The following is a 57,671-nucleotide window of genomic DNA, read 5'->3' on the forward strand; positions in this document are numbered from 1 at the left end:
TGCTGCAATACGTAAAAGACACCCAGCGCACCGCATTGCCCCATATCAATGCCATCAGTCTGGAGCAAGACAGTCAAGCCGTGGTGCTCGACAGCGCCACCCGAAAAAACCTCGAGCTCACCCAAAACCTTGGCGGTGGCATTGAAAACACCCTGGCGGCCGTTTTGGATAAAACCGCCACGCCCATGGGCTCGCGCCTGCTTAAGCGCCGTATTCATAACCCGATACGCTGCCGCGACGAGTTGAGCCAACGCCTTGATGCCATCGAAACCCTGATCGACCAGGGCTGGCACCTTGAGCTGCATCCCTTGCTGCGCAATGTCGGCGATATCGAGCGTATCGTAGCTCGCTTAGCATTGGGCAACGCCAGACCCAGAGATCTGTCCCGTTTACGCTCGGCGCTGCAACAATTGCCGGAATTAAAGGGTCTGCTCGGCACCGCCTCGCAACGACGTCTGGCACAAATCGCCAACGCCTGTGAGCCCAACGATGAACTTTTGCACTTGCTTGAGCGCGCCATTATCGATAACCCGCCGGTGCTTATTCGCGACGGCGGCGTGATTGCCGAAGGCTATAACCAAGAGCTCGACCATTGGCGCAACCTCTCCCAAGGTGCCACCGATGTACTCGAAGCCATGGAAGAGCGTGAGCGCGAAGTCACTGGGATCAGCACCTTAAAAATCGGCTACAACAAGGTGCATGGCTTTTATATCGATATTAGCCGCGCCAACTCGCACCTGGTGCCGGCGCATTATATTCGCCGTCAAACCCTGAAAAACAACGAGCGCTATATTATTCCCGAGCTTAAAGAGCATGAGGACAAGGTGTTAGGCAGTCAGTCTCAGGCCCTGGCGCTGGAAAAGCAGCTTTATGAAGAGTTATTCACACTAATCGCCCCACACTTGGAGCGCTTACAGCGTTTAGCGGCATCCCTAAGTGAGCTCGATGTACTCAATAACTTTGCCGAGCGGGCGCTGACCCTGAACTATTGCAAGCCGGCGCTTGATGAAGGCGATGCCATCAGCATTAGCGAAGGTCGCCACCCTGTGGTCGAGCAGGTGATGCGCGACCCCTTTATCGCCAACCCCATAGAACTTAATAATCAGCGTCGCATGTTGATGATAACTGGCCCAAACATGGGTGGTAAATCAACCTATATGCGCCAAACTGCTTTGATCGTGCTGATGGCTCATATCGGCTGTTATGTGCCAGCGGCGAGCGCTAATATAGGCACAGTAGACCGTATATTTACCCGTATCGGCGCCAGTGATGATCTGGCCTCCGGACGCTCAACCTTTATGGTGGAGATGACGGAAACCGCCACCATTTTAAATAATGCCAGTCAGCATTCTCTGGTATTAATGGATGAAATTGGCCGCGGTACCAGCACCTATGACGGACTCTCCCTGGCCTATGCCACGGCGGATTACCTGGCGCATAAGATCAATGCCAAAACCTTGTTCGCAACCCATTATTTTGAGCTCACCGAACTGGCGGAGCAGGAGTCGGGACTGGTCAATGTGCACCTAGATGCCATTGAGCACAACGACACCATAGCCTTTATGCACAAGGTATTGGAAGGGCCGGCCAGTAAGAGCTTCGGCCTGCAGGTGGCGGCTTTAGCCGGTGTGCCTAAGGCGGTGATCACCAACGCCAAACGCAAGCTTAAACAGCTGGAGCAGCAGCCGGCCTTAAACGCTAATGGCAATGGCCAAGCAAACGGCAATGGTGCAAATCAACTTGAGCTCTTACCCTCTGAGCCCGAGCCCAGCGCCCTCGAAGTGGCGCTTGGTGAGATCAATCCCGATGAGCTTACTCCTCGTCAGGCGTTAGATGCCCTGTATCATTTAAAGTCGCTGTAAAGTGACCATCTAAAAACACAAAAACGCCGCTAATTTAGCGGCGTTTTTTCTTATCTTAATAACTTAGGGAAGTTATATCTGTTCGAACAAGCTTTCGGTATTCAGCCCTTCATGTTGCAGCATGTCTTTAAGACGGCGCAGCGCTTCTACCTGAATTTGCCGTACCCGCTCACGGGTTAGGCCAATTTCACGGCCTACATCTTCTAATGTAGAAGGCTCATAGCCCAGTAAACCGAAGCGACGTGCTAACACTTCCCTTTGCTTCGGGTTTAGCTCATCGAGCCAGTGCACAATATGGCTGTTAATGTCGTTATTCTGTACTTCCCCTTCTGGGCCGCGACCCTTTTCATCGGCAATAATATCGAGCAATGCCTTGTCATTATCGCCCCCGATCGGGGTGTCGACGGAAGAAATTTTTTCATTCAAACGCAACATCTTAGTTACGTCTTCCACCGGTTTATCCAAACGCTCGGCTATTTCTTCGGCGGTCGGCTCGTGGTCCAATTGCTGCGTTAACTCGCGTGCGGTGCGTAAGTAGACGTTAAGTTCTTTAACTACGTGAATAGGTAGGCGTATGGTGCGGGTTTGGTTCATGATCGCCCGCTCTATGGTTTGGCGTATCCACCAGGTGGCATAGGTTGAAAAGCGAAAACCCCGTTCTGGGTCAAACTTTTCCACCGCTCGGATCAGACCTAAATTCCCCTCTTCAATCAGATCCAGTAATGCCAGGCCGCGATTGTTGTAACGGCGGGCGATTTTTACTACCAGCCTCAAGTTACTTTCGATCATGCGTTTGCGTGATGCTTCACAACCGCGCAGCGCCTTGCGGGCAAAATAGACTTCTTCTTCGGCGCTTAGCAGCGGCGAGAAACCAATTTCACCTAAATATAATTGCGTGGCGTCGAGGTTTTTGACATTGTCGTCTTTGGCAAACAATTCATCGTCACTATCGTCCTCAACCTCCTCAAGAAGCTCCTCTTTTGGCTCATCAAGAACGTCCGAATCATTGCTATTGTCATGCGTACTTTCTAGTTTTACAGTTTGACCCATCAGAATACCCTCCCGTGTAATTCAGATATATCCTTACACTAAATTACTCTTATTGCCCGTCGCGCTAGGGTAAAAAATTTGCCGGATTGACCGCCTTACCTCTATACCGTATTTCAAACCTAAGTGCAGTGATAGAAGATTCAGTACTGCCCATTTCCGCTATTTTTTGCCCAGCTTTGACATCCTGTTTTTCTTTTACTAGTAAACGCGAGTTGTGCGCATAGGCGCTAAGATAATCATCATTATGTTTCACTATGATTAAATTACCGTATCCCCTGAGCGCGTCCCCAGCGTAAACAACCACACCGTCTGCCGCTGCCGAGATAGCCGTTCCTGTTTTGTTCGCTATTTGCAATCCCTTGAAGCCATTCTCACGGTTGGAGAAACCTTGCGTTACTTTCCCCTGGGTGGGCCATTTCCACTTTAGTTTGTTAGCAACTCCTGATGATTTGCTAACATTTTTTTTACTAGTTGCATTTTGAACATACTCCCGTTGCACTGGCTTAGAAACCTCTTTCTTGAAATTTCCGCCTGTTTTTTGTCTTGTTTCTCTAGGCTTTTTACTCGAATTAAGGTATCTTTCCCGCTTTTTCTTTTTTAGCCACTGTGATTCTAGGTAAATGAGTTGATTGGGATAAATGGTATAGGGAGGTTTAATGCCGTTTATTTGCGCGACTTCGCGAACGTCCTTTTTTGCACTAAACGCAATAGAGTAGAGGGTATCGCCTTTTTGCACCCGGTAATGCTCACCGGTTATATGAATTTTACGTGTCACTTTGGCCTGACCAGTTTCCAGGGAGGAAACTGGTGCCGGCCCAGTACGGGAGGTGCAGGCGCTGATAACAAAAGAAACCAGCAGTAATAAACTGGTGTTTTTGAAACTCATGCAGCGCCCTTCCATTAGCTAGCGGAGCACTAAATATAAAACGATTGCCAGGCCCACGACAAGCCAGCCTAGAACTTCCACATACTGGCGCAACTTTTCTTCCATGCGTGCGCCGCCCCATTTCATCAGCGCTGCCACCAGGAAGAAACGCGCTCCACGACCTATGGCCGAGGCCAGTAAAAAAGGCAAAAATGCCATCTGCAACAGGCCTGCGCCTATGGTAAAGACCTTATAGGGAATGGGCGAGAAACCGGCGATAAACACCACCCAGATGCCGTATTCCTTAAACCAGGCCAGGGCATGATCAAACTTATCCTGCCAACCCATGGAAGCAATCAAGGGCTCAACCACAGGCTCAAAAAGCCAATATCCCAGGGCATACCCTAGGATGCCACCGATCACTGACGCCAAGGTAGTCAACAGGGCAAATCGCCAGGCCGTTGTCGGCTTGGCTAAACACATGGGGGCCAGCATAACATCCGGGGGCACGGGAAAGAATACCGATTCGGCAAAACTCATTCCAGCAAGATAACGCTCAGCATGGCGATGTCTTGCCCAACGCAGCGCGGCGTCGTACAAAGCAGTAAAGAGGCGCAAAGAATATCCTTAAATTATATCGCCAGGCACCAAGGGTACGAAACGTACATGGGCTATGACTTGTTGTTTAAACTCATTTTCGCAGCGAGTATACAGCATCAATTTTTGCTCTGCATCGCCAATGGGAATTATCATGACCCCGCCTTCATCGAGCTGCTCCAGCAACTGCTGCGGCACGCTTTTCGCCGCGGCGGTGACGATAATACCCTGAAACGGCGCTTGCGAGGCCCAGCCTTTCCAGCCATCGCCATGTTTCATGGTCACATTATACAAGTCGAGCTGATGTAAGCGTCGTTTCGCCTGCCATTGCAGGGCCTTGATGCGCTCCACCGAGTACACCTTATCGAACAACTGCGCCAATATGGCACTTTGATAGCCCGAGCCGGTGCCAATTTCCAGTACCTTATCGCGCACCCCGTGCTGGCGTAATACCTGAGTCATCAGCGCCACAATATAAGGCTGAGAAATGGTTTGCCCCTGGCCGATAGGTAGGGCGGTATTTTGATAGGCCTTATGTTGCAATACATCATCGATAAACAAATGGCGCGGCGTTTTTGCCATCGCCTCTAACACTTGCTCATCGCTAATGCCTTCCTGAGCCAGCAGCTTGACCAAAGAGCCGGCGCTACGCTGATAATTAGTGATCATTTTCCAGCTCCGCTAACCAATGCTGTAAAGGGGCAATGCTTTCTTTAGCTGTCATGTCTACGCTCAAGGGCGTAACCGAGGCATAGCCTTGGCGAATGGCCGCAAAATCAGTGCCCTCACCGGCGTCAAGCTCAGGCCCAAGAGAACCATACCAATACACTACACGACCCCAAGGGTCACGCTGTACTGTCATGGTTTCGGCCTTATGTCTGGCACCCAAGCGGGTGACCTTAACGCCCTTGAGTTCGTCGTAAGGGACATCGGGAACATTGATGTTGATGATTTGATCATTGGGTAAGGGGTGACTTCTCAACTTGGTGATTATATCCACCGTCACCTTGGCGGCAGTTTCAAAGTGTTTGCAATCATGGCCGACCAGGGACACGGCGATGGCGGGCAGACCCATATGGCGCCCTTCGGTAGCGGCGGCTACCGTGCCCGAATACAGGGTGTCATCCCCTAAATTGGCACCATGATTAATGCCGGCCACCACTAGATCCGGCTGCTCAGGCAAGAGCGCATTGAGGGCCACATGAACGCAATCAGTGGGGGTACCATTGACACTGATAAAGCCATTCTCTAATTTTTGCGCCCGCAATGGATTCATTAATGTGAGCGAGTTACTGGCGCCGCTGCAATTGCGATCCGGGGCGACCACATCGACGCTGGCAATCTCCTTTAAGGCCCGATGCAGGGCCGCTATGCCCTTGGCATGTACGCCATCATCATTGCTCAGCAATATCTTCATCATGACTCCTTGCAATACTGTTTTCGCACTGGCGGTAATCCACCAATTCTCGTAACAACGCAGTGGCAAAACACCCTTTTTTCAGTGAAAAGCTCAATTCAATCGAATCGCTCGTGGGCATTTTTACCTGTAAGTTTTCCGGATATAAGCGCAACATGCGGCGCTCGGTTTTTAAACCTATCTCCGCCAAACCCTGACACCAGTCATGATAAGGCTGCAACCAATGTTGCTCTTCTTCAACCAAGCCCTTATCGCCCTTACCCACCAGGGGCGCCGACAACTCGATGTCACCTTCCACCAATCGGGTAATGTTATCCGGGGTGATGGCATCGGTAAAAAATGCGTTGCTGCCACTGAGCATAAAGACTTCATGTTGCAGGGTTTTGGCAAGACCATGCTCAGCCACACGCAGGCTGACTATCTGGTTAAAAATATAAGAGCGGGCGGCAGAGATCACCATAGACCTTAGTTTACGATCGCGGATTTGCTCGCCGGCAAACATACGCTCGGCCATCACCAGGTTATGGCCATCGTGACCAAAGCGTTGCTCGCCAAAGTAATTAGGCACTCCTTGGCGCACCGCATTGATACGACTGAGCACAGCCAGTGGCTCGCTCACCTCACGCAGCACTATGGTAAAACGGTTGCCCTTATGGCATCCGGTACGCAGCTTGCGACCATGGCGCACTTGCTTGGCAACAAAAATTTGCTCGTCGTTGAGGGCGCTAAAGTCGAGCTCCTGTTTAATGGGCACGGGCACGCTAAACCATTGTGAACACACACCTTGGCGGTCTTTTTGTCCGGCGTAGCTGACCTCACGCGGCGCTACCTTGGCAAATTTCGCGATTTTCTTGGCTACATTGACGGTATTGATACCGCGCTTGATCACATGCAAACACACGTGCTCGCCACTGCCATCAAGCTCAAAGCCCAGCTCTTCATCAACCATAAAGTCTTCCGGCAGGCGCTTAAATACCGCCTTGGCGGTAGGCTTGCCGTATAAATACTGCAGCGAGGCTAATGGCTCTTTTTGCCTAGGTGCTGAAGGCTCTTGCTTCATGGTTGCTGCACCAAAAGCGCTACCGCGTGGGCGGCAATACCCTCTTTGCGTCCGGTAAACCCGAGCTTTTCAGTGGTGGTGGCTTTGACATTTACCTGATCTAAACTGACCGCCAGATCCGCCGCCAGGCAAGCGCGCATGGCATCAATATGCGGGCGCATTTTTGGCGCTTGCGCCACTATGGTAAGGTCGACATTCGCCACTACAAAGGCGCGATCATGCACCTCGGCCATGACTCGGCGCAGCAGAATACGGCTGTCGATGCCGGCAAATTCTTCGCTCGTATCGGGAAAATGCTTGCCTATATCGCCCATTGCCATGGCGCCAAGCAAGGCATCACACAAGGCATGAATAGCCACATCACCATCTGAGTGGGCGATAAAGCCTTGTTCATAATCGACCTTTACGCCGCCGATAGTAAGCGGCCCATGACCGCCAAAACTATGTACGTCAAAACCATGGCCTATTCGAATCATAAAATCTCCGTCATTTGTTGCCCTAACAGGAAGTCGGCAAGTTGCAGATCTTCTGGGGTGGTCAACTTAAAATTGTCGCTGCGACCGGCGATCAAACGCACCGGGTGCCCAGCCCATTCCATCGCCGATGCTTCATCGGTAATGGTAGCGCCACAGGCTAAGGCATCACGTAATGCCTGGCGTAATTGGGCATAAGGGAAAAACTGAGGGGTCAGCGCCTGATAAAGATGCTCGCGCTCTATGGTTTGCTGCACATGACTGTCACCGCGCTTTATGGTGTCGCGCACCTTGGCGGCCAGTATGCCGCCCTCGCCATGCTGCTGGCACTCATTTATTAAACGTTCGATATCGGCGGGGCTCACCAAGGGCCTAGCGGCGTCATGCACTAGCACCCACTGGGGTGGATTTGCTTCAAGGGCATCAAGGGCGGCAAGCACGGAATCGGCGCGCTCTTTGCCACCAATTACGGTATGCACAAATTGGAAGTCTATAGGCAGCTCGGCGAAATACTCGTCATTGCCGCCTATGGCCACGGTAATACTCTTTACCGCCGCCACCTGGGCGAGCTTATTCAGGCTGTGCTCCAGCACGGTTTTGCCCTGTAATTGCAAGTACTGCTTAGGGCGTTGAGATTGCATCCGCGCGCCAACTCCGGCGGCGGGCACTATGGCAATAATGCCGTGATTTTCACTCATATAACTACTTTGCGTTATTATTTTGACTCAGATTGTTTACTCGGTAACACCCGATAAAACACTTCTCCGGGCTTGATCATACCCAGCTCATGACGGGCACGCTCTTCCACCCCTTCCAAGTCCAGTTTTAAATCTTGTATATCGGCTTCGAGTAACTTGTTACGCTTATTTAATTGCTGATTCGTTTGCTCATGATTGGCCACCGCCTTGGTTAAACGGCTATAGTCTTCGATGCCGTTGTGACCAAACCACAACAAGTATTGCAGATACAGCAACAATGCCAACAAACCTAATTGGAATAATCGCATTAGCTTTCCTTCATCGGCAGTGGTTGCTTAAAGTTTTTCCAGTTAATTCGTGTTGTTAATAGCATTTCTCTTAGACTCAAAGTCCGTGGTGAGGTCACCTTAAATTGTTGCCAACGATGACCACAACAAGCCGGGGTAAAATGTTTTTTACTGGGTACCAGTAACTGCACGTCCTGGGCCGAGCTTAATCGCGTGTCGCGATATTGGCCGTCGAGATCAAACCAGCCCGCCTGATTACAATGCAAGCGGTTGCTGCTAACTTGATCTAGGGTGTCGAGCATCACAAATTGCAATCGCCCCTGCGTAACCAGTAATGGTACTAAAATACCGACTTCGGCATAAGCGCTAAAGAAGGCTAAATTAGCCGATTTATCGCTTTGTGGCGGTTTACTCGCCTGTTTGGCTATCCAACTGCCATTTTGCCCATCCAAGGTTAACGGGCAATGACCATGAACTATATGAAAGGCGGCGCGTTCCACGTAATAAGGCAGGCTGTCGAGCAAACGGGCCAAGCGTGTGCCATCGCCTTGATGCGATAATTGCTGACTTATGCGGTGCAACTCGCGAGCGTAGAAGGCATTGCACAATTCGGCATACAGCACTCGCTGTTGATCGAGTGCAAATAAATCTGCTTGCTGCGATGGTTGTTGCCGCACATTGCCTCCCACTGGTTGTGCTTAAGTTTATACCATAGTTGCGCAAAATTTGAGAAGCGCAATGGGGAGGCTCTATAAATTACCCTGGCTGTTGGCCCAGGCGGGCAAAACCCGACTCTAAAAACTGCACCACCTGCGGGCGTTTTTTACCAATTAAGAAGCTGCCATCGGCTAAGAACATAAAGTTCTGCCAGTGTTGCTTAAACACATCGAAACGAGTTTCGATGACCTCGTCACGACTAATACAGAAATACACGGTAGTGTTATCCTGCCAGTCCAGGTGAGCCAGGATCCCCTCGGGAATAGCGTCACCGGCTTCAAACGCCCGTTCCCAAAACACGTCTTCATGGGGCCAGTGCTGCGCCTGTTTGACCCAATCGGCGTCGGTGAAAAAGTCCGGGTGATCTTTGTCTCGGCTGATAAAAGTGGTCCACAACACCGCCGCACGGGTGGCGGTCATGGGTTTGATCTGCGCCAATAGTGGCGCCGGAATTAAAAGTTCTTGGTGTCGAAACACCCACGCCTTGGCGTAGTCATCCAAAGGAAGATAGTTCATTCGTGCTTATGCCTGCTGCACTCGTTTAATGGGAGCATTATACGCATCTGTGGCGGCGCTGTCACAAGCCGACTTGGTAGTAAATGCCAACTATGGCAGACTAGGCTAATTCGATGTCTGACCAGTGTTAGGAATTTCCACGTGCATTTTGATTCAACCGACCATTATATTGCCAGTAGCGCCCTGAAACAGGCGGTCAATGCCGCCATCGCCTTAGAAAAACCGCTTTTGATAAAAGGTGAGCCGGGCACGGGGAAAACCCTGTTGGCCGAAGAGCTGGCGAAAAGTATCGGCAGCGAACTGATCCAATGGCATATTAAGTCCACCACCAAAGCCCAGCAAGGTCTGTATGAGTACGATGCGGTGTCGCGCCTGCGCGACTCACAACTGGGCGACGAGCGCGTGCATGATATCGGCAATTACATAGTTAAAGGCAAGCTGTGGCAGGCCTTTGGCGCCAAGGAGAATGAGCCGCGTCCGGTGCTGCTGATAGACGAAATAGACAAGGCCGATATCGAATTCCCCAATGACCTCTTGTTAGAGCTCGATAAAATGGAGTTCTTCGTTTATGAAACAGGTGAGCGCGTCCGTGCCGAGCAACGCCCCATAGTGATCATCACCTCAAACAACGAAAAAGAACTGCCGGACGCCTTTTTACGCCGCTGTTTCTTCCATTACATCGATTTTCCCAGCGCCGAGGAAATGCACAAAATCGTCGCCGTACACTACCCGGATATCAAACAAAAGCTCTTGCGTGAAGCCCTAGAGGTCTTCTTTGGTTTGCGTCAGGTCGACGGACTGAAGAAAAAGCCCTCCACCAGCGAGCTGTTGGACTGGCTTAAGCTCTTGATGGCCGAAGACATAGCGCCCGAGGTTTTACATGGCAGCGCCACTAAAGGCGGACTTATGCCGCTCTTTGGTGCTCTATTGAAAAACGAGCAAGACGTTTCCTTGATTGAAAAACTGGCCTTTATGAGTCGCCGCTAATGCTCATCGAGTTTTTCTTCACCTTAAGAAAATACCGCCTGCCGGTAAGCCTGCGAGAGTTGCTCGACCTCATTGGTGCATTACAGGCCGGGGTGGTGTTTGCCGACAGCGAAGCCTTTTATCATCTCGCCCGTACCATAATGGTGAAGGATGAAACTCATTTTGACCGCTTCGACAAGGCCTTCGCCGATTACTTTTGTGGCATTGAGGATATCGACCTGCTTGACGCTTTGAAGGCACAATACCAGATCCCCGAGGACTGGATGCGCAAGGAGTTTGAAAAACAGCTGAGCGCCGAAGAGAAACGCCAACTCGAGGCCATGGGCGGCCTCGAAAAGCTGATGGAAGAACTTAGAAAGCGCTTCGAAGAGCAACAAAAACGCCATGCCGGCGGCAATAAATGGATAGGCACAGGCGGCACCTCGCCCTTTGGCGCCTATGGCTTTAACCCGGAGGGAGTGCGCATCGGTCAACCCGGCTCGCGCCAGCGCCGCGCCGTTAAGGTGTGGGATAAGCGCCAGTACCGTAACCTCGACAGCGAGGCCGATATCAGCTCGCGGACCATGAAACTGGCACTGAAAAAACTGCGCCGCTTTGCCCGCACCGGAGCCAGCGATACCCTGGACTTAGGCGCCACCATTGCCGCCACCGCCAAACAAGGCGGTATGCTGGATGTGAAAATGGCACCGGAGCGCCATAATGCCGTCAATGTGATCATGTTGTTCGATATCGGTGGCTCCATGGACGACCATATTCAACTGTGCGAGCAGTTATTTAGCGCCGCCCATGGCGAGTTTAAACACCTGGAGTTTTTCTATTTCCATAACTGTGTTTACGAGCAGGTGTGGCAGGACAATGCCCGACGTTATGACCAGAAGATTGACACCCACAGCCTGATGCAGCGTTTTGGCCGCGATTACAAGGTTATTTTTGTCGGCGATGCCACCATGGGGCCTTACGAAATCGCCTACCCCGGTGGCAGTGTGGAGCATTGGAATGAGGAGCCCGGCGCCGCCTGGCTGCAGCGCATCACCCAGCATTTCGATAAGGTGGTGTGGCTGAATCCACAGCCGCAAACCCATTGGCGCTACTATCATTCCATCGAGATGATCGACCAGTTAATGGCCAAGGGCGAACAAAGCCGTATGTTTCCCCTGACCCTGGATGGCATCAGCGCAGCAATAAAAATGCTGACCTAGATTTATCCCCAGCGCTGCCAAATCTGCAGGCCGATAAACCCAAGGCTAAAGCCGACTAGGTATATCAATCCCAACCAGGTTAACAGCCGCAACCACAGCGGCTGTTTAATCTTGGTTTGGTGCACCAGGCGCATATTCAACCAGGCAAATACCGGCGTGGTTAAAAACGCCAGGGTCATGGCAAAGGTCAGCATCTCCTTTAAATTGCTTTTGAAAAACAGGATCACCGCCATCCCCGCCACCGCCTGCATGATCAGCCAGGTATTTAAATGCTTTGGCAACGACCAGTTTGGCATCAGCTTGGTGCCGGTATACAAGGTCCGCGCATAGCCATCGAGTACCGTTAACGAAGTCCCCAGCATACATAAAAAGGCCACGGTCGCGATAAGCCAACGCGACCACTCGCCCATGGTATTGGTGTACATATCGATCAGCTGCTGGGCAAAGGCTACCCCGGCCAGGGCTATTTGCGTATTGCCGCCATACTGGATGAGCACTCCTAGGGAGCAAAACACCAGTGCCAGTAATGCGGTGACGATAAAGCCAAAGTTAAAATCAAACAGCCCCGCCTTGAGTGGCACCTCGGTTTGTTGTCGTTTTGCCTGTAACCACAAAGAGCTGGCCACGGAAATTTCAATCGGTGCCGGCATCCAGCCCATCAAGACCACAATAAAACTTAAGGCCGTCAGCGACAGCAGGTCGGGCGGGGTGAAATCAGCGGCCGCATTCATGGGCACACCACCGCTTTTCAGCAAGGCTATCACCAGTGCGGCTATGGTACTGATGGCGAGCACCGCCATAATCCACTTAGCAGCACTGTCGAGGGCCTGATAATGCCCAAGCACCAAGAGGGTCAGGCAAAACAGCAGAATAATGATGCACAGCACCGTCATGCTAAGGGCACCACCGACCACATAATGTAACAGCGCCGCCGTCAGCAGCAGCACCCCGGCGGTATTAACTATGGCGGCGATAATATTGAGGGCAAAAAAGCAGTAAAAATACCAGGGACCCTGGCTTTTATAGCCGGACACCAGGTTATTGCCTGTGACTAATGTGTATTCAACACCGAAACGGAAAAACGGATACTTCAACAGGTTTACGGCCAGGATAAGCCCTATCATTTGCCAGCCGAATAAGGCTCCGGCCTGAGTTGAAGCCACCAGATGCGAACCGCCGATTGCTGCGGTCGCCATTAAAATGCCTGGCCCTAAGGCCTTGAGATACTGCCAATACTGCACTGGAACACTCTTTATAATTGTTATATTGAGTCCCAGACTAGGGGAGATGGCGGGTGTTTTCAACCGCCTTATTGCGCGCCTTAGGCAAGGCGCCCGTCTGTACAGGCGCACTCTACCCTTACATGTGGATTACAGCTGTTTAAGGTACTCGCTCTGATAACGGCTGGCGTCGGCTTCGACATTGTAACGCTCGGCCAGGGTATCGAGCTGAGCCTGGGAGATGGCCAATTCATCCATGGTGATGGTGTTATCATCAAGCTGCCATAACTGCCTTGAACCGGCGTAATTAAATTGCAGCGCATGCATGGCCTGCACATCGCCCTGCTCCGCCGCCGCCTTAATCTTGCGCAGCTTGCGAGTATCTGATTAAGCGCCTGCTTCAAGCGCCATACATACACCACCTCGGTCATAAAGGGATGATGCTCGACACGTTTAAGAGCAAAACCTATGGCGATACAGCTGACCACAACACCCAGCAGGTTCCAATGGAAATGGCTGCCGCTGTCGCTTGGCAGGGCAAGGATCAACAACCGGGCGATACCCAAACTCCCCACTACTAAGGCTGCGATACAGGCGACTATCACTATATTAAGATGTTTGCGGTAGCGGGTTTTATCTATCTGTTCCAAGGTCATGCTGGGCACCCTAATGAAAATAAAAAACGGGGGCATTATACCCCCGCCTGTTGGCAATAAATAGCGCTATGTCAACGCCGACTTAGCCTGTCTCTTAAAGTATTGCCAGGCTCACCAGGAAGTAGGCAACCAGGGTTAAAGCACCGCCCACCAGGGCATAAGGCATCTGGGTTTTAACATGGGTAAGCAAGTCACAGCCGGAGGCAATGGCCGACACAGCACTGGTATCTGAGATTGGCGAGCAGTGATCACCGAATACACCGCCACCCAAAATAGCACCGAGCACCAGCGCAGGAGGTAACCCCAGGGCCTGAATTAAGGGCACACCAATGGGGATCAAAATAGCAAAGGTGCCCCAGGAGGTACCCGTGGTAAAGGAGATCACCGCACCGGTTAAAAACAGCATGGGCACCACCAAGGTGATAGGTAAGTAATCACCCACCAGGGAGGCCACAAAAACGCCGGTTCCCAGCTCTTTCAGGCTGGCGCCCAAGGTCATGGATAACAAGACTATGGCCACCAGAGGCAATAACTCCCCCATGCCCTTAAAGCCCATTTCAACCAATTTATGGTGGCTGAAAAGCTTGCTGGCACTCAGCAGGAAATAGGCCACAACACAGGATAAGATGGTGGCGTAAAGTACCGACTTAGAGCCACTGCCGGAGGCGATATCACCATTGCCGGTCCAGAACATAAAGCCGACCATGGACACCACCAGGGTCAATAAAGGCACCAACATAAAGCGGGCCTTGGTGCCCTTGTCGGCCTCGGTGGGCACATTCACTTCCAAACGTTCCAGCTTTTGCTCCGCTTCCTTCATAGGACCATGCACCTTATCAAAGGCGATGGTGTAGGCGACGATCAGCAAGGCGATAATCGCATAAAAGTTATAGGCAACACTGCCCCATAAAATACTGACCGCCGATTGCTCCAATTCATAGTTGCTCAACAGCCCGAGCACATAGGCGCCCCAACCATTAAGCAGAATCAGGATACATACGGGGGCACTGGTACTGTCGATAATATAGGCCAAACGGGCACGGCTCATTTTAAACTTATCGAAAAGACCGCGCGAAAGAATACCCGCGGTCAACACACTTAGGTTGGACTCGATAAACACGGCTATGCCGGAAAACATGGTTAAAAAACCCACCTGGCGCTTTGACTTGGCCACGCCCTTGCCGATTAACATGTTCACGGTTGCGGCCACGCCGCCGGACTCGCGAATATAGGCGAGCAGCGCACCAATAAGCACGCTAAAGAGAATGACGCGGCTGTTACCCGGCGAAGATGCAGTCGCGACCACACGCTCTATGGTATTGATAAAGGTATAGAATAAGGTATTACCCTCGCCACTTATCGCCAGTAAGAACTCGGATGTTGCCACGGCCAACAACAGAGCCATGATCACTTCTTTACGCCAAAAGACGATTGCAATTGCTACCAGCGGCGGCAAAATGGAATACCAAGACATGGTGTTATCCTTGTTATTATAAAGCTTGAATAGTCTTGCAAATGAGCATAGATTATTCAATTAGTTTTCATTCAACTGTAATTTTTTAGTTATGCAGCCACTTCCCTACTTTCCTTATGTGGATCAGCACATGCAGGTTGAAGATGTTACCATCGGCGAGCTTGCCAAACACATCCCCACCCCATTTTACTGTTACTCGGCTGCGGCTATTGCCAGTAATTATCAGCGCTACAGCGATGCGTTTGCAGGACTGGATAGCTTAATTTGTTATGCCGTAAAAGCCAACTCCAATCAGGCAATTTTAGCCACCTTGGCGCAATTGGGTGCCGGTGCCGATACTGTTTCCGAAGGTGAGATCCGCCGCGCGCTGGCCGCCGGCATTAAGGCGGAGAAAATCGTCTTCGCCGGTGTGGGTAAAAGCGAGCAGGAAATCCGCTATGCCCTAGCCCAGGGCATTTTGCAGTTTAATGTTGAGTCCGAGCCGGAATTAGAGCGCATCAGTGCTCTGGCGGTGGAAATGAATACCACAGCACGCATCTCCATTCGCGTGAATCCGGACGTTGAGGCCAAAACCCATGCCAAGATCACCACGGGTCTGGCGGAGAATAAGTTCGGCATTAATATCGATTTGGCGCCCGAGCTTTACCTTAAAGCGGCGTCTTTACCGGGTATAGAAGTGACAGGTGTGGATGTGCATATTGGTTCCCAGCTGATTAACCTGGAGCCCTTTGCCGCCGCCTTTGCCAAGGTTGCGGAGCTAGTAAGCGCCCTAAAAGCACAAGGTATCATCATTAAAATCATAGATATAGGTGGTGGTTTAGGCATTAATTATGGCGAGCACAGCGATGAGCCGGATATCCGCACCTATGCCGAGCATGCCAAACAACACTTGGGCCACCTTGGTTGCAAAATCATAGTCGAGCCTGGGCGTTCCATGGTCGGCAATGCCGGCGTCCTGGTCTCTCGGGTGGAATACGTGAAAACCGGACAAGAGCGCACCTTCTTGATCCTCGATGCGGCCATGAATGACTTGATCCGCCCGAGCATGTACGACGCCTACCACCATATTGCTACCGTAGAGCAAAAGCCCAGCCAAGCGGTTTATGACATAGTCGGCCCGGTATGCGAAACCGGCGACACCTTCGCCAAAAACCGCTCCCTCGGCGAATGTGAACAAGGCGATCTGGTCGCCATTATGGGCGCCGGAGCCTACGGCGCCGTGATGGCGTCACATTACAACTCTCGCCTTAATGCCCCCGAGGTACTGGTGAAAGGCAGCCAATACAGTATTATTCGCGAGCGCATCGACTTTGATGCCCTGCTTGCCATGGACACCCTGCCAGCCTGGCTTTGATAGGTTGGCCAAGTCCTCTTGGCCAACCTTTACTATTCCTTTCATATAGATACTTAGCCTTACCCCATACCTGCAAGCAAGAATTCGCCCGCTGTATGGTGCTCATTTCGCGTCGTTATATTCATATTTTATTTTCAATAGTAAGAATAACATGAAAAAAATATTCTTGATTAATCCTGGTAACACTTGTTTAATATATATGCAACAAAAGGATGGTTAGCACTAATAAAACAGGGGAAATCACAGGGTTAAGGTCCAACCGATAAATAAATTATTATAAGGATGGGGATATAATGAAACCAACTCACTTCAACCTCAGCGCATTGGCGCAGGCTAGCTGCCGCGCGATGCGGGCACCTAAAACAGCGATCACTTCCACCCTGATTGCCGCGGCCTTTATCAGTGCTCCGGCACTGGCGGCCTTGACCGGCGGCATTAAGGGCACGGTTATCGCCGAGCAAACCGAACAGTCCATGGCCGGGGTAACGGTCACCGCACGCTCCAGCGTTATGCCTAAGGCCCGTACCGTGGTCACCGGAGCCGATGGGAGCTTCGATCTGCCACAGTTAAAGCCTGGTACCTACGAGCTCACCTTCACCAATAAAGACGGCGCCAGTCAAACTCTGACGGTGCAGGTATTGTTAGAACAGACCTCTAAGGTTGATGTGGAACTGAGCCTGACCGGCAACAAGACCGAGGTGATCACTATTACCGGCAGTCGCTTATATCGCCAGGGTAATTCCTCACTCACCAACTCCTTAGGAGAAAAAGCCATCGAAGGGGTACCCATAGGCCAAGACTATCGCGACCTACTTAAACTGGTGCCCGGCGTCGAGCTGTCTGAAAACTCAGTCCTCGGCCCGTCGGCCGGTGGCTCTGGGGTGGATAACTCCTATGGCTTTGATGGTGTTAATGTTTCCTTGCCCATGTTTGGTAACCTGGCATCCGAGCCTTCCACCCACGATGTTGCCTATGTCACCATGGACAGAGGCGGTGCTAAAGCCGTTGACTTTAACCGCTCCGGCGGCTTTGCCATCAACACAGTATCCAAGTCTGGCACAGACGAGTTTACCGGCTCGGTGGAATACAAGGTTCAGCCCAAAAGCCTGGTTGCCTCTCCCGTTGGTCAGGAAAGTTATGAAACGGATAAGAGTTGGATAACAGCTAACCTGGGCGGCCCGCTGATTGAGGATACCCTGTATTTCTACACCTCCTATTACCGTCCCGAGGAAAAACGCAGCAACAAGGATACGGCCTACGGCGATGTGAAAAACTATAAGAGCGAGCGCGATGAGTTCTTCGGCAAGCTCACCTGGGCGCCCCGTGACGACCTGTTATTCAATATTTCTCAGCGTATTTCCGATAAAACCGAGGAAGGTGCCTCCATTGGTGAATACGAAACCGACAGTGTGTCCGTTGGCGGCGAGACGGATCAGGATATTTTCACCCTGGACGGCTCCTGGCTGATAGATTCCAACACCACCTTATCGTTTCAGTACAGCACCTTTGATCTACAAAGCAGCTCGCGCCCGGATACAGAGCTTAATTTCCAGCCGTCGCTGAGCGGCACCCTGGATGTCGATAACCTAGATCAAATGGGTTACTTTAATGTGCCCGAACTACGCGGCCCAAGTGACAACTATACCCCAGAGCAAATCGCCGCCTACAATGCCGGTGCGGCGGCGCTGATCGAGCAGTTCGGTTACACGGAAAATGGCATGAAAATGGGCGGTGGTGGCGTTGGCGCTTACTTGCAGTACGACGACCAGGATTTTTACCGCGATTCATTTGAGCTCGAACTCGATCATGAATTTAGCTGGGGCGATACTTATCACACCTTGCACTTTGGCGGGCAATGGTCAGAGGGTAAGGAGGTACTTACACGCTTTTCCAATGGCTGGGGACGGATTAACTATGTCGGCGGCTTGGATCTGAGCCAGCAAGCAGGCAATGACACCCCGGTTATTTATCGCGCCCTAGTGCAACAAATGAGCCTAGTAGGCAGCGGCGATTTGGCACCGGCCATCACCTCCGAAACCAAGACTCTGAACTTCGAGATTAACGACACCATAGAATATGGCGATTGGACTTACAATATAGGTGTGTTAGTCAGTCGCGATACCTATTATGGTCAGGGCCTGCGCCCTAAATCCGGCACCATCTCCGGCTATGAATTGGCCCCGGGACATAAGTACAAGATGTATGAAACCGACTGGAGCGATATGATACAGCCGCGCCTGGGCGTGAAATGGAATTATGCCGACGAAGATGACGTCTTTGCCAACTTCGCCATCTACAACCCGGAAACCAGCTCCCTGGCTCGTGCCGCCTCCTGGGACAGGAACAACCGCAGTGCCATTGACGTCGAATTCGATGCCGACGGTAATGTTATCTATGCCGAGCCTCGTGCCTCCTCTTCAGGTAAGCTGTTTCAGGAAGGCATGAAGCCGCGTCGCATTAATGAAATCACCCTGGGAACCACCAAATACGTGGGTGAAGATCTGGTGCTGCGGGCGCATGTACGTCACCGCAAGGGCCTGCACTTTTGGGAAGATATGCCCAATAACGCCCGCCTCACCAACTATGATGGCATCGATGCCCCGGGTGTACCGGCAGACATTGCCGCCCAAGGCTTATACATAGAGAACCTGCAGGATATTCGTAATGAAATCGGCGGCTCATCCTATGTCATAGCCGAGGTGGATGGTGGCGAGACCAAGTATTGGGAAGCCAGCCTTGAGGCCGAGTACATGGGCGATAACACCTATGTCAATGCCTCCTATGTATGGAGCCACTACTATGGCAACTTCGACCAGGACAACACCACGGCCGATAACGATGCCAACACCTTTGTTGGCTCCTCTTGGTATGGTGACGGCATAGGCCGCTATCCTTGGGATTACCGCTATGGCACCCTCTCTGGCGATAAGCCACATAAGCTCAAGGTATACGGCTACTACACCACTCCCTGGGAAGCCAATATCGGCGCCTATTTTGTATTCCAGTCTGGTCGCCCTTGGGAGAAATGGGATGGTAATCTCTATGGCAGCAGCTCCAGCCACACCAGCCGCTATGCGGAGCCGGCGGGTAGCCGCCGCAGCGCAAGCCACTGGCAATTGGATCTAAACTATACCCAGGACTTCACCGTCTATGGCGATTATGCGCTGCAATTCCGCGCCGATATCTTTAACCTGTTCGACCGTCAAACCGGTTATAACAACGACCCTTATTTTGTTAACAGTACCTTTGGCGAGCCCCGTGACTATTACAGTCCGCGCCGAGTGCAACTGTCATTGAAATTTGCGTTCTAAGCTAAGATAACAACCTAAGATAGACCAGCGCCCTTCGGGGCGCTTTTTATTTTCTGCGCACTTCCTAACCCTGTAACAAACATCAAAACCATGTCCCCGGCACCCTTTGCCTACGCACTTCTGTTAGCCATAAAAAAACGGCATCAAAAGATGCCGTTTTGGGCGATACCCGGGCAGGGGTATCCTGTGTTAGTCGTTACTTGCCATGAGCCAAAATGGCTTCATAGACACGGGTGATCACCGAACCGTATTTCCCCGTTTCAAATTCTTTGCCTTTAAATCTATAGTCGCTTTGCGAGCCGGTCACTTCGCTATGGCGGGCATTGGTAAACAGCACTATGGCCAGATCATATTCCGGGTCTATTACAGTTACCGTGCCGGTCCAGCCCGTGTGTCCGTATGCCCTTGGGCTGGCGTAGGGACCAAAATGCCATATGCGCGCGCCATTGCCGGCGCGACGCCAGCCCAGGCCATAGCTTTCATCCGTTGCCGTGGGCTTAATAAACTGATCGACCACCTCGGGCCTGATTAACTGCACTTCACCATAACTACCCCGGTTTAGCAACAATTGTGTGAGTTTTGCCACACTTTGCACATCGGCAAACAGGCCCGCATGTCCGGCCACCCCGGCCAGGGAGTAAAACGCCTTTTCATCATGCACCTCGCCTTGGAGCACATAATCCCGCACGCCCTCGAAATTCACCCGGCCACCTCGGGTATTGCCTTCAATCTCGGTAGCCGCTATCTGCGAAGGCATAAAGCCCTTTTGCAGCGGATTAAATACCAGGGTATTGAGCCCCAAGGGGGCAAACAAGCGGCTTTCCACATAGGCATCAAGGGGCATGTTGGTAATACGTTCAATCAAAACACCGAGCAGCATATAGTCAACATCACTGTAGAGGTGACGCTGAGCCCGCATCATCTCAAAGGGCACGCCACGGATTAACAGCTGTTTGGTGCGCTCGCTATTAAGGGAATAAAATGGCTTGCCTAGGTGATTATCGACGCGATGAAAGTCCACCACCGCCGGGTAACCTGCGCTGTGAGTAAGCAGGTCTTTTACCAGCCGTACCTCGCGTCCCTGCCCGGTATATTCCGCCAGGTAATGGCTAATGGGCTTATTAACATCCAGGCGTCCCTGCGACACCAAATGCATCAATGCCAGATTGGTGGCAAACATCTTGGTATTAGAGGCAAGATCAAACAGGGTATCGACAGCCATGGGCTGTGCGGCTACAGATTCTTTGCCGTGGTGCGCACGGGCATAACCATAGGCGCTGAGCTTAACCAGCTCGCCCTTGTGTACCACGCCAAGCACGGCGCCGGGAAAGCCCTGCTCCACTTCTTGTTCAATTAAGGTATCCACAGCGGCAAAGTTGAGCGCCCCCGGGTTGGGTTTTAGCTCGGGTGCGGGAATACGGATGCGCAGCTCGGCATCCTCGGGAAAGACCGACTTTATATGCAATGTATTTATCCCATCGCGGGTGCGCCTTGCCAGCGAATAGCGGTAGCTGTGCCCGGCCTTTAAGGGCCGAGCGATATTAATGGTTTCGCCATTAATAATGATTTCGGCGCGTTCGGCGCTGATGTTGTCTATGATGATCTCACCACGGCGGCGATAGGACTTAAACTGGTATTTGTTGTTTACATCGACCCGCGAGCTGACATCCGGCTGTGGGTACTGGATATAAAGCTGCTCATGACCCAAGGCGGCAAACTCCTGTGGTTGCTCGACCAACTCCTGGTAAAGTGCAAAGTTTTTATCCGCCTTTTTCGACTTATAACGTTTGAGCAGAGCGAACAATACCGCCGCCGTTTTCGCATCCGCCTGGGCATTTACCTGCCAGGGCAAAAAGTGTGTTTGAAATGCCTTAAGTACATCCAGTGTTTGCTGATCGAGCCGGGCGGTCACCGCAATCCCATAGCCATAATCCGCCAGCGCTTGCTGTATCACGGCCACAGAAGGCGGCGCGGCGCTAAAATGGCGCCAGTAATATTCCACATCCTGCTGTTGATACCAGGCACCTATGCCCGCCTTATAAAGCTGATACCAAGGGAAACGTGGACCCGGGTCGAGTTTGCGTCCCGGTGCTATGTCCGCATGCCCGACAACCTGGGTCGGGCCAATATCCGGATTACGAGCGAGAATATCCTGACTAAGGGCGATTAATAATTCGATTTGTTTGGGATCATAATCGGGGAACACACAAAACGGCTCAGCACCATATTCAATGGTGGAAATCTCCGGCTCCATACTCGGCGCCCTGTCGCTGCAACTGGGAACATTCACCACCTCAATGCCGATGGAGTGGTCATTAAGATCGGTGCGCCCCTGCCAATAACTATTCCCCGCATGCCAGGCTCTGTCCTGCTCTTTCACCAGCTGCAGAACTTGCAGATCGCGCTCACCATAGCTGGGATCCTGACTTTCGGGCACCAGGTAATGGGCGCTTAAACCGCCTTTTTCCACCAACACGCGCTCAGACTTTTCATAATCAATCGCTGTGTAGTGCATCACCAAAAATTTAATGCGCTTGGAATAATTATGTGACTGCTTGAAATCGTAGCCTGAACTGCAACTGCTCAGTAAAAATAACAAGGGCAACGACAGCAGACTCTTACAGCGCATCTGCAAAGATTCTTTATCCATACCAACCTATAGCGAAAAAACTATGCTTAAGCACAGTGTCTTGAACTTATAAACGCAACAACAACCCTCTAACCGTATAATAATATTTTATTTCTTTCAATTTAAAATGAATGGAATATATATTCTTAAACTTAACTTCCCCTGTGCTTAAAAGGTAATAAAAATAGCCTAGAAAATATGAACCAAGGCTTAGAACAAGGCTTTTTTACTCGACCTCGTTGGGCCTTCTTATAAAAATTTTTTATTCCTTTCATTTGGAATATTGAGTTACACTTTGCCATTACGTCGTTGTTAACATGTGTACCAAGCGTTCAAAGGTATCCATAAGACAGAGAAACCTGACAATACTAAGTAACTTCTTATGTCGACATTTGTAAAAATTAAAGCACTGCGTAAGTCTTTTTCCAGTAGCGAAGCCAAACTGGCCGATTTTACGCTGAACAGTGCGAATGCTATTCGTGACCTCTCCTCCATTGAGTTGGCCAAGGTGGTGGGCGTAAGCCAATCGAGCGTGGTTAAGTTTGCCCAAAAGCTCGGGTATAAGGGCTTCCCCGCCTTTAAGCTGGCGGTTATTGACGCCCTCAACTCAGAGTCTCCTGCCCCTAAGCTGCACGGTAAGATCACCCTTAATGATAGCCTAGAGCAGATTGCCGAAAAGCTGTTAAGCAGCAAGATGGCGGTATTAACCGAAACCAAGAACCTCAATGAAGCCCAGTCCGTAGAGCTGGCGGTGGTCTTACTTAAAAATGCCCGTCGCGTCGCCATTTGCGGTCTCGGTGGTTCGGCTTTGGTGGCCAAAGACTTTGCCTATAAGCTGCAAAAGTTAGGCATAGCCGCCATCGCCGAAGCGGACGGTCACGCCCAGTTGGCCTATGTGTCGACCCTGGGCAAGGACGACCTGGTTATCGCCATCAGTGAGTCGGGTAAAACCCGGGAAGTGGCAGAAGCTGCGCATCAGGCTCAACAGAATAATTGCCCCGTGATTGCGGTGACCAAGTTTGGCTCCAGCCCGGTGGCAGATTGCGCTTCGGTGAACCTCTATTCTGTGGCCGAGGAAGAGTCGATTCGTCTGAGTTCCATTCTGGCGCGCACGGCGCAGGACTTTGTGATCGATATTCTCTTTATCGCCCTTACTCAGGCGACGCGTCCGGGGCGTAAGTTGTTGGAGCATTCCAACGATGTGGTAAAAGCATTCCGTGAAGGTTAAAACACAGAAACAAAAAAGGCCCAACAGGGCCTTTTTTGTTATCTCCAACTACTCACTCCGGATACAGCAGGTATTTTTTCCGCGCCGCTTTAAAGGCATCCAGGCCTGCTTGCCAGCTCCTTCTTATCTCGGCCTCGCTTTGACCAGACTCAATTGCTAAGCGCAGGGCATCCGTACCGGCAAGCTTATCCATAAACCCGGCACTACTAAAGAACACCTCGCCCTGCTCCGCAAAACCCTTATGGGCGGCAATCAGCCAACCCAAATCCAGGCCCCTGACCTGGCTTTGGCGTAGATCTAAGCCCTTGGCCTCCAGACCCTCCAGTTTAGGGGAGCTGGCAGCACCAACAATGGAACGTGGGGAAAAAGTAAATTCGCCTAGAACCACCTTATCATGGCCTAACACCTGAAACGGGAAATCCGTACCGCGGCCGATGCTGACCGGCGTCGCCTCAAAGAAACACAGCGACGGATATAAACCTATGGCCTGATCGTTGGGCAGGTTGGGGCTGGGTTTTATCGGCAAAGAATAACCCCTATCACGAGCGTAATTCGCCACGGGGATCACTTTGAGCTCGGGATTCACTCCCTTCTCCAGCCAGTTTTCACCCACTATCATTTGCGCCAGCTCACCCACCGTCATGCCATGCAAAACGGGTATCGGGTGCATGCCAACAAAGGAGCGAAACTCCGGCTCCAGTATCGGCCCGTCGATATAGGCGATATTGGGGTTCGGTCTGTCGAGCACGATAAACTCGGCCTTGGCCGCGGCGCTAGCCTGCATCATATAGTGCATGGAGCTGATATAAGTATAAAAGCGCACACCCACGTCTTGAATATCGAACAGCACCACATCCACCTGGCTCATCGCCTCTGCGCTGGGCTGCTTGTTCTTACCATAAATAGAAACTATGGGCAGGCCGGTTTTGGGATCTATGCCCGAATCTATATGAGCGCCGGCATCCTGATCACCGCGGAAGCCGTGCTCTGGAGCAAAAATAGTGGTGATCTTAACCTGCTTGGCCAGCAAGGCATCCACCAGGTGGGTGTCGCCCAAGGTAGAAGTTTGGTTAACCACCAGGCCAACCCGCTTCCCCTTGAGTAAAGGCAGGTAGTGCTCAAAGCGACTGGCGCCAACCTGGATATCTTGCTGGTCGGCCTGAGCACTGGCACTGCTAAGTAAAATCAATAGGGCAAAGGCTGCCAACAGGCGCTTAAGCATCGCCTTCAACCTCTTGCACCGCCGAGCGTAAAAAACCCTTGTTGTTATCCAGCAAGGCCTTGCCCTCACTCGCGGTTTTGCCGGTCAGCAGCATTAAAATCGCTAGCTTGGCACTTTGCTCACTCTGTGCCAGCGCCTCGACCGCCTCCTGCTCAGAGCATTCGGTGGCCTGCATTACGATACGCACGGCACGGGCCTTGAGCTTATCGTTACTGGCATTCACATCCACCATCAGGTTGCGATAGACCTTGCCGGAGCGGATCATACTGGCGGTGCTGAGCATATTAAGCACCAGCTTCTGCGCCGTGCCCGATTTCATGCGCGTTGAGCCGGTCAGCGCTTCTGGGCCGACCACGGCGGCCAGCTGGATATCTGCGGCATTAAGCACAGCGGAATTTGGCGAGCAACTGATGCCGACGGTAACACAGCCCTGTTCACGGGCATAATTGAGCGCCGATACCACATAAGGCGTGCGACCACTGGCTGCAATGCCCACCAGCACATCGTCACTTTTTAGCTGATGGTTTTGTAAGTCTTCAATTGCCATGGCCGCATTGTCTTCTGCTCCTTCCACCGCCTTTTGAATCGCCCGCTCGCCACCGGCGATAATGCCCACCACCTGACCGGGTTCAACACTAAAGGTGGGGGGACATTCGGCGGCATCAAGCACCCCTAAACGACCACTGGTTCCGGCGCCGATATAGATAAGGCGGCCGCCCTTAGCAAAGGCATCAACTATGGCGTCGACCGCCTTGGCGATAGCCGGGATAATTTCCCTGATCGCAGGGGCAACCTTTTGATCTTCATCATTCAGTTTACGAAGAATGGCCTCGCTGGGTAAGAGGTCAATATCCAGGGTTTGCGGGTTCTGTCCCTCAGAAACTATGGTATTTAACTCTCGCAATAACTCAGAGCTATGGTCACTTGGTAAACTCATGTACTTGATCCAGTTATAAATTCTTTAATGCCAGCAAATAGGCGCCATCCAGAGCCGAACCCCGCGCGCGCTGCACCAGGGCCTGACACCAGGGTGCCAATAATGGGGTCGTATTGTCGGCTAAACCGCCCAACAATACCACAGGCAAATCATATTCTCCGCGGGTAGCGCGGATAAGTTGCTCAACCGCCCGGGCATGACGTTGCAGTATTTCTGCGGCCATATCGCAACGCCCTTGATAAGGCCACACCAACTCACTCAGGCCTGCATAGTCCCCTACCTTAGCATCGCTTAGCCACTGACTCAGCGCCTCGCGGCTGTGACCGACTCTTTGCGCCAGCACCTCGAGCAAGGGGGTAAGCGCTTGTTGTTTGTCAAACGCCTGCATCAGGGCCTGCACCAACATGGCTCCCAAACGGGCACCGCTGCCTTCATCGCCCAGGGTAAAGCCCCAGCCTCCGACTAAGTGCGTGCTGCCATCTGCCAGTAAACGGGTGCCGACACTCCCGGTGCCAAGGGCAACACAAGCCACCGGGGCGCCCAAATTGGCGCCATAGGCGGAGGTAATAGCGTCGCTGACCACCTTTACCTCGGCAAAGCAAAATGCCTGTAAGCGGCTGCGCAATTGCGCTTGATTATACGGATTCCCGGCGCCGGCAACACCGGCAACGCAATTGACCTGACTCGGCAATATGGCCGCATCGTGAAGTATGCTTGCCACCTGAGTACACAAGGTATCACAGCCCAATAGCAAGTCATGACCCAGTGACGAGCCCGGCCCTCTATGCTCTTGCACCACCTGACCATCCGAGTCATACAGGCGTAATGCCGTTTTTGTGCCGCCACCATCTATGGCCAGTACCCAGTTAGCCATGACGCACCTCATGATTGATGGGATTATTGCTTGATTGACTAGTCGCCGCGCTCACTGCCTGGCCTGCCGCTTCGGGCTTGCGACCAAAGGCACAGACCAGGGTGGCTAACGCGGTGCCGATACACAGCTGCCAGGTAAAACCTAGATTAAACCGCCACTGGCTCGGCAACAGCATCTCTTGCACATAGGGTTGCATCAACAAGGTGCCCACAAAGCCGACTATCAGGGCTGCGAGCACGGACGCTTCGCTGCCGCGTCCGAGGAAAAGACAAGTGAAGTACACGCCCAACAGGCCGGAGTAAGAAAACACCATGACACTCAGGGCAAATTTCAGCAGCGGCATTTGCGAATATTGCTGCCAGAAGTAACAAAGAACGGCCATGGAGCCGAGCGCCAGTGACACTCCCAACATGGCAAAGCGCCCCACCAGCACATAATGATGATCTTCTTTTTGTGCGTCGCCCTGCTGGCGCTGACGCTTTTCATGCCAAGGCCGGTAGATATCCTGCACCACCACGGAGGCCATGGAGCTGAGCCCTGAGTTCAGGGTGGAAATGGCGGCGGCGATAATGCCTATGGTCACCAGGCCCTTTACTCCGGCGGGAATTTCATTAAGAACATAGTGCATAAAGACGGTGATCTTCTCACCCTGGAATTGCCCGACATTGGCTCCATGGACAGCCCGTTCGGTGGCCCCCAGCATGATGTCGGGGCGCTGATAAAACACAAACAACAGCAGGCCAATGACGATAAACAAGAACATCACAGGGATCACCATGGCGATGGACAGCATAATGGCGCGACTGCCGGAGCGCGCGTCTTTACAGGTCAACACCCGCTGCGTCATGTCCTGATCCAGACCGAAGGCGGCAATGTTTAAGAGCACAAAGCCGGTCAGTACCGACGCCATGTTAAACACCCCGGCAGCGGAAAAATCTAGGTCAAACTTAAACAAGGCCAGCTTGGAGCCCTGCTCCGGCCCCGGGTTTTGCAACGCCTCGATAATGGTTGAGAAATCGGCGGGGATCGCCAGCCATAAACTGACAATCACGCACACGGCGGCACTGGTGTACACCAAGCACTGGATCACATCGGAATAGATGACGGTGCGAATACCGCCAAAAATACTGTAGGCAAGACCTATGATCACCAGCACCAGGGTGGCCATAATGACGCTGCTGGCGGCGATATTGCCATAGAGGATCATGGCCACGGCAATGGCGGCCATATACAGGCGCGCACCGCTGGCAAACACCCGCCCGAACAAATACATCAGGCCGGCGCGGCGCTTGGCCTTGGGGCCCACCTGCTGCTCCAGCAGCTCATAAACGGTATAAACACGATATTGATAAAAGCGTGGAATAAGCACCTGAGCCACCACCAGGGCCGCAATAAAGGCGCCTATATTGGTGGCCAAATAGGACAAATCTCCTTGATAGCCTTGATCCGGGCCACCGATAAAGGTGGCCGCCGATTGCGAGGTGGCCAGCACAGACACCGCCACCATCCAGGTCGGCATGGCATTACCACCGAGAAAATACTCCGCCGAGGTGTTAGCCTTTTTGCGGTTAAACCACCAGGCCGTAAGCGCGATGAGCAAGGCATAGGCGCCGAATACCAGCCAGTCGAGCGCTTCATAATGTGCGTTTATCATCAACCCGCCTTGTTATTATTTTTGTGGCCCTAAGGGCGGCAAGCGCCAGAGTGTTTGCTTTAGCGCATATTCCATGCGCGGCAATATCACCATCAGGGGTTGTTTGTCTTTATCCAGCCAGCGCAACAGGGCATCCATATCCGCCTCGGCCATGGCCGTACACCCCGCCGTAGGCTTATCCGCGGCGCGCCATAAATGCATAAAAATACAGCTGCCGGCACCGCTGATATTCTCCGGGTTATGGGCAACGATAATACCCTTTTTGTATAAATCGTCCTGGCTGTGAATATCGCGGCGCATGGCCTCGGATGAGCCTTCTACCGCCTTTTCACCCACCACCTTGGTATTCACCAACTGGTTGTAATAGGGCGAGCCGTTCACATCGATGCAGTAATCCCCCGCGTCCATGGGGTGATAATCCAGGCCGGTGGTAAGCGCATCCATATAACCAAAGGCATTCCCCAAACGAAATACTCCGGCGGGCGCCTTGCCATCTCCCTCAACCTTCTGCTGACCTTGCTGGAGCTCATGTAAGCCAATGCCCCAGGCCAGGCCGGTGCGACCAATCACCACGGCGCCAGGCTCCCCTATGGCGTGCCACTGGTTATCATCGCCGCGCTCAAACAAGGTCATTTCACCTTGGATATCCGTCCAGGAGTCGGTCACCACCACCGCCAGTTGGCGGTTGTCATCTTTAATGGGCTCGGGCTCAGCCTTGGCCCAGGCCGGGCCGCTACAGGCACTGGCGATCAGCATGATCAGACTGGTTAGTGTGTTATTCATTGCCATACTCCATTGGGTAGTTGGATAAGACCCTCGATGCCGGTAATTCCCAGGCCAGGACCAGTATTTAGGGTGATAGCGGGCCCGCAAAAGCGGGTTCCGCCTTGCACTGGGTCGTACTGGCCAAGAGCTGGACCGTCTAAATCTATCAGGCCGATTTGCTTGGCCTTGGCCGCCGCCAGATGTGCCGCCGCGGCAACGGCAATACTGCCTTCCAGCATACAACCGATCATACAAGGGCGCTCATAGGTGGCGGCGATATCGGCAATCCGCAAGGCACGACTGATACCGCCGCTTTTCATCAGCTTAATATTGATAATGTCCACGGCGCCACGCTCCAGCAGGGTGATCACCTGCCTGGGTGAGAAGGCACTTTCATCGGCCATGATCTTAGACTGGACCCGCGCACTAATATACTCAAGGCCGTCAACGTCATTGGCTTTTACCGGCTGCTCCACCAGCTCCAGGACTATGCCTTCGCTTTCTATAGCCCGCAGTGCGCGCACCGCTTGCTTGGCATCCCAGCCCTGATTCACATCCAGGCGCAGCGCCGCCTTGTTGCCCACATGCCGGGCGATAGCGCGCACCCGTTGAATATCCTGCTCAAGGTCATTGCCTATTTTGATTTTCAGCACATCAAAGCCTTTAGCCAAGGCGATATCACAATCGCTCAGCATTTTATCTATGGCATCTACGCTGATGGTGACATCGGTTTTAAGCTCGCCTTGATCACCGCCCAAGGCGCGATACAAGGGCACGCCCAAACCTTGCGCCCACAGATCATACAAGGCAATTTCCAGCGCCGCTTTGGCACTGGAGTTGGCCACTACGGCAGCGGCCAAACGATCGCACAGGGCATTGATATTGCGCACATCCTGATTGATAAGCTGAGGCGCAAGGACTGTGTTGATAATGCTTATTATGGATTGGTGGGTGTCGCCGGTGATCACCGGCGTGCTCGGTGCGCTGCCATAACCCCTTTTGCCACACTGGGTGTCGATTATGACCACCAGGTCTTCTATGCTGGAAACCGTGCGCAGCGCCGTTTTAAACGGGGTGTGCAAGGGCACCGACAAACGAGCAAAGCGTACCGACTTAATGATCATAGTGCACCGCCCGGAGCGATACGCTTAATGGCATAGGTTTTATCTAAATAGGAAGTGTCGGCATTTAAATACAGGGGTAACAAAGGCGTCACGGACACGCCATTGAGCTCGCCATCATAAAAACCGCCATCGCTTTTTAAGTAGCCAAGCCCTTTTACATCATGGATCACATAGGGCTGGCCTTGATAATCGCCGATATACATCATCACATGGCCGGGAATATAGATAAGGTCGCCGACCTGCATCTGTGCCAGCACCTGCTGCTTTTGCTCCAGCGTGGCATCGTCATCAAAGCGCCAGTTATAACCGTACTCTCCCTTGCCCTGCCATGAAGAATTACGCGGCATCATCACGCCAAAGGTTTTATAAATCTCGCCGACAAAACCAGTGCAATCCCGGGCGTTGTAGTCGTGCCCCCAGCCATAACGCTCGCCTAAAAACTTAAACCCCTGAGCAATGAGGTTATGCCGGGTAAGCGGCAAATAACCCAGACTCACATCGCTGGAGCGCGGCAATAACGCCTTTTCAAAGGCCAAAGAGCCATCCTCATTGCGCACCGGCAGCTTGACGATATAGCTGGCAAAGCTGTTTTGGCCGTGAGTGAGGTGCTCAATTTGCTCTTGTGGCATCAGCGCCAGGCGCACCCCCATATCCAGTTGCACCTCGGAAACCCGTGGTTTATTAGGCACAAAGCTGGTGTCCACCTTATCACCGCTGACAATGATGAAATCCTTGGCCCGCATATAATCAACAATGGTGTCTTTATCCCCCACGGCGATGGCCGACTTTTTCACCCAGGCGGTGTAGTTGTAGGTGGCCACCAGATACCAGAGCCCATCCGCGCTTTCATGCAGCACCGCCACCGCCTCACCCGGGAAGGCGCCACTTTCCTGGAAGCGATCCAAATCCGCATCCATTTCCGCGTTTAGCACGCGATCATCGGTGGGAAAGGTGCGTAACGACGTGCGCTCAACCACCATGCCAAAGCGCACCTGATTCTTGTCCTGCACCTGGGTCTTATTGGTGTTACCGTGATAGCGCGCAAAGTCCTCGTCCGTCAGCTGGCGGCCATCGGTATAAAACCTTGGGCTGGAAGGTGTTGAACTGGCTTTTTCCAGGTGTTGGCTCAGCTCGTCACGGGAGAGCTCATCCGCATAGGTGAGCGGATCTGTAACATAGGGATTATTGGCAATCAGCTTGCGGTTAAAGGCCTGAATTTGCCGCTCGCTCATCAGCGGCGCGTTATCCGCCTGCTGTTTTAACCAAAAAGCGGGAGAGAGCATGGCCGGCTGAACCAAGGGCACATCACTGACAAAGGGCGCCGTTTGCTGAGCGTAAGCCAGACCCTGACTGGACAGCAGCAAGGCCGCCGCAATGGCAGCACTGAGAATAGATTGGGCTTTGTTGTTCATTGTTATCTCTCCCCTTCGCCTTCGGCGTTAAGTCGCAGGTTTTAATACATGAGATTACTGTATAGTCGCAGGGGAAACAAATATTTCAAAGGAAATATTTGTTAGGAATATTTTATTAAAAACATGGAGCGCTTAAAGCGCGGTATGTTTTTATTGCGTTTGGAAGTTGAGTTTCTGAAGCGATGATTGTGCTTAAGGTTAGATCTTGTCGCGGTGGCGACGACACTAAAAGGGGGAATGATACGATTCCCCCTTTTAAATCCCCCCGTACCCCAGCATTTGCTTAATGCTTCGCCTGCCGGTGTTGCCAACGCACCGGGCGAAACTCGGCTATCCCTGCCTCGATTCGCCTAACTTGACCGTCCAAGGTCAAGTTGTGCTACCAACCCCGCCCAGCTCAGCGCAAATGCACGGGGCCAAGGCTGATGCATCACAGTTCTAAATCAAGGTGGTCGAAAGCTGTTATTCCGTTAAGAGCGAATAGGGAAGTTTGCCAGTCCGTTACTGGTTTTTAGGCATATTCTGGTTTACCAAATTGTTTATGAAGCTCTTCTGGCGTAGCATCGATGAACTCTTCATATGAAGGCGAGCCTTTGGCCATTGCCCAGCGTTCTAAATGCCTATTAATAGCCTTGATGTTACATTTAGGGCAAACATATGACCTTGCTCTTGGCTTGGTTCCCTCTAAGTGTAATTCTGGGTAGTTACTACACTTGCTACACATAGATTTAAAGTTCATTTGCGTTATGGGCTCTAAGCCTTGTATATAAGGGAGGGCATTTTTGATCGCTGCATAGTCTTCTAACTGATAAAACTTTCTAGCCAAGCTTATCTCATTTAAGCTCTTTATTTCCTTTAAAGGCTCAATACCGTCTTCTAGAGGAGTCACATCTAACACTCTTAGTGTTTTCAGGTTTTTCAAATTCAATAAAGGAGCAAAACTTTTAATCTTTAGAGTTTTCCCTGATCCATCCCAGCCTGGCAAAGTTGAAAGCGATATTTCTGATAAGGATTTGCAATTAACTACAGGGCCTAAATCTAACCCTTCAGCTTTAGGAAAATGGCGTACAAATAATGCTTCAATGTCCTGATGTTCGGACAATATCTCTAATGAAGTGCACTCTTCAATAAATAAGCAAATTCTACCTTTTGAATACTCTCTCTCTACTTTCATACTCTTCCTTGTATCTAACGCCTCATCATGGGGCTTTTACTTTTAATTTTTGGCTAAAATAACGAAATCAGTGAGAATAAGGCCAACGGTTAAAAGTCCCACCCTGTAACTGCTCGTTAAGTGCAATTACCATTCACGCCATTCTGATGCTATGCCATCACCTGAGCCAAACTTACTTGGATCTAAACCTGCTAATTTAGCCACTTCATCATATAAATGACACAAAGATTCTCTTTCACCTGTTTCAATAAAACCAGGGATTAACTTGTTTAAGTTATTCATTGCTTCAACGGAAGTTTTGAAAGCTAATATTTTTATTTCTTCCTCACCGTTTATGCCTAATTTCTCAAGTGTATTTATCAAATTAAGAAAGATTGACTCACCTCTGTTACAGTTTTCTTTACTGTATTGCGTCATCTCAAACTCTTGACCTGATTCATACCAAAATAAAAATGTTTCGTGGATTTCTTGCAAAATTTCCCTATTAAACACCTTTCTCTCCATTAAACATAAGTGTATAAGTTCGAATTCCCGGTTCAGGAAGTTATCCTTAACCTTCTTTCTTCGTACTGATAGATTTTTATTTAATAATAGCAATAAGTTATCAGGTGTTTTTCTTGCGAGCAATTAAGAAAAAGCGTGTTTTCACTTATTCGAGCCTTACTTGGCTCACTATATACGTTTAGTACCAGCAGTCTATCGAACACACCCAAACTAACAGGTATCAATTTCCCCGTTTAGATTCGCGCTGGAGAAATCGGCTTTTGTTGCGGAGCGCACTTGAGACAACGGAGCATGGATGCGCAGTTAGGTTTACCGAGGCAGGACGCCTCGTTAAACCGTGTCGAAAGCTAAGCGCAGCGTTTAACAAAACGCTGAGTTCGTAAGCATTAGCGAATCACGGGCGCCTTGGGGTTCCAAGGGGCGGTTGGCGCAAACCGCCCTTTGGTTGCCGTCGCCAACGCGACAAGATCTCAAATTGAAAACAGGTACCAACCAAATATAAAAACCTGAATTACAACAAAAGATTGCGAGTTGTCAGACTGAAGTCTGATCTACACAAACAACGAGGCTGCGGGAAGCTTTGAGATAAGAGAAGTGTGGCCTAGATTGGAAATCAACGAACCTCGGAGGTTCGCAGCCGCATGCGTTCACTGAAATTTAGGCATAAAAAAACCAACTTTCGTTGGTTTCTTCTCACTTCCCTCTAATGAAGAGAAAGAAGTGGCGGACGCAGGAGGATTCGAACCTCCGACCGCCTGGTTCGTAGCCAGGTACTCTATCCAGCTGAGCTATGCGTCCGTTATGTTCTTGAACCTTAGGTTCTAATTTGTCACTTTAATTATGGCGGACGCAGGAGGATTCGAACCTCCGACCGCCTGGTTCGTAGCCAGGTACTCTATCCAGCTGAGCTATGCGTCCGTTTCATAAAAAAGTGACTTTAGATAATAGACCATCTTGAAGAAAGATGGCGGACGCAGGAGGATTCGAACCTCCGACCGCCTGGTTCGTAGCCAGGTACTCTATCCAGCTGAGCTATGCGTCCATATCTAAATACAAAAACAACACCATTTAAAAATAAATGGCGGAGAAGGAGGGATTCGAACCCTCGATAGGGCTACAAACCCTATACACCCTTAGCAGGGGCGCGCCTTCAGCCACTCGGCCACCTCTCCGTCTTTGTGGGGCGTATAATAAAGGCTTGAGCAAATATGTCAAACACTTTTCTATGAAAATCAGCCTATCTGCTCAGAGATTGCGCAGCTGGCTATTTATGGCATAAAAAATGGCCTTAATGGGCCATTATCTCGCTACTTTTATTCTTTTGCCCGCCCCAAACAGGCTTGGAAGATTAAGCGCCGTTACCCAGTACCAATAAAGGAATGCCCTGTGTTTTTGCCTTGTCGTCCAAGTCGTTGTCCAGCTCGCGTAAAATCTGATCGCAGTAACCCTGACGTTCAAACTCGATAATGCAGGCGCGATAGTAAGCGGCGCGCTTGTCGTCCTTGGGTATTTGGGGCAAAAACTCTTCGTAATCCATTACATTATTCCTATTGTCGTTATTACGCACTTTTTGACCGACTTCTCTTACAGCGCTAAAGGGCTCTAGGTACTAGCAGAAAATTGTAGTGCATTTACTTTAGGCGCACAGTAGGAATAAAAGCTTGTTTTTACCAAGATAAAAATAAAGCTATTGAAAATCAAATAGATAAAACCATTTTGATAGTCTATGACAGTGTTTTTAGGCCTTAACAAGTTGGTTTTTGCGATATATCGCACAAGTAAGATCCAAAAACGCGGCCTTAGCCGCGTTTTTAAGGGTTAGACGTTATTAATTAGTCTTGCTCTGGGCGCATATGCGGGAACAAGATCACGTCTTTAATCGTTGGTGAGTCGGTGAATAGCATCACTAGACGGTCGATACCAATACCCTCACCCGCCGTCGGTGGTAAACCGAATTCAAGGGCGCGGATATAGTCTTCATCGAAGTGCATGGCTTCATCATCACCGGCATCTTTTTCTTCTACCTGACGGGCAAAACGTGCAGCCTGATCTTCGGCATCGTTCAACTCAGAGAAACCATTGGCAAGTTCACGACCACCGACGAAGAACTCGAAACGGTCAGTCACGAATGGGTTGTCGTCGTTGCGACGGGCCAGTGGTGATACTTCCCACGGGTATTCTGTGATGAAGGTAGGTTGAATAAGCATGTGCTCAGCCGTCTCTTCGAAGATTTCACACATGTACTTGCCCGCACCCCATACGCAGTTTTCAGGGATCTTCACGTGTACTTGCTTAGCGTACGCAATCAGCTGTTCCATGTGGTTCTCAGGGTCGGCAAATACCGCCGCATCGAACTCAGGGTTGTACTTCATGATGGCATCGGCCATGCTCAGGCGCGTGAACGGCTGACCGAAATCGTATTCTACGCTATCAACCACTTCGCCATCGGCATTCTTCGTGGTGTTTACAATCGTTGTTGTGCCCAACACATCTTGTGCCACTGTACGTAGCATGTCTTCTGTGATGTTCATCAGGTCATTGTAATCCGCGTACGCTTGGTAGAATTCAATCATGGTGAATTCTGGGTTGTGGCGCGTTGACAGACCTTCGTTACGGAAGTTACGGTTGATCTCGAATACACGGTCAAAACCGCCTACCACTAGACGCTTCAAGTAAAGCTCAGGGGCGATACGCAGGTACATATCGATATCCAGGGCATTATGGTGGGTTACGAATGGACGTGCCGATGCACCGCCAGGAATAACCTGAAGCATAGGCGTTTCCACTTCCATAAAGTCACGATCGGCAAGGAAACGACGAATACCTTCAATTACCTTAGAGCGAATACGGAAGGTCTCACGAGTATCCATGTTGGTGATCAGATCCACATAACGCTGACGGTATTTGGTTTCCTGATCCGACAGGCCGTGGAACTTCTCTGGCAATGGACGCAGTGACTTGGTCAGTAGTTCATACTCCTGCATATCAACGTAAAGGTCGCCTTTACCCGATTTATGCAATGGACCAGACACGCCAATGATGTCGCCGATATCAAGCTGACCGTATTTTTCTTTCAGATCTTTTTGTACGTCTTTTGAAGCATATGCCTGAATGCGGCCTTTCATATCCTGAAGAACAAGGAAAGGACCACGCTTGGCAAGAAGACGACCGGCAACGGCAACTTGATGGTCTAGCTCTACCAGTTCTTCTTTCGATTTATCACCAAATTCTGCTTGAAGATCAGCTGTGTAGTGTTTTCGGCGGAAAGTATTCGGGTGGCCGTTTGCACTACAATTTTCGCGAATAGCGTCGAGCTTGGCGCGACGCTCTGCAATTAATTTGTTTTCGTCTTGGATTTGATCTGTCATTTTCTAGCTCTATTAATTTGGCGTTAAATTACAGCCCTGATTTCAGGCTTGCTTCAATAAACTTGTCGAGATCACCGTCTAATACGGCTTGGGTATTACGGTTCTCAACTCCGGTGCGCAGGTCTTTAATACGCGAATCATCAAGGACATAAGAGCGAATCTGTGAGCCCCAGCCAATGTCTGATTTGGCATCTTCCTGCGCTTGCTTCTCGGCATTTTGCTTTTGCAACTCAAGCTCAAACAGCTTGGCTTTAAGCTGTTTCATCGCCTGGTCTTTGTTTTTGTGCTGCGAGCGGTCATTCTGACACTGCACCACGGTATTGGTCGGCAAGTGAGTAATACGTACCGCAGATTCGGTACGGTTAACGTGCTGACCACCGGCTCCCGATGCACGGTATACATCGATACGCAAATCGGCCGGGTTAATATCGATTTCAATGTTGTCATCGATCTCGGGATAAACGAATGCCGAGGCAAACGAAGTATGACGACGACCACCCGAATCGAACGGACTCTTACGCACTAAACGGTGTACGCCTGTCTCTGTGCGCAGCCAGCCATAGGCATATTCACCACTGATCTTCACCGTGGCGCCCTTGATACCGGCCACATCACCGTCGGTTGCTTCCACTATCTCGGCCTTAAAGCCTTTCGCTTCGGCCCAGCGTAAGTACATACGCAGCAACATGTTGCACCAGTCTTGCGCCTCGGTGCCGCCTGAGCCTGCCTGCAGATCCAGATACGCATCATTGCTGTCCTGGTCACCGCTAAACATGCGGCGGAATTCAAGCTGTTCCAGGTGGGCGTTGAGGTCTTCAAGCTCGCTTTGCGCCTCGGCAAAGGTTTCCTCGTCTTCGGCTTCAACCGCCAGCTCAACAAGACCTTCAACATCGTCGGTACCAGTTTCGAGTTTCTCTATGGTCTCAACAATGGCTTCCAGGCTCGATTTTTCTTTACCTAGGCCCTGAGCGCGCTCTGGCTCATTCCACACCGCTGGATCTTCAAGTTCGGCATTAACTTCTTCTAAACGCTCTTTCTTGTGAGCATAGTCAAAGATACCCCCGAAGAAGCTCAGTACGTTCGCGAATTTCCTTGATTTGGTTAATCACAGGATTCACTTCAAACATGCATGTTACTCCGCAAAAAATAGACTCACGCCCGCTTAAAATTGGCGCGTCGATAAAAGCGCTCGATTTTAACAAATAATTGTCGAATTTATTAGCGCTTTTATACGAATTAGTACAATTTTATTGGCCCTGGTTAGGGCCGTGTGATCAGCCGCGTTTTTGCATTTCCCGCACTATTAATTGCAGCGAGAACTGACCACGAAACTCATTGATATCGAGCTGATAAGCCAGATGTACATAACGCACCTGAGTATCGGGCCAGGCACGCACATCGATATTAAAGGCAATGGCATCGACAACCCGACCACTTTGATGGCGCAACACCAGCTTCAGGTGCTTCTCCCCGACGATCCTTTGTTGCAAGAGCTCAAAGGTGTGCTCAAACACCGGTTCGGGAAAATGCTGGCCGAAAGGGCCGGCCTGGCGCAGCAGTTCGGCAAAATCGAGTGAGAAGCAATCCGCCGGCAATTCACCATCGGTAAGCAAGACGCACTCCTTGGCTTCCTCGGTAAGCTCTTTGGCCACCTCGGCAACAAAAGCCTGCTGGAACTCGCTAAAGCGGGCTTCTTCTATGCTTAAGCCCGCAGCCATAGCATGACCGCCAAACTTGATGATCAAACCCGGATGCTGGGCATCGATATGGGCCAGCACATCGCGCATATGCACGCCGTCAATAGAGCGACATGAGCCCTTAAGCTGACCATTGTCTCCAGCGGCAAAGATGGCGGTAGGTCTGTGGTGCTGCTCTTTTAAGCGCCCGGCAAGAATGCCTATCACCCCTTGGTGCCAGTCCTGTTGATACAAACACAGGGCATCGGGAGCCTGATTCGTGCCCAAAGAAAGTCTGCTCAGCGCTGCCTGCGCTTCTTGCTGCATACCCTGCTCGATTTCCTTACGCTCAGCGTTCAGGGCATCGAGTTCACCGGCAATACGCCGGGCCTGGTTGAGCTCAGGCGCCAATAAACAGGCGATACCCAGGCTCATATCATCTAAGCGCCCGGCGGCATTCAAACGCGGCGCCAGGGCAAAGCCAAAATCGCTGGCGCTTAAACGAGCGCGGTTGCGTCTGGCCACTTCAATCAGGGCATCGATACCCGGGCGAGTGCGGCCACTGCGAATGCGCGCCAACCCCTGATATACCAAGGTGCGGTTATTGGCATCGAGCGCCACCACATCAGCGACCGTGCCCAGCGCTACCAGGTCCAACAAATTACCTAAATTCGGCTCTGCCTGTCCTTGTTGTTCATACCAATTCGCTTCACGCAGGGCATGGCGAAAGGCAATTAAGAGATAAAAGGCGACACCCACGCCGGCAATGGACTTGGATGGAAACTGACAGTCGTGACGATTGGGGTTCACTATGGCATCGGCATTGGGGAGGCGCTCACCCTGCAAGTGGTGGTCGGTAACCAGTACCTTGATACCCGCTTCTTTGACCCGGGCTATGCCGTTGATGCAGGAAATACCGCTGTCGACCGTGATCACCAGATCCGGCGCCAGGGTAATAATATGCTCCGCCAGCTCAACACTCAGACCATAACCAAAGTTAAAGCGGTCGGGCACCAGGTAATCAAGCCGGGTAAAGCCAAACATCTGTAAGCCCTGCATCAGGGTCGCGGTACTGGTGGCGCCATCGGCATCGAAGTCGCCGACAATAAGTACCTTTTCCTGCTTTTGCAGACTTGTAAACAGCAGCTCTGCGGCTTTGTCTATATCGCGAAATAAGCGAAAGTCATGCAAGGTGGTAACGCTGTTATCTATCTGCGCCGGGTCGCTGACTCCCCGTGCCGCATAGAGTTGACGAATAACTGGGTGTAATTGAGCGCTAAGATGAGAATCATCTACGCGCTGACGGGCGGTAATGGTAGTTTGCGCCTGCAAGGCTCGACTCCATATTTTTAATAGCAATTCTGTTACCTAGCTAAGCATTCTAGCGGGCTAAATATCATGCTCACTGCGTTAGAATATTTCCATGCAAAATAGCTACATAAGAAAAATTCCGCCTTGTTAGCACATCATTTATCCAGCGCTATATCTGCTCACATACTTAACTGAATTACTATAAAGACAAAAAAACAGGCCTGCCGCTAAAGCAACTAGTGCGCTCTAGCTAAGCAGACCCAATAATGATCTTATTAAGATTTAGATTTTATCTGGTCAATGGCAACACTGATGGCGGCAGCCGGTTGATAGCCAGGGATCATACTGCCGTCAGACAGGATAATTGCCGGCGTACCACTGATACCAAAGCTTTGTCCTAGCTGGTAGTGCTCCGCCACCGGGGCATTACACTGCTTCACTTCTTCCGGTTTCGCACCGGCTTTAGCCTCGGTCAGGGCTTTTTGCTGATCCTCGGCACACCATACATTCATAAGATCTTTATAGCCTTGTGAACCCATGCCGCCACGAGGGAAGCCCAGATACTGAACCGTAATACCGGCTTCAAGGTAATCCTCTAACTCACGATGCAACTTACGGCAGTAACCACAGGTGATATCGGTAAATACGGTGATCTTGCCTTTTTCTTTGTCGGCCTTGTAGACGATCATCGAATCTTTATATTGCTCCACCCCTTCAAGACGCACACCGCTTAGCGCCGCCTCGGTCAGGTTTTCTTTGTTTTTGACATCAATCAGGGTGCCCTGCAACAGGTAACGGCCGTCGTCACTGGCATAAAATACGCCGCGGTTGGTGATCACTTCAACCACACCGTCCAGAGGCGTGGTATTTACTTTCTTGGCGTTCAGACCCAATTGTGCAAACTGGGCTTTCACTGCACTGTTACCTTCAGCCACCGATTGCGCCGCCGAAACACTGACGCTGGTTGCCGCACTAACACCGGCCAGGGCCAGTGCGATAAATACTTTTTTCATAATATATGTCTCTAAAAACTTCTAGTCATACTACCTAGACCGTGAATCAGCGATAAAATTCACGCCCTACGCGTTATGCCCTCAACCTAAGCCAACTAGCTAAGCCCGTGACCTAAGCCCGAGGGTGATGAGTTTGATGCACTAATTTTAGTCGTTCGTTGGCCACATGCGTATATATCTGTGTGGTCGACAAATCGCTGTGACCCAGCATCATCTGCACTACTCGCAGGTCGGCACCATGATTAAGCAAGTGAGTTGCAAAGGCATGACGCAGGGTGTGCGGCGACAGATCTGATTTAATGTTCGCCAACATAGCATAGTGTTTAATGCGATGCCAAAAGGTTTGCCTTGTCATACCGATACCGCGCTTGGAGACAAAGACAAAATCCGTGGCATGTTTTATCAATGCCGGGCGGGAAAATTTCAAATAGCGCGCCAGCCAATCGAGCGCTTCTTCGCCCATGGGCACTAGGCGCTCTTTACCGCCCTTGCCCTTTACAAAGACCACCGCCTGATTCTGGTTTACATGCTCTAATCTCAGACCGATCAGTTCGCTGACACGCAGTCCTGTGGCATAAAGCAACTCTAACATGGCTCTGTCGCGCAGGCCCATGGCATCCTCGCAATCGGGGGCTGCCAGTAGCGCCTCCACATCTTCCTCGCTCAGGGTTTTTGGTAAGGATTGCATGGCCTTAGGGCGGCTAATGGTTTCCAAAGGCGAGCGCGTCAAACGCTTGTCGGTGATCTGATGTTGATAAAAGCGCTTTAAGGCACTGATACTGCGCGCCGTACTGCGCGGGCTTAAGCCGAGATCAACCCGATAGGCCAGATATTGCTCCACCTCTTGCGTATCTACATCAAGCAAGGCTTGGGGGGCGATAAAGTCGCTGAATTTTTTTAAATCGGTGCGATAGGCGGACAAGGTGTTGTCGCTGGCGCCGCTTTCAAGAAACAAGGCATCCAAAAATTGCTCAATATGCTCTAGGTTATCCGGGTTTGGCGGCTGCTTACTCACATCAATGGCCATGCAGATTTAGGTTAATTGCATCATATCAGATAGATACTCGGGGCACGATACGTTAGACTTCGCCCTATCAATGACAAGCGATGTGAAAACAATGAAGATTGGTTTATTTTACGGTTCGACCACCTGCTACACAGAAATAGCGGCGGAAAAAGTCCGCGACATTATCGGTGCAGACGTTGTTGATCTCTTTAATATTAAAGATGAACCGCTGAAAACAGCCGAAAATTATGATTTTGTCATTTTTGGTATTTCCACCTGGGACTTCGGCGAAATTCAGGAAGACTGGGAGTCGCACTGGGATGATATCAAGGATGTAAACCTGGCGGGCAAGGTGGTAGCCCTGCTCGGTATGGGGGACCAACAAGGCTATGGCCAGTGGTTCCAGGATGCGCTGGGCATGCTCCATGATGAAATCGCGCCACAAGGGGTGCAATTTATCGGTTACTGGCCCAACAGCGATGAATATGAGTTTGAAGCCTCTAAGGCGCTGACAGAAGATGGCTCACACTTTGTCGGTCTGGCCCTGGATGAAGACAGTCAGTACGAAAAAAGCGATGATCGTATTGCCACCTGGGTGGAGCAGATCATGACCGAATACGCCGAGCTGTAAGCTACTTAGGCTTTGTAAACTTTAGAAGCGTAAATAAAATTCACGGCACAGGTGGCGATAGTCCTCACTGTAATAGTCGCCTGCGTGGATCACCAGCAGCTGCTTTTCACACACCCCCGCTTGCCAGCTAAATTGCATTAGCCAACGACTGACTTCTTTGCGCTCGGTGCTTTTTACTTCGCACAGGCGCCGTAAATGCCCGCCCGCCTGCTCAGCTAACTTTACTAACTCTTGTCCTTGCTCACGAGGAAGGATCACCGCCAACTCAGTGTTTACATGGCCTACCCTTTGCCATAGGTCTATCAGCGCCGAAAACGGCAGACTGTCGGTATGACGCGCCAGATTACGCTTATCGTCTTGTGCTTTTAAGGCGTTATCAAAATAAGGCGGATTACTGATCAGCAGATCAAACTTGCTCTCACTGTCAAAATGCTGGGCATCGCCCTGCGTTATTTCTATCTCCGGCCAGGGACTTGCCGCCACATTACTCCTTGCCTGGGCGCAGGCATCCGGCTCTATATCCAGGGCTCGCACATCAGAGTGGGGCGCACGCTGCTTACACATTAATGCCAGCAATCCGGTGCCCGTGCCAACATCCAATATTTGCTGCGCCGAGCCCAGCTCCGCCCAGGCTCCGAGCATAATACCGTCGGTGGAAACCTTCATGGCGGTGCTGCATTGCGCGATAGAAAACTGTTTAAACTGAAAACCTGCCACTTTAGACCTTTGTGTTTGAGCATGTGCCACGTATAATTGCCTTAATTGTCCATCATTTTGACTCCTTTATGCAATTTGCCGATTTTGATCTTGATACCGCGCTACTCAACGCCATTGACAGCCTAGGTTTTACTAAGCCCACCAGCATTCAGCAACTGGCTATTCCAGAAGCGCTGGAAGGCCGTGATGTCCTTGCCTGCGCCCCGACCGGCACCGGCAAAACCGCGGCGTTTTTGATCCCCGCCATTCAGTACCTGTTGGACCATCCGCGTCGTAACCCAGGTTTCGCCCGCGTCTTGATCATGACCCCAACCCGTGAGCTGGCCTACCAGGTACATGAGCAATGCGAAAAGCTGGCGGCAGACACACATTTAAAAATCGGTGTGGTTACCGGCGGTATCAACTACGGCACGCATAAAGAGATCTTTGAAAAGAATAACGATATCCTGATCGCCACACCGGGGCGCCTGATGGAATATCTGGACACAGAAAACTTCCACGCCGAAGATGTAGAGCTGCTGATTTTGGACGAAGCGGACCGCATGCTGGACATGGGTTTTCGTAAGGAAATGCTGCGCATTTGTGAAGAAGCGAAAAACCGCCGTCAATGTATGCTTTTCTCTGCCACCCTTGAAGGTGACAGCGTCGCCAAGTTCTCCGAGCGCATCTTAAACGAGCCGGCACAACTGGAGGCATCGCCTTCACGTTCTGAGCGCGGTAAGATTTTGCAATGGGTGCACCTGGCCGATGATTACGACCATAAACTCAAGCTCTTGGTGAACTTGCTACAGCAAGAGAGTGTTGAAAAAGCCATTGTCTTTGTGAAAACCCGTGAGCGCCTGGAAAAGCTGGTTGGCGAGTTATTCACTCATGATATCAAGACCACCTGGTTGCGCGGTGAAATGCCACAGGATAAACGTATGGCGGCCATGGCCAGCTTCCACAGCGGTCGCACCAAGATCTTGATTGCCACAGATGTTGCCGCCCGTGGTATTGATGTTAACGACATCAGCCATGTGTTCAACTTCGATATGCCACGCAGCGCCGATGTCTATGTACACCGCATTGGCCGTACCGCCCGCGCCGGTAAAAAAGGCACCGCCATCTCCTTGGTTGAAGCCCATGAAGTGGCCATGTTAGGTAAAATCGAACGCTACACGGATCAGGTGCTAAAGCGTCGTAAGATCAAAGGCCTGGAGCCGCAGCACAAAGAAGCCAAGCTGCCGCCAAAGAAGAAAAAAGATCCGGAAAAGATGAAGGCCAAACGCAAAAAAGCCAAGTCCAAGGCAAAAAAGAAATAACCCATTAAAAAAGCCGCTCGATTGAGCGGCTTTTTACTGTCTCGGTTCTACTTACTTAAACACTTCTTCCAAAGGCACAACCTTGATGTTTTTGCTTGGAATAGCCAGCTTGTAGCTTTCGATTTGTTTATCTTCGGCCACTAGTTCCGCTGGTTTTTCGGTGTTGTATTTAAGCGGTGAAACCTGCTCGTTCGCTAAACGCGCCTTCATATCTTCACCATCACCACTGACAAACACATAATGAATATTATCTGTTTGCAGGTTCTCGCGAATAACGCGGTTTACATCCGCTACCGTAAGTGTTTCCAGCTGTGAGCGCACATAGTCGGCGAAGTTATCAGTGCCATAGAACTGGCTGTCTAAGGCGTAACCTAGCTGACGGTTTTGGCTTGCCACCAACTGCGGCAAAAAGTTAGTCAGGAAGTTACGGGTAGCGTTAAAGTCTGCCTCGCTCATACCCTGGCTGATCAGCTTATCCAGCTCGCGCAGTGCGGTACGGGTAGCAAAGTGGGCATCGTTATTTGAGCGCAGCGGACGCAACCAGACCTGGAAGATCTGCTCGGAGCGACCCAGGTTAGCATCCGGCTTGGTTTGGAACATGCCGCGCGGGAAGTACTCGATGTAGGCGTAGTCACCATAGTTCATACCACGCACCTGGCGAATACGCTCATACAGCTTGGCATTTGAGTTACGGTGCTCACCCAGGAAGGAACGAACCAACCACAACGCCGTCCAGTCTTTGCTTGAACGCGTAGTCTCAATTGGGAAACCAAAAGACACGGCGGTCGACTTAGCACTCTTTTCAATAATGGTGGCATGATGGCCGCTCAGTGCAGGCGCATCCGGGATATCTAGGCGGGCTTGATCACCGGCTGGCAACCCCTGCAGGTCACTCATCATCTGCGCTTTCACCTTTTCAGGCACGGCACCAATAAGGCCCAGATGCAGATTACGCTGAGTGAAGTTCTTCGCGTAGAAGGCCTTAACATCATCCAGGGTCAAGGCTTCTAAGTCAGACAAGTCACCGTAGTTGTAGGCGCCATAAGGGTGGCCCTGATACAGCTCGGCGTAGAGTACTTCTTTACCTAGCTCTTCATCGTTAGAAGCTTTAAGGCCCGACTCAATGCCGTCGATCAGCTCTTTCTTTAAACGAGCGAAGTCGTCTTCACGGAAGCCCGGGTCTAGCAGTTGGTCGCTGACCAGCTCATACCACTGCTCGGCGTTATCCTTGTGGATGCGACCATGCAGTGAGATCATTTCCTTATCGATTTGATAAGCAAAGCTGCCGGCAATTGGGTAAAGGGCTTTTTGAATTTCCTTGTAGCTCATAGACTGGCTGCCGCCCTTGGCCAGCATGGCCGCAGTTAAGGCCGCCACACCCTTTTTACCTTCAGGGTCGGCCGCAGCGCCGGTGTAGAATAACCAGTTTACGTCAACCAGTGGCGAGCTATTGGTTTTATCCAGCACGGTAAATAGCTGCTCTGTCGGCTTATTGTTGATATCAGCTACCAAGGTATCAAGCTGCACTTCGGCGTCAAAACCTGCGACTGCATCCTTGGCCGACATGGTGACCGTAGTGCGGTTGTTGTCGGTGAAGTACTGATTAGCAATGGCACGAATATCTTCAGCACTGACACTGTCGGCACTTTGATACAGGGCGTTGATCACCTCAGGGTCGCGCTCGAAGTGCATATAGCTGGCAAGCGTTGATGCGATCGCCTGCGATGAGTCCAGGCTGTTAATAAAGCTGTATTTAGCATTTGATTTCAATGCCGCCAACTTGCCTTCATCTACCAGCTGGTGCGCGCCTGGGCATAGGTTTGATTAATGGCATCACGCACCACTGCCAGGTTCTCTTCGTCATCCACCTTAACGAATACATGCAATAAGCCCGGATCTTTGGTTTCCGGGTTGTAGGTAAACATTTGCGAAGCAATCTGCTTTTCTACCACCAGCTGTTGGTATAGCTCTGAGTTTTCAGAGAAGTAAAGCTGTGACAGCAGATCCAATGCGGCGCGGTCCTTGGTATTGGGGTTCCACTCGGTGCCCTTGTAAGAAACCAACAGCCAGTGACCCGGTAAGCCCTCATACTGCTCATGCACATAACGCGGTGCTGCTTGCTTTGGCTCCACCGGAATATCAGCCTGATAGTCGCCACGCTGCCAGTTACCCCAGTGCTTTTTCACCATGGAAATGGTTTCTTTAGGGTCAACATCGCCGACGATAACCAGAGACACATACTCTGGCTTGTAGAAACGTTTAAAGAAGGTTTGGCCGTATTCACTTTGATCCGGCATGGCTTCGATATCTTCAAAGAAGCCCATGGTGGTGTGCTCATAGGTGTGCTTATCGAAGGCTTCTTTGCGCACCGCCGCCAACAGTTTGCGAATTGGGCTGGCATTGTTCTTAAGGTATTCGCCCTTAACCGTCAGCGCCTCGGTGCGGAACTGCTCTTCGCTGTACCTGAGGTTTTGAAAGACATCGGCCTTGATTTCCAGCACCTTGTCTAAATGCTGCTTAGAGAAATTAAGGTGGTAGTTGGTGTAATCATTGGTGGTGTAAGCGCGGTTATCAACACCTGAGTTTTTCATGATATCGGCGTAGACATCTTCCGGGAATTTTTCCGAGCCCTTAAACATCATGTGCTCGAAGAAGTGAGCAAAACCTGTTTTGCCTTCTTCTACCTCGTTACGCGAGCCTACAGAAACAGGGATCTGCAGCGACACCACATCGGGATAATCGGTTTTTACCACCATCACCCGCAGACCATTGTCTAGCTCTTCTAATACATAGTCCTGGGCAAATACTTTATTGTTCTGTTGCGCCGTTGCCGCAGCGGTACTTGTTTGCGTTGTCTGCGTGCTTTGACATCCGCCTAGCGCAAGCGCCAGGGCAATGCCTGAGGCAATAACCGATAGTTTCATCTTCCTATCCTTTAAGTCTGATTGTTATCTGATTTTTGATCCAATCCATTATGCAATAAATTCACCCAATGCGCGTAACCGACGGCTCATTTTGCTGTAAACAAATGTGTCAAAGGGGCGACGAGTGACCGAAGCCCCGCTTCGCAGGGCTCGGAGGTGGAGGCAGGGATGCCGACAGGAACCCAGCTTCATGGACGAATTATATGCACGATGGTTATGAACTCCCTCTTTGGTTGCCGTCGCCAACGCGACAAGATCTTAATTTGGAGACCGCAGTTGAGAAAGTCATTTGTAGGTCAGTGCTGTGCGCCGACAAGGTGAGAATGGTGCATATTTGTCGGCCTGGAAGGCCGACCTACAAGGCAACATGAATGAAATTCAACATTCATGAGTAAGTTTCACCAGAAAAAGGCTGTTTAGACGTCTAAATGGCTGTTATAGTGATTCCATTAACCGCATATGGGAATGAGGATCATGGCGCTAACACTGCAAGAGAAAATTGAAGACCCCCGCCAAGGGGTATACCTTATCGGCACTACACCACCGAAGACAGGTACGGACGATGGTAAGCTGCAAGCCATTGCCGAGAAGCTATTGGGTCGCTTGCATGAAATCGAATACGACGGTGTTATCGTTTATGACATTCAGGATGAAAGCAGTCGCACCAATGTACCTCGCCCTTTCCCGTTTAAAGAAACCATAGACCCACGTCATTACAGTGGCTTACTACGTCGCTTGTCGCAACTCGATGTGATCACTTATAAGAGCGTTGCCCAGCGCAGCGCCGGTGAGTTTAATCAGTGGTTAGATACCACCTATCAGGAATATAAACTTAATAACCTGGTGTTGGTCGGCAGCCCATCCTCAACCGGTGAAGTTAAACTAAGCCTAAATGATGCTTATACCCATATTGATGCACACGACCATGATTTCTTTTTAGGTGGTGTAACCATAGCCGAGCGCCATGCCAGCAAGGGTAATGAACACGAGCGTCTGCTGACGAAGACAGAGCAAGGTTGTAAGTTCTTTATCTCGCAAGCTGTCTACAATGCGCAAGCGACCATAGATTTGATCACCAGTTATGCCCGCAGTTGTCGCCAGCAAGGTCTGACACCGCAACGTATTATTCTGACCTTTACGCCCTGCGGCGGTGAAACCACCTTGGACTTTATGGAGTGGTTAGGCATTTCCGTGCCCGAAGCGACCAAGTGGCGCATGCTCGATGCAGACAACACCTTAAGTGAATCGGTGCGGATTTGCCGCGAGAACCTGGATTTAATTCTGCGCAGCTGTGCCCATTTAGGCGTGCCTTTAGGCTTGAATATTGAGTCTTTAACCAACCGTAAAGAAGAGATCGATGCGTCGATTAATCTTTACCGTTTGCTTAAAGCGACCATGGAGCTGAGCCTGGCCGAGCGCCTTATCGCTTAAGCCGTAAGCTAACATTAGCGATTTACCCATCATACCAATTCTGTTAAGTATGTGATCAGAGATAGCGCTGGATAAATGATATGATAACAAGGCGGGATTTTTCTTATGTAGTTATTCTACATAGAAAAATTCCAACACAGTTAGCATGATATTTAGCCCGCTAGAATGATTAGCTATTTAAGTGAATTGGTAACCTTCTTTTGCCCATAAAAAAACAGCGCCATGTTCTGCATAGCGCTGTTTTTTTTATTTTTTATTTTTTATAGGTGCTTGGTTGTTACTTTTTACGCCACTGGCCATCGACCTTAACCATGTGTCCGGCGGCAGTCTTTTCAATGGCTTTAGCACCGGCCAGAGCTTCAACCTGACTTAGGCTAATGCCGTTTTTCTTGGCCATGGCCAGGTATTTGGCCTTTCGCTTAGCATTGATCTCGGTGATCAACTGCTGCGCCTCGGCAGAGGTGTGCACCAACTCCAGGTAACCAGTACTGGTTTCACCGACTATGCCCTGATCTTTAGCCTGATCTAAGGTTAGCGCCCAAGCACTAAAGGCCAACATGGTCGCACTGAGTAACATGGTCCATTTAACTAGTTTCATATTCGCCTCCTAAAATAGCTCGCTGTCGTCACCGAAAAGCTCATCGAGCTCTTTGTCTACTTTAACGCGGATTTCATGATCCACTTTAACATTTAGGTTGATGGTGATCGGCTCTTTACTTTCCACCTCGACCTTATGGGTACAGCCCATTAAGGTTAACGCGCCGACCAAGGCCACCAGCATTCGCGTACTCATTGCTTTACTCCTTCGCTTGATACTCTCGCTCTACTCTTTTGGTGATTTCGTCACTTAAGCGCAGCGCTCTGAATAAGGTATAGATATTTTCCTGATGATTATAGTTAAAATTAACTTCTTGTTGATGCTCGGGATTTTCTCCCTTTAGTTGCATCGCCATAGTTAACCAACCATCATGGGTTAAATCAACATCGGCATTAATACTGTTAATATCCAAGTTTTCCAACATGGCCAACATGGGCCCTAACTGTTGCTGCTGCTCCTTGACCGCATTAAAGGCGGCGTTGTTATCTATGGTCAGCTTGCCCGCGGCCTGGGAATAGATACGGCCATTTTCTATGCTCACCCCCTGCTCGTTAAAACGCAGCGGCAACTCTGCGGCCAACAACCCTTTCACACTAATGCCCTGCTGTGGCTCCAGGGCCAAAACATTTTCTGCACGGATCCCATCAAGGCGCAGCAGGGCCGGTTTGCGTTCCTTTTCCAGGCCAGTTAAATAGAGTTTATCCAAGGCAAAACGGCCATCGAAGAGCTTGCCCTGCACCTGGCTGACATAGAAATCCTTATCCATCCCCAGCTCACCAGATACCTCTTTAAGTATCGGACCGGCACGCACTTCACTTAGGGTAAACTTAGTCGTTTCGAGCTGAAGTGCGCCTGAATTCACACTGCCTGTCGGGGCCATGTTAAGAGACTGAGCCAGGTAATTCTGATACAAAATCTCGGCGTTATTAATATCCATTTGCCAGTCAAAGCGCTCTAGCAGCGCATCACCCTCAAGATGCAATGACATGGTGCCGCCGCCGAACACCAGTTCTGGCTCAAGCTGCTGTACCAAGGGCATAAAAGAGCTCATTTCGGTGTCATTAACAACCAGATTCAAGGCATGGGCGTTGTCGCTCCAATTATGTTTAAGTAGCGCCTCAACTCCTTGCCAAGAAGCAAGGTGAGTGCCCTCGATAACTCGGCCGATGGCTAAATTGCTATCGAGCTTAAGGCCGCTTACACGCACACCTTTAACCTCAAAATCCGCTACCTGACTTTGCACCTCCACCTTAGCCTGTCGCTCGCCATTACCGAGCGCATTAGCACCGATTTGATATTGCTGCGTCAGGGTACGCGCCTTCAACTGCGGGCTGTTAAGCACAGCTACCGATGTGGTGAGTTCGGCTTCTACCTGGCCATCAAGATCCAGGGCTGCATCCAGGGTCAGCGCCAGGCTCTTTAACTGATAATCCTGATAGCTTAAGGCGGGGGTTTTTACATCAGCGCGCATCCACCCGGAGCCCAGATAATCGTAACCAAACTGGCCTTGTGCCTGCAGCGGCTGATATTCGAGTTCGGGTTGCGGCGGCAATGCTACTTGACCTAGGAAGTGCCCCTGCACTTGCTTATCGGTCAGGGTGCCCTGGCTTTGCAGCGAGCCGATACTGGCCAATTGCGCCGCCAACAGATACTCACTGCTTAAGGTCAGGGTTTGCCAGTTGCCCTGGCTGTTGTTTGCTTCAATAAGCACGGATTGCCCTCCCGCCCGGTTAGCCATGCTCAGCTCAGGCAAGTTAAACTCACCGTTCATATGCACTGTTAATGGCTGTCGGCTATTAAGCTGCCAGCGAGTTTCGGCCAACTCTCCCAGGTAGGCGCTGTACTTATCAAGTGCCTGACAATGACTCAAAGCTCCGAGCTCGGTACTCAGCTGTTGTGCCGTAATAAGGTATTGCTGCATATCCTCGGATTGAATATGCACCTGGCCCCGACTGGCGAGCTGCCATAAACAATGCGGCTCGCTGCGCAGCTCACCATCAAGATGCAGGGCTAAAGTTGCATCCAGGCTATTACCCCAAAACTCGCCTTTGAGCGCTAATTGGGCCACATCCGCATGCCAGTCCAGGGCATGATTTTGCTGTGTTTTAATATACTCGCCCAACACCTTAGTGAAATCACGAGCAAGGGCTACGTCTACCTCAATGGCATCAGCTTTGAGCAACCATTGGCCCTGGATATCACCCGTGATTTGAAAATGATTGATTTGGGTTTCTTCAATAGCAAAGGTCATGGGGCGACTGAAGTCGACAAAGCTGACCTTGGCTTCGGCTATGCTCAGTAAAGGTCTTTTTAGGGGCAGCAATAAGGCCAAGGGTGCCGGTTGCCAGGGGCTGGCTTGTTTATCCTGGTCATCATCGCTGGCGATGGGACCCGCTTGAACATGGGCTCTCGCTATATGCAGGGCCGTCGGCGTTAGGGTGACGTCTTCCAAGGTCAAAGAATGACCCTGATATTCGAGGCACAGCCGGTCGGCATCTATGGCTAACAACTGGGAGCCCCATTGCCAGCGCGCGCAGGTCAGCGTGGCGCCCTGATGCTGCAAATAATGCTTGGCCAGCATATGGGTGAGTTCGCTGCGAAACCCATAGGCCACCGCAAGCGCGGTGACAAGCACTAAGATTACTCCAAGTAATATTAAAAAAGCCTTCCGCAGCATAGCCTTCCTTTAGCTTAACCTTTGGCTTAATACTAACACGGAGAAACTGAATACGCCGCACACAAAAAAGGCTGCAAATGCAGCCTTTTTGTTATCTTTGGTAATTAACCCAAAAATTAATCCAGGTGTTAGCCAATGTGCTTACGTGCGTTACGGAACATACGCATCCATGGGCTATCTTCTTTCCACTCATCCGGGTGCCATGAGTTGGCCACGGCGCGGAATACACGCTCTGGGTGTGGCATCATTACTGTTGCACGACCATCGGTAGAAGTAATACCCGAGATTGCCTCTGGAGAACCATTCGGGTTCGCCGGATATTGCATGGTTGGGTTACCGTAGTTGTCCACGTATTTAACCGCAACTGTGCCTGAGTTAACCGCTGTTTGGATTGCCGCATCGTTAGCGAACTCGGCACGACCTTCACCGTGAGAAACAGCGATAGGCATACGTGAACCGGCCATGCCATTGAAGAACACAGACGGGCTGTCTTGTACTTCAACTAGGGCAACACGGGCTTCGAAACGCTCACTTTGGTTGGTTACGAAACGTGGCCAGTGCTCTGTGCCTGGGATCAATTCGCGTAGTGTCGACATCATCTGACAGCCGTTACATACACCAAGGCTGAAGGTATCTTGACGCTCAAAGAAGGTTTGGAACTGCTCGCGAGCCATGTCATTGAATAGAATCGACTTAGCCCAACCTTCACCGGCACCTAGTACGTCACCGTATGAGAAGCCACCACAAGCTACCAGGCCTTTGAACTCTTCAAGAGTCAAACGACCTTCAAGGATGTCGCTCATATGTACGTCGATGGCCGCAAAGCCCGCACGGTTAAATGCCGCTGCCATTTCAACGTGAGAGTTAACACCCTGCTCACGCAAGATAGCCATTTTCGGCTTAGCACCGGTAGCAATGTAAGGCGCAGCAACATCTTCATTGATGTCGAAGCTTAGCTTCACATTCAGACCTGGGTCTTTCGCATCCGCTTTTGCGTCATGCTCTTGCTGTGCACAAGCTGGGTTGTCACGTAGAGACTGCATCTGATATGTAGTTTCAGCCCAAGCTAGACGAAGCTCGGTACGGCTGTTATCAACAAGTGCAGCACCACCGCGCTTGATGATTAGCTGGTCGGCATCGTTCAAGGTACCAATCTCGTGGCTCATTGCCGCAAGACCGTGATTAGCAAGTACCGCTTTAACCGCATCCAAGTCGCTATTGCGAACCTGAAGAACCGCACCTAGCTCTTCGTTGAATAGCACTTCTAAATCAGAACCGGCTAGCGCGTCTAGTTCAAGCGTCACACCTGTGTGACCAGCAAACGCCATTTCCGCAACGCTTACGAATAAACCACCGTCTGAACGGTCATGGTAAGCAAGTAGTTTCTCTTCGCTTACAAGCGCCTGCATGGCTTCGAAGAAGCCTTTTAGTAGCTCTGGGCTATCAACGTCAGGGGTCTTGTCGCCAAGTTGCTTGTAAACCTGTGCCAGGCTAGATGCACCCATACGGTTTTGGCCAGCGCCCAGGTCGATAAGTAGCAAGGTTGACTCGCCTTTGTCGGTACGCAGCTGAGGCGTTACCGTTTTACGAATGTCTTCAACACGACCAAACGCAGTGATAACCAGTGATAGTGGCGCAGTTACCGCCTTGTCTTCACCATTATCTTGCCAGGTGGTCTTCATTGACATTGAGTCTTTACCAACCGGGATAGTCAGGCCAAGTGCTGGACACAGCTCTTCACCCACGGCTTTTACCGCTTCGTAAAGACCCGCATCTTCACCCGGGTGACCCGCTGCAGCCATCCAGTTTGCAGATAGCTTGATGTTGTTTAGTGAACCTATATCTGCACAAGCGATGTTGGTCAGTGACTCGGCTACCGCCAGACGAGCAGAAGCACCAAAGTTTAGCAGTGCCGCTGGGGTACGCTCACCCATAGACATGGCTTCACCATGGTAGGTATCAAATGCAGCGGCTGTTACCGCACAGTTTGCTACCGGCACCTGCCAAGGGCCAACCATCTGGTCGCGCGCAACCAAACCTGTTACCGAGCGGTCACCAATGGTGATAAGGAAGGTTTTCTCTGCAATCGCAGGTAAACGAAGTAAACGTTGAACCGCGTCTTTTACTGTAATCTGAGCAGTCTCTAGCGCTTCACCTTGTGCTTGTTTTGACGTTACGTCACGGTGCATCTTAGGTGCTTTACCAAGTAGCACTTCAAGAGGAAGATCTACCGGGTTGTTGCCAAAGTGTGAGTCGGCAACACGCAGGTGACGCTCTTCGGTCGCTGTACCAATAACCGCATATTGTGCGCGCTCACGCTTACAGATTTGCTCGAAACGTTCGAAGTTTTCTACTGCTACTGCAAGAACATAACGCTCTTGTGATTCGTTACACCAGATTTCGTGTGGCGCCATGCCCGGCTCATCGTTTGGTACATTACGAAGCTCGAAAATACCACCACGGCCACCATCGTCTACCAACTCAGGGAAGGCATTTGATAGACCGCCCGCGCCCACATCGTGGATAAATGCAATTGGGTTGTCATCACCTAGTTGCCAACACTTGTCGATCACTTCCTGACAACGACGCTCCATTTCTGGGTTTTCACGTTGTACAGAGGCAAAGTCCAGGTCTTCGTTAGACTGACCCGAGGCCATAGATGAAGCAGCACCGCCACCCAGGCCGATGTTCATAGCTGGGCCACCCAGTACGATTAGCTTAGCGCCAACAGGGATTTCACCTTTTTGTACGTGCTCGGTACGGATATTACCCAGACCACCGGCGATCATGATTGGCTTGTGGTAACCACGCACCTCTTCACCATTGTGGCTGTTTACTAATTCTTCGTAGGTACGGAAGTAACCTAGCAGGTTTGGACGACCAAATTCGTTGTTGAACGCCGCGCCACCCAGTGGGCCTTCGATCATAATATCAAGGGCTTCAACGATACGACCCGGCTTGCCGTACTTGGTTTCCCACGGCTGTTCAAAGCCTGGGATGCGTAGGTTAGATACGGTGAAACCAACCAGACCAGCCTTTGGTTTAGAACCACGGCCCGTTGCACCTTCATCACGGATTTCACCACCAGAACCGGTAGAGGCACCAGAGAAAGGAGAAATAGCCGTTGGGTGGTTGTGAGTTTCAACCTTCATCAGGATTTCGATGTTTTCCTGATGATAAGTGTATTCACCAACAAAATCAGGGAAGAAACGACCCGCTACCGAGCCCTTCATTACTGCGGCGTTATCTTTATAAGCAGATAATACGTTTACGCTGTTTTGCTCGTAGGTGTTTTTAATCATTTTGAACAGCGATTTAGGCTGCTCTACGCCGTCGATAGTCCAATCGGCGTTAAAGATCTTGTGACGACAGTGCTCAGAGTTAGCCTGGGCGAACATAAATAGTTCGATGTCGTTCGGGTTACGCCCTAGCTTCTGGAAGTTCTCAACCAGGTAGTCGATTTCGTCGTCCGCTAAGGCAAAGCCCTGCTCAACGTTTGCTTTTGCTAGCGCTTCACGGCCACCGCCAAGAATGTCAACCGATGACATTGGGCGCGGCTGCTCATTGGTGAACAGCTTACTGGCTTCTTCAAGTGTGCTATGTGTCGCTTCGGTCATGCGGTCGTGTAGCAGAGCAGAAACTTCTTGCTGCTGCTCGACGCTTAAGTCACCTTCAACATAGTAGGCGATACCACGCTCGATGCGGTGAACCTGAATTAGACCGCAGTTATGGGCGATATCGGTGGCCTTAGAAGCCCAAGGTGAAATCGTGCCTGGACGCGGTGTTACCAGGATCAGCGTACCTTGCGGCTCGTGCTCTGGAATATGCGGCCCGTAAGTCAGTAGCTTCTCAAGTTTAGTGTGCTCATCGGCACTTAACTCTGCTTTTAGGTCAGCAAAGTGCATAAACTCGGCATAGACATCGGTTACGGGAAGGTTAGCTTGCTTACACAGAGTAAGCACTTTTTGAACGCGAAAATCGGAAAGTGCTGGCGCACCGCGAAGGATCAACATAGGTATTATCATCCGGGGTTAAGGATTGAACGACAGTTGCCGCGCATTATACTTAATTTCCCTTAAAATGCGAGTTAAAGGGCGCGCGACAAGGACGATTGTCCGCATTTAATGATGTTACTCGTATTGCCGCAAAGTAGTGGTGACGCAAGGCCTTGGTTTTGTTATAAGAGTAGCTTACAAAGCGACAGGGGCTGGCTGTGAGATTATTTTTGTTATCAATTGCTTTAGTGGCACTTTTTGGCTGTAGTGAGCCACAACAACCAACGCAACTGGAACATATTTATCACACCAAAACCCTAAGAGTGGGTACCTTGGCCGGCGCCAGTAATTATTACCATGGCACTCAGGGCGAGCAAGGCTTTGAATATGAGTTGGCGCAGGAGTTTGCCGACTATATGGGGGTTGAACTGGATATAGTGCCCTTTTTCAGCCTCAGTGATATGTTTGCGCGCCTAGATAACGGCTCCCTTGATTTAGTCGCCTCGGGGATCGGCTACTCACCGAGCCGGGCCGAGCACTATCGCTTTGGCCCAAGCTATCGCACCATCAGCCAGAAACTGGTGTATAAACAAGGGCGCCCTCGCCCTCGGGATTTCGAAGACCTGGAAGGCAAGCTCACCGTCTTAGCGCGCAGCAGCCACTCGCAAAGTTTGCTCAGAGCACAAAAGCAATTTCCGCAACTCACCTGGGATGAAACAGATGAGCTGGATGAAGCCGAATTGCTGCAGGCCATTATCGATGGCGAAATCGATTACACCCTGGCGGACTCTCATACCCTGGCGCTGTTTCGCCGTTATCACCCCAATCTCAGCATCGGCTTTTCGGTCACTCGTAATGACCCCATAGCCTGGCTGATGCGCAAAGACGATGATGATTCTCTTTATGCCCTGATGATAGAGTTCTTCGGCGAGGTAAAAGAAAATAGTCGCCTCTATGCGTTAGAAGAAAAATACTTTGGTCATGTACGCCAGTTCAACTATGTGAATACCCTGGCCTTTATTGAGGCCGTGGCCGATACCTTACCTAAATACGCGCCTTGGTTTAAGCAATATGCCCATGAGCTCGACTGGCGTCTGTTGGCGGCACTAAGCTACCAGGAGTCGATGTGGGATCCCCGTGCGAAATCCCCCACCGGGGTTCGCGGTATCATGATGCTGACCCTGCCCACCGCCAAGCAGGTGGGGGTTAAAAATCGTCTTAAGCCGGAACAAAATATTGATGGCGGCGCCAAGTATCTGCGCTATTTATTAGAACGGGTGCCGGATCGTATTCCACAACCGGATCGCACCTGGTTTGCCTTAGCTTCTTATAATGTCGGCTGGGGTCATGTGAACGACGCCCGAGCCTTAACCGAACGCGGCGGTGACGATCCGGACAAATGGGCCGACGTTAAAAAATACCTACCGCTGCTGGTGAAGAAACGCTATTATCGAACAACAAAGTATGGTTATGCGCGTGGAGATGTTGCCGTAACCTACGTAGATAATATAAGGCGCTACTACGACACCTTAGTGTGGTTAGATGAAAACCAAGCTCTGGATGTCGCTGATGCCAGCGCCACGGAAGAATCAGCAGGAATGCCATAAAACTGTCACTTAAACGTGATGTTATGGTAGCTCTCCCCTCTCACTTTCAGGAGTAGTACTATGTTGAAACGTCGCAGAACGCATAGCTTTAAACAACGCGTGCAACTTTCTAGTGCCAAACGTCGTCGCGTATTAAGAAAGAACACTCAC

Annotated in this window: 45 protein-coding genes, 4 tRNA genes and 2 pseudogenes (2 of these 51 running past the window's edge); 11 read left to right on the forward strand and 40 right to left on the reverse strand. The window is 50.9% G+C overall.

The genetic code is table 11. The annotated features are described in order from the left end of the window. Positions 1-1,862: the 3' portion of a DNA mismatch repair protein MutS gene (gene mutS / locus C2M17_RS11000; protein ID WP_105200797.1), read on the forward strand. Its footprint begins 733 nt before the window's first position; only the last 1,862 of its 2,595 coding nucleotides appear in the window; the start codon falls outside the window, past its left edge; its stop codon occupies positions 1,860-1,862. Between the two features lie 72 nt (positions 1,863-1,934). On the opposite strand, the gene rpoS is transcribed toward mutS, so the two are convergent. The 11 genes from rpoS to C2M17_RS11055 all read right to left on the reverse strand — a co-directional run bounded on the left by rpoS (position 1,935) and on the right by C2M17_RS11055 (position 9,542). Next, entirely contained in the window at positions 1,935-2,912 is a 978-nt protein-coding gene (gene rpoS, locus C2M17_RS11005) for an RNA polymerase sigma factor RpoS (RefSeq protein WP_105200798.1), read from the reverse strand. Positions 2,913-2,976: 64 nt separating this feature from the next. Further along, positions 2,977-3,798 carry a peptidoglycan DD-metalloendopeptidase family protein gene (locus C2M17_RS11010; RefSeq protein WP_105200799.1) on the reverse strand — a complete coding sequence of 274 codons (822 nt, stop codon included), beginning with the start codon at positions 3,796-3,798 and terminating at the stop codon, positions 2,977-2,979. Between the two features lie 18 nt (positions 3,799-3,816). After that, positions 3,817-4,395 carry a YqaA family protein gene (locus C2M17_RS11015; protein WP_105200800.1) on the reverse strand — a complete coding sequence of 193 codons (579 nt, stop codon included), beginning with the start codon at positions 4,393-4,395 and terminating at the stop codon, positions 3,817-3,819. A 9-nt stretch (positions 4,396-4,404) separates the two neighbouring features. Beyond that, the gene (locus C2M17_RS11020) at positions 4,405-5,043 is read right to left on the reverse strand and encodes a protein-L-isoaspartate(D-aspartate) O-methyltransferase (protein ID WP_105200801.1); all 639 of its coding nucleotides are present in this window, start codon (positions 5,041-5,043) and stop codon (positions 4,405-4,407) included. Then, positions 5,033-5,791: a 5'/3'-nucleotidase SurE gene (gene surE, locus C2M17_RS11025; RefSeq protein ID WP_105200802.1), complete on the reverse strand. Its 759-nt coding sequence runs from the start codon at positions 5,789-5,791 to the stop codon at positions 5,033-5,035. The genes C2M17_RS11020 and surE overlap by 11 nt, the downstream gene beginning before the upstream one ends. Beyond that, positions 5,769-6,851 carry a tRNA pseudouridine(13) synthase TruD gene (gene truD / locus C2M17_RS11030; RefSeq protein WP_105200803.1) on the reverse strand — a complete coding sequence of 361 codons (1,083 nt, stop codon included), beginning with the start codon at positions 6,849-6,851 and terminating at the stop codon, positions 5,769-5,771. The genes surE and truD overlap by 23 nt, the downstream gene beginning before the upstream one ends. Further along, the gene (gene ispF / locus C2M17_RS11035) at positions 6,848-7,327 is read right to left on the reverse strand and encodes a 2-C-methyl-D-erythritol 2,4-cyclodiphosphate synthase (RefSeq protein ID WP_105200804.1); all 480 of its coding nucleotides are present in this window, start codon (positions 7,325-7,327) and stop codon (positions 6,848-6,850) included. Before ispF ends, truD begins: the two co-directional genes overlap by 4 nt. Beyond that, positions 7,324-8,022, reverse strand: coding sequence for a 2-C-methyl-D-erythritol 4-phosphate cytidylyltransferase (ispD, locus tag C2M17_RS11040; protein ID WP_105200805.1), 699 nt, complete (start codon positions 8,020-8,022; stop codon positions 7,324-7,326). Before ispD ends, ispF begins: the two co-directional genes overlap by 4 nt. A gap of 17 nt (positions 8,023-8,039) precedes the next feature. Further along, positions 8,040-8,330 (reverse strand): cell division protein FtsB, encoded by a 291-nt coding sequence (ftsB, locus tag C2M17_RS11045; RefSeq protein ID WP_105200806.1) that lies wholly within the window; start codon positions 8,328-8,330, stop codon positions 8,040-8,042. Then, complete coding sequence (locus C2M17_RS11050; RefSeq protein WP_233997965.1) at positions 8,330-8,986, reverse strand: hypothetical protein; 657 nt, start codon at positions 8,984-8,986, stop codon at positions 8,330-8,332. The genes ftsB and C2M17_RS11050 overlap by 1 nt, the downstream gene beginning before the upstream one ends. A 79-nt stretch (positions 8,987-9,065) precedes the next feature. Beyond that, positions 9,066-9,542, reverse strand: coding sequence for a DUF2947 family protein (locus C2M17_RS11055; RefSeq protein WP_105200808.1), 477 nt, complete (start codon positions 9,540-9,542; stop codon positions 9,066-9,068). A 141-nt stretch (positions 9,543-9,683) separates the two neighbouring features. On the opposite strand from C2M17_RS11055, the gene C2M17_RS11060 reads away from it, so the two are divergent. Both C2M17_RS11060 and C2M17_RS11065 read left to right on the forward strand, forming a co-directional pair. After that, the gene (locus C2M17_RS11060; protein WP_105200809.1) at positions 9,684-10,529 is read left to right on the forward strand and encodes an AAA family ATPase; all 846 of its coding nucleotides are present in this window, start codon (positions 9,684-9,686) and stop codon (positions 10,527-10,529) included. Further along, complete coding sequence (locus C2M17_RS11065; protein ID WP_105200810.1) at positions 10,529-11,728, forward strand: vWA domain-containing protein; 1,200 nt, start codon at positions 10,529-10,531, stop codon at positions 11,726-11,728. Before C2M17_RS11060 ends, C2M17_RS11065 begins: the two co-directional genes overlap by 1 nt. A gap of 2 nt (positions 11,729-11,730) precedes the next feature. Here C2M17_RS11065 and C2M17_RS11070 read toward each other — a convergent pair whose 3' ends face one another. The 3 genes and pseudogenes from C2M17_RS11070 to C2M17_RS11080 form a co-directional block, all read right to left on the reverse strand. Further along, a complete protein-coding gene (locus C2M17_RS11070; RefSeq protein ID WP_105200867.1) occupies positions 11,731-12,924 on the reverse strand; it encodes an NRAMP family divalent metal transporter in 1,194 nt (397 codons plus the stop codon). 174 nt (positions 12,925-13,098) lie between these two features. Continuing rightward, positions 13,099-13,640 (reverse strand): annotated as a pseudogene (locus C2M17_RS11075) (DUF3087 domain-containing protein). Positions 13,641-13,698: 58 nt separating this feature from the next. Next, entirely contained in the window at positions 13,699-15,078 is a 1,380-nt protein-coding gene (locus tag C2M17_RS11080; protein ID WP_105200811.1) for a Na+/H+ antiporter NhaC family protein, read from the reverse strand. Positions 15,079-15,208: 130 nt separating this feature from the next. Between C2M17_RS11080 and lysA the strand changes: the two genes are divergently transcribed. Both lysA and C2M17_RS11090 read left to right on the forward strand, forming a co-directional pair. Then, positions 15,209-16,432: a diaminopimelate decarboxylase gene (gene lysA, locus C2M17_RS11085; protein ID WP_233997966.1), complete on the forward strand. Its 1,224-nt coding sequence runs from the start codon at positions 15,209-15,211 to the stop codon at positions 16,430-16,432. A 293-nt stretch (positions 16,433-16,725) separates the two neighbouring features. Next, the gene (locus tag C2M17_RS11090; RefSeq protein ID WP_105200813.1) at positions 16,726-19,743 is read left to right on the forward strand and encodes a carboxypeptidase regulatory-like domain-containing protein; all 3,018 of its coding nucleotides are present in this window, start codon (positions 16,726-16,728) and stop codon (positions 19,741-19,743) included. Between the two features lie 196 nt (positions 19,744-19,939). On the opposite strand, the gene pbp4b is transcribed toward C2M17_RS11090, so the two are convergent. Then, entirely contained in the window at positions 19,940-22,393 is a 2,454-nt protein-coding gene (gene pbp4b / locus C2M17_RS11095) for a penicillin binding protein PBP4B (protein WP_105200814.1), read from the reverse strand. 361 nt (positions 22,394-22,754) lie between these two features. Between pbp4b and C2M17_RS11100 the strand changes: the two genes are divergently transcribed. After that, positions 22,755-23,600, forward strand: a complete 846-nt coding sequence (locus tag C2M17_RS11100; protein WP_105200815.1) for a MurR/RpiR family transcriptional regulator — start codon at positions 22,755-22,757, stop codon at positions 23,598-23,600. A gap of 52 nt (positions 23,601-23,652) precedes the next feature. Here C2M17_RS11100 and C2M17_RS11105 read toward each other — a convergent pair whose 3' ends face one another. The 19 genes from C2M17_RS11105 to xerD all read right to left on the reverse strand — a co-directional run bounded on the left by C2M17_RS11105 (position 23,653) and on the right by xerD (position 41,661). Next, positions 23,653-24,822 carry an exo-beta-N-acetylmuramidase NamZ family protein gene (locus C2M17_RS11105; protein ID WP_105200816.1) on the reverse strand — a complete coding sequence of 390 codons (1,170 nt, stop codon included), beginning with the start codon at positions 24,820-24,822 and terminating at the stop codon, positions 23,653-23,655. Then, a complete protein-coding gene (gene murQ / locus C2M17_RS11110; RefSeq protein WP_105200817.1) occupies positions 24,815-25,759 on the reverse strand; it encodes an N-acetylmuramic acid 6-phosphate etherase in 945 nt (314 codons plus the stop codon). The genes C2M17_RS11105 and murQ overlap by 8 nt, the downstream gene beginning before the upstream one ends. Positions 25,760-25,772: 13 nt before the next feature. Continuing rightward, positions 25,773-26,633, reverse strand: coding sequence for a BadF/BadG/BcrA/BcrD ATPase family protein (locus tag C2M17_RS11115; RefSeq protein ID WP_158684012.1), 861 nt, complete (start codon positions 26,631-26,633; stop codon positions 25,773-25,775). Then, positions 26,626-28,284, reverse strand: a complete 1,659-nt coding sequence (locus C2M17_RS11120) for a sodium:solute symporter (RefSeq protein ID WP_105200868.1) — start codon at positions 28,282-28,284, stop codon at positions 26,626-26,628. Before C2M17_RS11120 ends, C2M17_RS11115 begins: the two co-directional genes overlap by 8 nt. Positions 28,285-28,302: 18 nt before the next feature. Then, positions 28,303-29,070 (reverse strand): L,D-transpeptidase family protein, encoded by a 768-nt coding sequence (locus C2M17_RS11125; protein ID WP_233997968.1) that lies wholly within the window; start codon positions 29,068-29,070, stop codon positions 28,303-28,305. Continuing rightward, on the reverse strand, positions 29,067-30,176 hold the full coding sequence (locus C2M17_RS11130; RefSeq protein WP_105200820.1) for a dipeptide epimerase: 1,110 nt from the start codon (positions 30,174-30,176) through the stop codon (positions 29,067-29,069). The genes C2M17_RS11125 and C2M17_RS11130 overlap by 4 nt, the downstream gene beginning before the upstream one ends. Next, on the reverse strand, positions 30,173-31,588 hold the full coding sequence (locus C2M17_RS11135) for an SH3 domain-containing protein (protein WP_105200821.1): 1,416 nt from the start codon (positions 31,586-31,588) through the stop codon (positions 30,173-30,175). The genes C2M17_RS11130 and C2M17_RS11135 overlap by 4 nt, the downstream gene beginning before the upstream one ends. A 511-nt stretch (positions 31,589-32,099) precedes the next feature. Further along, positions 32,100-32,762: a hypothetical protein gene (locus C2M17_RS11140; protein ID WP_105200822.1), complete on the reverse strand. Its 663-nt coding sequence runs from the start codon at positions 32,760-32,762 to the stop codon at positions 32,100-32,102. 126 nt (positions 32,763-32,888) lie between these two features. After that, positions 32,889-33,254: a hypothetical protein gene (locus tag C2M17_RS11145; protein ID WP_105200823.1), complete on the reverse strand. Its 366-nt coding sequence runs from the start codon at positions 33,252-33,254 to the stop codon at positions 32,889-32,891. Between the two features lie 733 nt (positions 33,255-33,987). Then, a tRNA-Arg gene (locus tag C2M17_RS11150) sits at positions 33,988-34,064 on the reverse strand. Positions 34,065-34,107: 43 nt separating this feature from the next. Continuing rightward, positions 34,108-34,184, reverse strand: a tRNA-Arg gene (locus C2M17_RS11155). A 47-nt stretch (positions 34,185-34,231) separates the two neighbouring features. Beyond that, a tRNA-Arg gene (locus C2M17_RS11160) sits at positions 34,232-34,308 on the reverse strand. A gap of 37 nt (positions 34,309-34,345) precedes the next feature. Beyond that, positions 34,346-34,438, reverse strand: a tRNA-Ser gene (locus tag C2M17_RS11165). 176 nt (positions 34,439-34,614) lie between these two features. Continuing rightward, positions 34,615-34,803, reverse strand: a complete 189-nt coding sequence (locus C2M17_RS11170) for a hypothetical protein (RefSeq protein ID WP_105200824.1) — start codon at positions 34,801-34,803, stop codon at positions 34,615-34,617. A gap of 295 nt (positions 34,804-35,098) precedes the next feature. Further along, positions 35,099-36,634 (reverse strand): lysine--tRNA ligase, encoded by a 1,536-nt coding sequence (lysS, locus tag C2M17_RS11175; protein ID WP_105200825.1) that lies wholly within the window; start codon positions 36,632-36,634, stop codon positions 35,099-35,101. Positions 36,635-36,662: 28 nt separating this feature from the next. Beyond that, positions 36,663-37,761, reverse strand: a protein-coding gene (gene prfB / locus C2M17_RS11180; protein ID WP_105200826.1) for a peptide chain release factor 2 whose coding sequence is annotated in 2 segments (ribosomal slippage) — positions 36,663-37,685 and positions 37,687-37,761 — 1,098 coding nt in all. Because the reading frame shifts where the segments join, the coding sequence is not laid out codon by codon here. A gap of 147 nt (positions 37,762-37,908) precedes the next feature. Beyond that, positions 37,909-39,642 carry a single-stranded-DNA-specific exonuclease RecJ gene (gene recJ, locus C2M17_RS11185; protein WP_233997969.1) on the reverse strand — a complete coding sequence of 578 codons (1,734 nt, stop codon included), beginning with the start codon at positions 39,640-39,642 and terminating at the stop codon, positions 37,909-37,911. A 254-nt stretch (positions 39,643-39,896) separates the two neighbouring features. After that, positions 39,897-40,634 (reverse strand): bifunctional protein-disulfide isomerase/oxidoreductase DsbC, encoded by a 738-nt coding sequence (gene dsbC, locus C2M17_RS11190; RefSeq protein WP_105200827.1) that lies wholly within the window; start codon positions 40,632-40,634, stop codon positions 39,897-39,899. A 112-nt stretch (positions 40,635-40,746) separates the two neighbouring features. Next, positions 40,747-41,661: a site-specific tyrosine recombinase XerD gene (xerD, locus tag C2M17_RS11195; protein ID WP_105200828.1), complete on the reverse strand. Its 915-nt coding sequence runs from the start codon at positions 41,659-41,661 to the stop codon at positions 40,747-40,749. A gap of 91 nt (positions 41,662-41,752) precedes the next feature. Here xerD and fldB point away from each other — a divergent pair, with 91 nt between their 5' ends. Then, positions 41,753-42,271, forward strand: coding sequence for a flavodoxin FldB (fldB, locus tag C2M17_RS11200; protein WP_105200829.1), 519 nt, complete (start codon positions 41,753-41,755; stop codon positions 42,269-42,271). A gap of 21 nt (positions 42,272-42,292) precedes the next feature. Here fldB and C2M17_RS11205 read toward each other — a convergent pair whose 3' ends face one another. Continuing rightward, on the reverse strand, positions 42,293-43,018 hold the full coding sequence (locus C2M17_RS11205; RefSeq protein ID WP_325050671.1) for a tRNA1(Val) (adenine(37)-N6)-methyltransferase: 726 nt from the start codon (positions 43,016-43,018) through the stop codon (positions 42,293-42,295). 38 nt (positions 43,019-43,056) lie between these two features. On the opposite strand from C2M17_RS11205, the gene srmB reads away from it, so the two are divergent. Further along, complete coding sequence (gene srmB / locus C2M17_RS11210) at positions 43,057-44,289, forward strand: ATP-dependent RNA helicase SrmB (RefSeq protein ID WP_105200870.1); 1,233 nt, start codon at positions 43,057-43,059, stop codon at positions 44,287-44,289. 51 nt (positions 44,290-44,340) lie between these two features. Here srmB and C2M17_RS11215 read toward each other — a convergent pair. Then, positions 44,341-47,213 (reverse strand): annotated as a pseudogene (locus C2M17_RS11215) (M16 family metallopeptidase). Positions 47,214-47,687: 474 nt separating this feature from the next. On the opposite strand from C2M17_RS11215, the gene C2M17_RS11220 reads away from it, so the two are divergent. Then, on the forward strand, positions 47,688-48,644 hold the full coding sequence (locus C2M17_RS11220; protein ID WP_105200831.1) for a methylenetetrahydrofolate reductase: 957 nt from the start codon (positions 47,688-47,690) through the stop codon (positions 48,642-48,644). Positions 48,645-48,921: 277 nt separating this feature from the next. Here the strand turns inward: C2M17_RS11220 and C2M17_RS11225 are convergent, their stop codons facing one another. The 4 genes from C2M17_RS11225 to purL all read right to left on the reverse strand — a co-directional run bounded on the left by C2M17_RS11225 (position 48,922) and on the right by purL (position 55,932). Further along, positions 48,922-49,242 carry a YdbL family protein gene (locus tag C2M17_RS11225; RefSeq protein WP_105200832.1) on the reverse strand — a complete coding sequence of 107 codons (321 nt, stop codon included), beginning with the start codon at positions 49,240-49,242 and terminating at the stop codon, positions 48,922-48,924. A 9-nt stretch (positions 49,243-49,251) separates the two neighbouring features. Then, positions 49,252-49,437: a YnbE family lipoprotein gene (locus tag C2M17_RS11230; RefSeq protein ID WP_425416044.1), complete on the reverse strand. Its 186-nt coding sequence runs from the start codon at positions 49,435-49,437 to the stop codon at positions 49,252-49,254. 4 nt (positions 49,438-49,441) lie between these two features. Then, entirely contained in the window at positions 49,442-51,877 is a 2,436-nt protein-coding gene (locus C2M17_RS11235) for a YdbH domain-containing protein (RefSeq protein WP_158684013.1), read from the reverse strand. 170 nt (positions 51,878-52,047) lie between these two features. Beyond that, on the reverse strand, positions 52,048-55,932 hold the full coding sequence (purL, locus tag C2M17_RS11240; protein ID WP_105200835.1) for a phosphoribosylformylglycinamidine synthase: 3,885 nt from the start codon (positions 55,930-55,932) through the stop codon (positions 52,048-52,050). A 200-nt stretch (positions 55,933-56,132) separates the two neighbouring features. Here purL and mltF point away from each other — a divergent pair, with 200 nt between their 5' ends. Continuing rightward, positions 56,133-57,521, forward strand: coding sequence for a membrane-bound lytic murein transglycosylase MltF (mltF, locus tag C2M17_RS11245; RefSeq protein ID WP_233997972.1), 1,389 nt, complete (start codon positions 56,133-56,135; stop codon positions 57,519-57,521). Positions 57,522-57,581: 60 nt separating this feature from the next. Beyond that, positions 57,582-57,671 carry the 5' portion of a hypothetical protein gene (locus tag C2M17_RS15920; RefSeq protein WP_199774376.1) on the forward strand. Its footprint extends 81 nt past the window's final position, so the window shows 90 of its 171 coding nt (coding positions 1-90); it begins with the start codon at positions 57,582-57,584; its stop codon lies beyond the right edge, outside the window.

Origin of the sequence: Pseudoalteromonas sp. T1lg10, from assembly GCF_002964545.1 — a bacterium.
Taxonomy (GTDB): Bacteria; Pseudomonadota; Gammaproteobacteria; order Enterobacterales; family Alteromonadaceae; genus Pseudoalteromonas.

What these genes read in the sequence shown, in the direction of transcription:
- rpoS (WP_105200798.1), bottom strand. Translation starts at nt 2,912, where the DNA reads ATGGGTCAAACTGTAAAACTAGAAAGTACGCATGACAATAGCAATGAT.
- C2M17_RS11010 (WP_105200799.1), bottom strand. Translation starts at nt 3,798, where the DNA reads ATGAGTTTCAAAAACACCAGTTTATTACTGCTGGTTTCTTTTGTTATC.
- C2M17_RS11020 (WP_105200801.1), bottom strand. Translation starts at nt 5,043, where the DNA reads ATGATCACTAATTATCAGCGTAGCGCCGGCTCTTTGGTCAAGCTGCTG.
- surE (WP_105200802.1), bottom strand. Translation starts at nt 5,791, where the DNA reads ATGAAGATATTGCTGAGCAATGATGATGGCGTACATGCCAAGGGCATA.
- truD (WP_105200803.1), bottom strand. Translation starts at nt 6,851, where the DNA reads ATGAAGCAAGAGCCTTCAGCACCTAGGCAAAAAGAGCCATTAGCCTCG.
- ispF (WP_105200804.1), bottom strand. Translation starts at nt 7,327, where the DNA reads ATGATTCGAATAGGCCATGGTTTTGACGTACATAGTTTTGGCGGTCAT.
- ispD (WP_105200805.1), bottom strand. Translation starts at nt 8,022, where the DNA reads ATGAGTGAAAATCACGGCATTATTGCCATAGTGCCCGCCGCCGGAGTT.
- ftsB (WP_105200806.1), bottom strand. Translation starts at nt 8,330, where the DNA reads ATGCGATTATTCCAATTAGGTTTGTTGGCATTGTTGCTGTATCTGCAA.
- C2M17_RS11055 (WP_105200808.1), bottom strand. Translation starts at nt 9,542, where the DNA reads ATGAACTATCTTCCTTTGGATGACTACGCCAAGGCGTGGGTGTTTCGA.
- C2M17_RS11065 (WP_105200810.1), top strand. Translation starts at nt 10,529, where the DNA reads ATGCTCATCGAGTTTTTCTTCACCTTAAGAAAATACCGCCTGCCGGTA.
- C2M17_RS11070 (WP_105200867.1), bottom strand. Translation starts at nt 12,924, where the DNA reads ATGGCGACCGCAGCAATCGGCGGTTCGCATCTGGTGGCTTCAACTCAG.
- C2M17_RS11080 (WP_105200811.1), bottom strand. Translation starts at nt 15,078, where the DNA reads ATGTCTTGGTATTCCATTTTGCCGCCGCTGGTAGCAATTGCAATCGTC.
- lysA (WP_233997966.1), top strand. Translation starts at nt 15,209, where the DNA reads ATGCAGGTTGAAGATGTTACCATCGGCGAGCTTGCCAAACACATCCCC.
- C2M17_RS11090 (WP_105200813.1), top strand. Translation starts at nt 16,726, where the DNA reads ATGAAACCAACTCACTTCAACCTCAGCGCATTGGCGCAGGCTAGCTGC.
- pbp4b (WP_105200814.1), bottom strand. Translation starts at nt 22,393, where the DNA reads ATGGATAAAGAATCTTTGCAGATGCGCTGTAAGAGTCTGCTGTCGTTG.
- C2M17_RS11100 (WP_105200815.1), top strand. Translation starts at nt 22,755, where the DNA reads ATGTCGACATTTGTAAAAATTAAAGCACTGCGTAAGTCTTTTTCCAGT.
- C2M17_RS11105 (WP_105200816.1), bottom strand. Translation starts at nt 24,822, where the DNA reads ATGCTTAAGCGCCTGTTGGCAGCCTTTGCCCTATTGATTTTACTTAGC.
- murQ (WP_105200817.1), bottom strand. Translation starts at nt 25,759, where the DNA reads ATGAGTTTACCAAGTGACCATAGCTCTGAGTTATTGCGAGAGTTAAAT.
- C2M17_RS11115 (WP_158684012.1), bottom strand. Translation starts at nt 26,633, where the DNA reads ATGGCTAACTGGGTACTGGCCATAGATGGTGGCGGCACAAAAACGGCA.
- C2M17_RS11125 (WP_233997968.1), bottom strand. Translation starts at nt 29,070, where the DNA reads ATGAATAACACACTAACCAGTCTGATCATGCTGATCGCCAGTGCCTGT.
- C2M17_RS11130 (WP_105200820.1), bottom strand. Translation starts at nt 30,176, where the DNA reads ATGATCATTAAGTCGGTACGCTTTGCTCGTTTGTCGGTGCCCTTGCAC.
- C2M17_RS11135 (WP_105200821.1), bottom strand. Translation starts at nt 31,588, where the DNA reads ATGAACAACAAAGCCCAATCTATTCTCAGTGCTGCCATTGCGGCGGCC.
- C2M17_RS11140 (WP_105200822.1), bottom strand. Translation starts at nt 32,762, where the DNA reads ATGAAAGTAGAGAGAGAGTATTCAAAAGGTAGAATTTGCTTATTTATT.
- C2M17_RS11170 (WP_105200824.1), bottom strand. Translation starts at nt 34,803, where the DNA reads ATGGATTACGAAGAGTTTTTGCCCCAAATACCCAAGGACGACAAGCGC.
- lysS (WP_105200825.1), bottom strand. Translation starts at nt 36,634, where the DNA reads ATGACAGATCAAATCCAAGACGAAAACAAATTAATTGCAGAGCGTCGC.
- dsbC (WP_105200827.1), bottom strand. Translation starts at nt 40,634, where the DNA reads ATGAAAAAAGTATTTATCGCACTGGCCCTGGCCGGTGTTAGTGCGGCA.
- xerD (WP_105200828.1), bottom strand. Translation starts at nt 41,661, where the DNA reads ATGGCCATTGATGTGAGTAAGCAGCCGCCAAACCCGGATAACCTAGAG.
- fldB (WP_105200829.1), top strand. Translation starts at nt 41,753, where the DNA reads ATGAAGATTGGTTTATTTTACGGTTCGACCACCTGCTACACAGAAATA.
- srmB (WP_105200870.1), top strand. Translation starts at nt 43,057, where the DNA reads ATGCAATTTGCCGATTTTGATCTTGATACCGCGCTACTCAACGCCATT.
- C2M17_RS11220 (WP_105200831.1), top strand. Translation starts at nt 47,688, where the DNA reads ATGGCGCTAACACTGCAAGAGAAAATTGAAGACCCCCGCCAAGGGGTA.
- C2M17_RS11225 (WP_105200832.1), bottom strand. Translation starts at nt 49,242, where the DNA reads ATGAAACTAGTTAAATGGACCATGTTACTCAGTGCGACCATGTTGGCC.
- C2M17_RS11230 (WP_425416044.1), bottom strand. Translation starts at nt 49,437, where the DNA reads ATGAGTACGCGAATGCTGGTGGCCTTGGTCGGCGCGTTAACCTTAATG.
- purL (WP_105200835.1), bottom strand. Translation starts at nt 55,932, where the DNA reads ATGTTGATCCTTCGCGGTGCGCCAGCACTTTCCGATTTTCGCGTTCAA.